This is a genomic window from Natrarchaeobaculum sulfurireducens, assembly GCF_003430825.1.
Classification (GTDB): domain Archaea; phylum Halobacteriota; class Halobacteria; order Halobacteriales; family Natrialbaceae; genus Natrarchaeobaculum; species Natrarchaeobaculum sulfurireducens.
Genome location: NZ_CP024047.1, coordinates 3384040 through 3440873, shown reverse-complemented (window position 1 = coordinate 3440873; position 56834 = coordinate 3384040). Strand labels below are relative to the sequence as shown.

Annotated in this window: 51 protein-coding genes; 25 read left to right on the top strand and 26 right to left on the bottom strand. The window is 64.5% G+C overall.

What is annotated here, in order from left to right; genetic code table 11:
- Nucleotides 1–232: 232 nt before the first annotated feature.
- The 10 genes from AArc1_RS17990 to AArc1_RS17945 all read left to right on the top strand — a co-directional run bounded on the left by AArc1_RS17990 (nt 233) and on the right by AArc1_RS17945 (nt 10069).
- A complete protein-coding gene (locus AArc1_RS17990) occupies nt 233–418 on the top strand; it encodes a hypothetical protein (protein WP_117365638.1) in 186 nt (61 codons plus the stop codon).
- Between the two features lie 27 nt (nt 419–445).
- Nucleotides 446–1219 carry an FkbM family methyltransferase gene (locus AArc1_RS17985; RefSeq protein ID WP_117365637.1) on the top strand — a complete coding sequence of 258 codons (774 nt, stop codon included), beginning with the start codon at nt 446–448 and terminating at the stop codon, nt 1217–1219.
- A gap of 82 nt (nt 1220–1301) precedes the next feature.
- On the top strand, nt 1302–2600 hold the full coding sequence (locus AArc1_RS17980; protein ID WP_117365636.1) for an amidohydrolase: 1299 nt from the start codon (nt 1302–1304) through the stop codon (nt 2598–2600).
- A 151-nt stretch (nt 2601–2751) separates the two neighbouring features.
- Entirely contained in the window at nt 2752–3726 is a 975-nt protein-coding gene (locus AArc1_RS17975) for a hypothetical protein (RefSeq protein ID WP_117365635.1), read from the top strand.
- A gap of 327 nt (nt 3727–4053) precedes the next feature.
- Entirely contained in the window at nt 4054–5343 is a 1290-nt protein-coding gene (locus AArc1_RS17970; protein WP_117365634.1) for an adenosylhomocysteinase, read from the top strand.
- A gap of 382 nt (nt 5344–5725) precedes the next feature.
- Nucleotides 5726–6637: an ABC transporter ATP-binding protein gene (locus AArc1_RS17965; protein ID WP_394341276.1), complete on the top strand. Its 912-nt coding sequence runs from the start codon at nt 5726–5728 to the stop codon at nt 6635–6637.
- Nucleotides 6634–7416: an ABC transporter permease subunit gene (locus AArc1_RS17960; RefSeq protein ID WP_117365632.1), complete on the top strand. Its 783-nt coding sequence runs from the start codon at nt 6634–6636 to the stop codon at nt 7414–7416. The genes AArc1_RS17965 and AArc1_RS17960 overlap by 4 nt, the downstream gene beginning before the upstream one ends.
- A complete protein-coding gene (locus AArc1_RS17955; RefSeq protein WP_117365631.1) occupies nt 7413–8195 on the top strand; it encodes an ABC transporter permease in 783 nt (260 codons plus the stop codon). The genes AArc1_RS17960 and AArc1_RS17955 overlap by 4 nt, the downstream gene beginning before the upstream one ends.
- A gap of 88 nt (nt 8196–8283) precedes the next feature.
- Complete coding sequence (locus tag AArc1_RS17950) at nt 8284–9279, top strand: hypothetical protein (RefSeq protein WP_117365630.1); 996 nt, start codon at nt 8284–8286, stop codon at nt 9277–9279.
- A gap of 73 nt (nt 9280–9352) precedes the next feature.
- The gene (locus tag AArc1_RS17945) at nt 9353–10069 is read left to right on the top strand and encodes a hypothetical protein (RefSeq protein ID WP_133412303.1); all 717 of its coding nucleotides are present in this window, start codon (nt 9353–9355) and stop codon (nt 10067–10069) included.
- Here the strand turns inward: AArc1_RS17945 and AArc1_RS17940 are convergent.
- Entirely contained in the window at nt 10061–10864 is an 804-nt protein-coding gene (locus AArc1_RS17940; protein WP_117365628.1) for a PAS domain-containing protein, read from the bottom strand. The genes AArc1_RS17945 and AArc1_RS17940 overlap by 9 nt on opposite strands.
- A gap of 75 nt (nt 10865–10939) precedes the next feature.
- On the bottom strand, nt 10940–11197 hold the full coding sequence (locus AArc1_RS17935) for a HalOD1 output domain-containing protein (protein ID WP_117365971.1): 258 nt from the start codon (nt 11195–11197) through the stop codon (nt 10940–10942).
- A 349-nt stretch (nt 11198–11546) separates the two neighbouring features.
- Between AArc1_RS17935 and AArc1_RS17930 the strand changes: the two genes are divergently transcribed.
- The 3 genes from AArc1_RS17930 (at nt 11547) to hjc (ending at nt 17831) form a co-directional block, all read left to right on the top strand.
- Nucleotides 11547–16355 carry a PAS domain S-box protein gene (locus AArc1_RS17930; RefSeq protein ID WP_228442361.1) on the top strand — a complete coding sequence of 1603 codons (4809 nt, stop codon included), beginning with the start codon at nt 11547–11549 and terminating at the stop codon, nt 16353–16355.
- Nucleotides 16356–16421: 66 nt separating this feature from the next.
- Nucleotides 16422–17237 carry a CPBP family intramembrane glutamic endopeptidase gene (locus tag AArc1_RS17925; RefSeq protein ID WP_117365627.1) on the top strand — a complete coding sequence of 272 codons (816 nt, stop codon included), beginning with the start codon at nt 16422–16424 and terminating at the stop codon, nt 17235–17237.
- A 72-nt stretch (nt 17238–17309) separates the two neighbouring features.
- Entirely contained in the window at nt 17310–17831 is a 522-nt protein-coding gene (gene hjc / locus AArc1_RS17920) for a Holliday junction resolvase Hjc (RefSeq protein ID WP_117365626.1), read from the top strand.
- A gap of 379 nt (nt 17832–18210) precedes the next feature.
- Here the strand turns inward: hjc and AArc1_RS17915 are convergent, their stop codons facing one another.
- Nucleotides 18211–20070, bottom strand: a complete 1860-nt coding sequence (locus AArc1_RS17915; protein ID WP_117365625.1) for an acyl-CoA dehydrogenase family protein — start codon at nt 20068–20070, stop codon at nt 18211–18213.
- Between the two features lie 79 nt (nt 20071–20149).
- On the bottom strand, nt 20150–20821 hold the full coding sequence (locus AArc1_RS17910) for an SWIM zinc finger family protein (RefSeq protein ID WP_117365624.1): 672 nt from the start codon (nt 20819–20821) through the stop codon (nt 20150–20152).
- 240 nt (nt 20822–21061) lie between these two features.
- Here AArc1_RS17910 and pspAB point away from each other — a divergent pair, with 240 nt between their 5' ends.
- The 3 genes from pspAB (at nt 21062) to radA (ending at nt 24366) form a co-directional block, all read left to right on the top strand.
- The gene (gene pspAB / locus AArc1_RS17905) at nt 21062–21715 is read left to right on the top strand and encodes a PspA-associated protein PspAB (RefSeq protein ID WP_117365623.1); all 654 of its coding nucleotides are present in this window, start codon (nt 21062–21064) and stop codon (nt 21713–21715) included.
- A gap of 97 nt (nt 21716–21812) precedes the next feature.
- A complete protein-coding gene (locus tag AArc1_RS17900) occupies nt 21813–22976 on the top strand; it encodes an outer membrane protein assembly factor BamB family protein (RefSeq protein WP_228442360.1) in 1164 nt (387 codons plus the stop codon).
- A gap of 358 nt (nt 22977–23334) precedes the next feature.
- The gene (radA, locus tag AArc1_RS17890; protein ID WP_117365621.1) at nt 23335–24366 is read left to right on the top strand and encodes a DNA repair and recombination protein RadA; all 1032 of its coding nucleotides are present in this window, start codon (nt 23335–23337) and stop codon (nt 24364–24366) included.
- A 283-nt stretch (nt 24367–24649) separates the two neighbouring features.
- On the opposite strand, the gene sufU is transcribed toward radA, so the two are convergent.
- The 4 genes from sufU to AArc1_RS17870 form a co-directional block, all read right to left on the bottom strand.
- Nucleotides 24650–25069 (bottom strand): Fe-S cluster assembly sulfur transfer protein SufU, encoded by a 420-nt coding sequence (gene sufU / locus AArc1_RS17885; RefSeq protein ID WP_117365620.1) that lies wholly within the window; start codon nt 25067–25069, stop codon nt 24650–24652.
- 123 nt (nt 25070–25192) lie between these two features.
- Nucleotides 25193–25825: an HD domain-containing protein gene (locus tag AArc1_RS17880; protein ID WP_117365619.1), complete on the bottom strand. Its 633-nt coding sequence runs from the start codon at nt 25823–25825 to the stop codon at nt 25193–25195.
- Nucleotides 25826–25875: 50 nt separating this feature from the next.
- The gene (locus tag AArc1_RS17875) at nt 25876–26274 is read right to left on the bottom strand and encodes a hypothetical protein (protein WP_117365618.1); all 399 of its coding nucleotides are present in this window, start codon (nt 26272–26274) and stop codon (nt 25876–25878) included.
- Nucleotides 26275–26505: 231 nt separating this feature from the next.
- On the bottom strand, nt 26506–27096 hold the full coding sequence (locus AArc1_RS17870; RefSeq protein ID WP_117365617.1) for a conditioned medium-induced protein 4: 591 nt from the start codon (nt 27094–27096) through the stop codon (nt 26506–26508).
- Nucleotides 27097–27277: 181 nt separating this feature from the next.
- On the opposite strand from AArc1_RS17870, the gene AArc1_RS17865 reads away from it, so the two are divergent.
- The gene (locus tag AArc1_RS17865) at nt 27278–29479 is read left to right on the top strand and encodes a heterodisulfide reductase-related iron-sulfur binding cluster (RefSeq protein ID WP_117365616.1); all 2202 of its coding nucleotides are present in this window, start codon (nt 27278–27280) and stop codon (nt 29477–29479) included.
- Nucleotides 29480–29544: 65 nt separating this feature from the next.
- Here the strand turns inward: AArc1_RS17865 and AArc1_RS17860 are convergent, their stop codons facing one another.
- From AArc1_RS17860 to pheA, 6 genes are all read right to left on the bottom strand, one after another.
- Complete coding sequence (locus tag AArc1_RS17860; protein ID WP_117365615.1) at nt 29545–29727, bottom strand: hypothetical protein; 183 nt, start codon at nt 29725–29727, stop codon at nt 29545–29547.
- Nucleotides 29728–29831: 104 nt separating this feature from the next.
- Nucleotides 29832–32489, bottom strand: a complete 2658-nt coding sequence (gene leuS, locus AArc1_RS17855) for a leucine--tRNA ligase (RefSeq protein ID WP_117365614.1) — start codon at nt 32487–32489, stop codon at nt 29832–29834.
- 145 nt (nt 32490–32634) lie between these two features.
- Nucleotides 32635–33054, bottom strand: a complete 420-nt coding sequence (locus AArc1_RS17850) for an Hsp20/alpha crystallin family protein (protein WP_117365613.1) — start codon at nt 33052–33054, stop codon at nt 32635–32637.
- 121 nt (nt 33055–33175) lie between these two features.
- Entirely contained in the window at nt 33176–33634 is a 459-nt protein-coding gene (locus tag AArc1_RS17845) for a peroxiredoxin (RefSeq protein WP_117365612.1), read from the bottom strand.
- A gap of 51 nt (nt 33635–33685) precedes the next feature.
- Complete coding sequence (locus AArc1_RS17840; protein ID WP_117365611.1) at nt 33686–34075, bottom strand: hypothetical protein; 390 nt, start codon at nt 34073–34075, stop codon at nt 33686–33688.
- Nucleotides 34076–34163: 88 nt separating this feature from the next.
- A complete protein-coding gene (gene pheA, locus AArc1_RS17835; RefSeq protein WP_117365610.1) occupies nt 34164–34976 on the bottom strand; it encodes a prephenate dehydratase in 813 nt (270 codons plus the stop codon).
- Between the two features lie 257 nt (nt 34977–35233).
- Here pheA and AArc1_RS17830 point away from each other — a divergent pair, with 257 nt between their 5' ends.
- Entirely contained in the window at nt 35234–36868 is a 1635-nt protein-coding gene (locus tag AArc1_RS17830; protein WP_117365609.1) for a methyl-accepting chemotaxis protein, read from the top strand.
- Between the two features lie 153 nt (nt 36869–37021).
- Nucleotides 37022–37153, top strand: coding sequence for a hypothetical protein (locus tag AArc1_RS19580; RefSeq protein ID WP_267130080.1), 132 nt, complete (start codon nt 37022–37024; stop codon nt 37151–37153).
- 211 nt (nt 37154–37364) lie between these two features.
- On the opposite strand, the gene AArc1_RS17825 is transcribed toward AArc1_RS19580, so the two are convergent.
- On the bottom strand, nt 37365–37673 hold the full coding sequence (locus AArc1_RS17825; RefSeq protein ID WP_117365608.1) for a non-histone chromosomal MC1 family protein: 309 nt from the start codon (nt 37671–37673) through the stop codon (nt 37365–37367).
- 231 nt (nt 37674–37904) lie between these two features.
- On the opposite strand from AArc1_RS17825, the gene AArc1_RS17820 reads away from it, so the two are divergent.
- The 3 genes from AArc1_RS17820 to AArc1_RS17810 all read left to right on the top strand — a co-directional run bounded on the left by AArc1_RS17820 (nt 37905) and on the right by AArc1_RS17810 (nt 40191).
- Nucleotides 37905–38102, top strand: coding sequence for a hypothetical protein (locus AArc1_RS17820; protein WP_117365607.1), 198 nt, complete (start codon nt 37905–37907; stop codon nt 38100–38102).
- A 389-nt stretch (nt 38103–38491) separates the two neighbouring features.
- Nucleotides 38492–39388, top strand: coding sequence for a DUF7551 domain-containing protein (locus AArc1_RS17815; RefSeq protein WP_117365606.1), 897 nt, complete (start codon nt 38492–38494; stop codon nt 39386–39388).
- Entirely contained in the window at nt 39385–40191 is an 807-nt protein-coding gene (locus tag AArc1_RS17810; RefSeq protein ID WP_117365968.1) for a DUF7260 family protein, read from the top strand. Before AArc1_RS17815 ends, AArc1_RS17810 begins: the two co-directional genes overlap by 4 nt.
- A 35-nt stretch (nt 40192–40226) precedes the next feature.
- On the opposite strand, the gene pheT is transcribed toward AArc1_RS17810, so the two are convergent.
- From pheT to AArc1_RS17775, 7 genes are all read right to left on the bottom strand, one after another.
- Nucleotides 40227–41939 (bottom strand): phenylalanine--tRNA ligase subunit beta, encoded by a 1713-nt coding sequence (gene pheT / locus AArc1_RS17805; protein WP_117365605.1) that lies wholly within the window; start codon nt 41937–41939, stop codon nt 40227–40229.
- A complete protein-coding gene (gene pheS, locus AArc1_RS17800; RefSeq protein WP_117365604.1) occupies nt 41939–43465 on the bottom strand; it encodes a phenylalanine--tRNA ligase subunit alpha in 1527 nt (508 codons plus the stop codon). The genes pheT and pheS overlap by 1 nt, the downstream gene beginning before the upstream one ends.
- Before the next feature lie 278 nt (nt 43466–43743).
- Nucleotides 43744–45048 carry a hypothetical protein gene (locus AArc1_RS17795; protein ID WP_117365603.1) on the bottom strand — a complete coding sequence of 435 codons (1305 nt, stop codon included), beginning with the start codon at nt 45046–45048 and terminating at the stop codon, nt 43744–43746.
- Between the two features lie 94 nt (nt 45049–45142).
- Nucleotides 45143–46738 carry a tryptophan--tRNA ligase gene (locus AArc1_RS17790; RefSeq protein ID WP_117365602.1) on the bottom strand — a complete coding sequence of 532 codons (1596 nt, stop codon included), beginning with the start codon at nt 46736–46738 and terminating at the stop codon, nt 45143–45145.
- Nucleotides 46739–46953: 215 nt separating this feature from the next.
- A complete protein-coding gene (locus tag AArc1_RS17785; RefSeq protein ID WP_117365601.1) occupies nt 46954–48147 on the bottom strand; it encodes a tubulin/FtsZ family protein in 1194 nt (397 codons plus the stop codon).
- Between the two features lie 81 nt (nt 48148–48228).
- Nucleotides 48229–49284 (bottom strand): tRNA-intron lyase, encoded by a 1056-nt coding sequence (gene endA / locus AArc1_RS17780; RefSeq protein WP_117365600.1) that lies wholly within the window; start codon nt 49282–49284, stop codon nt 48229–48231.
- A 238-nt stretch (nt 49285–49522) separates the two neighbouring features.
- Entirely contained in the window at nt 49523–50299 is a 777-nt protein-coding gene (locus AArc1_RS17775; protein WP_117365599.1) for an endonuclease NucS domain-containing protein, read from the bottom strand.
- A gap of 277 nt (nt 50300–50576) precedes the next feature.
- Here AArc1_RS17775 and phnC point away from each other — a divergent pair, with 277 nt between their 5' ends.
- Nucleotides 50577–51326, top strand: a complete 750-nt coding sequence (phnC, locus tag AArc1_RS17770; RefSeq protein ID WP_117365598.1) for a phosphonate ABC transporter ATP-binding protein — start codon at nt 50577–50579, stop codon at nt 51324–51326.
- Nucleotides 51323–52267 (top strand): phosphonate ABC transporter, permease protein PhnE, encoded by a 945-nt coding sequence (phnE, locus tag AArc1_RS17765; RefSeq protein ID WP_117365597.1) that lies wholly within the window; start codon nt 51323–51325, stop codon nt 52265–52267. The genes phnC and phnE overlap by 4 nt, the downstream gene beginning before the upstream one ends.
- A gap of 100 nt (nt 52268–52367) precedes the next feature.
- Here phnE and AArc1_RS17760 read toward each other — a convergent pair whose 3' ends face one another.
- On the bottom strand, nt 52368–53165 hold the full coding sequence (locus tag AArc1_RS17760; protein WP_117365596.1) for an MBL fold metallo-hydrolase: 798 nt from the start codon (nt 53163–53165) through the stop codon (nt 52368–52370).
- A 44-nt stretch (nt 53166–53209) separates the two neighbouring features.
- Nucleotides 53210–54259: a PhnD/SsuA/transferrin family substrate-binding protein gene (locus AArc1_RS17755; RefSeq protein WP_161958307.1), complete on the bottom strand. Its 1050-nt coding sequence runs from the start codon at nt 54257–54259 to the stop codon at nt 53210–53212.
- Nucleotides 54260–54497: 238 nt separating this feature from the next.
- Between AArc1_RS17755 and AArc1_RS17750 the strand changes: the two genes are divergently transcribed.
- A complete protein-coding gene (locus AArc1_RS17750; protein WP_117365594.1) occupies nt 54498–55019 on the top strand; it encodes an AAA family ATPase in 522 nt (173 codons plus the stop codon).
- Nucleotides 55020–55084: 65 nt separating this feature from the next.
- Here the strand turns inward: AArc1_RS17750 and AArc1_RS17745 are convergent, their stop codons facing one another.
- Nucleotides 55085–55417, bottom strand: coding sequence for a HalOD1 output domain-containing protein (locus tag AArc1_RS17745; RefSeq protein WP_117365593.1), 333 nt, complete (start codon nt 55415–55417; stop codon nt 55085–55087).
- Nucleotides 55418–55463: 46 nt separating this feature from the next.
- The gene (locus AArc1_RS17740) at nt 55464–56606 is read right to left on the bottom strand and encodes a bacterio-opsin activator domain-containing protein (protein ID WP_117365592.1); all 1143 of its coding nucleotides are present in this window, start codon (nt 56604–56606) and stop codon (nt 55464–55466) included.
- Between the last annotated feature and the right edge of the window lie 228 nt (nt 56607–56834).

Below are 56834 nucleotides of genomic sequence, written 5' to 3'. Positions count from 1 at the left end.
CTGGTATCCGCCCGAACCGACTCGACGATACGGCCGACTAGTCGGCCGCATCTTCGGTTCCGATCACGCCCGCTGGCGAACAGTAACTCCTCGGATGCCGGTCCAGACCGCTACGAACGATTAAGTAGTTTGGTGTGTTATACCGTAGTATGGATGCTGTAAACAACACCCGATATGCTGGGGGTCGACCCGACACGACCTCGAGTGACTCGTGGTTGGACGGTGAGCGCCGATGAACACGATCACGTACTCTGCGCTGGCTGCCGCGTGTCTCGCACTAACGGTGTTGACGTTCGTCGTTCTCGGCGGTGCTGGATCGTACATGCTCGTCCTGTTTGGCGGGCTGTTAACGTTCGTCTTTGCTGCCTTCGCCTACGAGAGCCGTTATCCCGTGGACCCAATCGAACCGTCGACGTGACGGCGACCCGTCACGAACTGCCATGTCGTGAGACGCCTCGACGCCCACACTCGCCAGGTTCTCTACCGCTGCTACCACCGACTGGCACGGGTGAACTACGATCGTGAGCTGGTCTCGAGGCGAAATCGAACGCCCGCCGGGAGCGTTCGCTGTTACGAACCGCTCAACCGCCACGCGACTGACGCGATGCTCGAGGAGCTTTCGACCTGCTGTAGTCCGGCCGCGGTGGTCTACGACGTCGGTGCACACGTCGGTATCTACGCGCTCACGCTTGCCAGTGGAAACCCTCGACGTCGCGTCGTGGCGTTCGAGCCCTCGTCGACCGTCGTCGATCGCCTCCGGACGAACGTCGGACTGAACGGGCTCGAGCGGCGGATCGACGTCCGACCCTGCGCGCTCGGAGACGATGACGGCGAGCGTTCCTTCTACCGGTCGACGAACCCCGAGCTTTCGGGCTTCGATCGGGAAGCGGCGACGCGTTGGGGAGCCAGCGTCGCCGAGGTAGGTTCGGTTCCAGTGCACTGCCTCGACTCGCTCGTCGGCGACCACGAGAGTCAAGCGGGAGCCGACGGCGGCCGACTTCCGGCCCCGGACGTCCTGAAGATCGACGTCGAGGGGGCCGCCCCATCGGTGCTTCGCGGCGCTCGGGCGACCCTCGAGCGCCACCGGCCCAGACTGTTCATCGAGATCCACGACGTCGGCCTCACAGGCGACGTTCCAGGCGAAACGAAGGGGTTGCTCGAGACGTGTGACTACGACGTGCTCGAGCGAGCGGATTACTGGCGGTGTGATCCGACGTGAGCCCCGACGTCGGGGTCGGCGCGTTGCTGGCCAGCCGACCGGAATCGACAGTATAAGACTGCCGGGCGAGAACCCTCGGTCCATGACGACGCTTTCCGTTACCGGCGGACACGTCCTGTTGCCCGACCTGACGGTGACCCGTGCGGACGTACTGGTCGATCAACCTACTGGCGAGATTCTCGAGGTCAGTCCAGACCTCGCGGGCGAGGGCGATGAGACGCTCGACGCCTCGGGCGGGCTGGTGACACCCGGCTTCGTCAACGGTCACTGCCACGTCGCGATGACGTTGCTGCGTGGCTACGCCGACGACAAGCCGCTCGAGGACTGGCTTCAGGAGGACATCTGGCCCGCCGAGGGCGAACTGACGGCCGAAGACGTCCGTATCGGGGCCGAACTCGGCGTCCTCGAGATGATCAAATCCGGGACGACGGCGTTTGCGGATATGTACTTCCACGTCCCCGAGATCGCCGCCGTCGTCGAAGAGGCCGGGGTGCGGGCCCGACTGGGCCGCGGCGTCGTCACCGTCGCCAAAGACGAGGACGCCGCCCACGAGGACGCCGAAGCGAGTCTCGAGGTCGCTGCCGAGTACGACGGCGCAGCCGACGGCCGAATCTCGACGGCGTTTATGCCCCACTCGCTGACGACCGTCGGCGAGTCGTATCTCGATGAGTACGTCCCGCAAGCTCGTGAGCTCGGCGTTCCGATCCACTACCACGCCAACGAGACCGCGGGCGAGGTCACGCCGATCGTCGACGACCACGGCGTCCGGCCACTGGCGTACGCCGCCGAGAAGGGGCTGCTCGAGTCCGAGGATTTCCTCGCTCACGGCGTCCACGTCGACGACGAGGAGATCGAGTTGCTCGCCGAGGCGGGGACGAGCGTGATCCACTGTCCGGCCTCGAACATGAAACTCGCAAGCGGGATGGCTCCGGTCCAGCGACTGCTCGAGGCCGGCGTCACCGTCGGACTCGGCACCGACGGTGCGGCGTCGAACAACGACCTCTCGATGCTCGATGAGGCCCGCGACGCGGCCATGCTCGGGAAACTCGCGGCCGCCGACGCCAGTGCCGTCCCCGCGGACGCGGTCGCCGAGATGCTGACTGCCGGCAGCGCCGACGCGCTCGGCCTCGAGACGGGCCGCCTCGAGGCCGGTGCACCGGCCGACCTCGCCGTGATCGACCTCGAGAGCCCACACCTGACGCCGCGTCACGACCTGGTGAGCCACCTCGCCTACGCCGCGGCGGCCGCGGACGTCCGCCACACCGTCTGTGATGGTCAGCTACTCATGCGTGACCGAGACGTGCTCACGGTCGAGGAAGCGGCCGTCCAGGACCGCGCGCTCGAGGCGGCCGAGGCGCTCGCGGCTCGAGTCGACGGCTGACCGGCGAAACCAACCCGTCTCTGTGAACGGAACGTAAACCCTCAGAACGGTGGATAAACGCTCTGAACGAAATTCAAGTGGTTTCGAGCATCGAAAACCATTGGAAACTGCTGCCGGGGTTTATTCTTCGATACGTGAAGGTACTGGCCAGATGAATAAGTTCAGAACCCTCACAGTGGCGCTCTCCATCGCCTTGGTCGTCGCCGTGCTCACCCCACTGGGCATGGCCGCGGCCGAGCCGGACGACGACGACCTGTCGCTGGTCGTCGACGACCGCATCGTCGACGTGACGGCGAACGACAGCACGGTTGAAAACGCGACTGTGACCGTCTCGACCGACGATGACGAATCGTACGCGGACACGGGCACCTACACGACCGACGCCGACGGCGAGGTCGAACTCCCCGAACCCGACGAACCGGTCAATGTGACGATCACCGCCTCGACCACCGAAGACGACGTCGAAACGACGGCGACCCTCGAGCCCGACTACGTGCCTGAGGATCTCGAAGTGAACGTCACGCAGAACGACGACGTAACTGTCGACGTCACCGACGGCGGCGACGCCGTCGAGAACGCGACGCTGAACGTGACCGCGGTCGAAAACGTTTCCTCCGTCGACGAGGGCGAGTACGAGACCGACGAGAAGGGCACCGTCTCGCTCGCGTCGCCCAACGAAACCGTCGACGTGACGTTCAACGCCACGCTCGAGACCGTCTCCGCGGAGACCACCGAGACGCTCGAGCCGGCCGAAGACGACGAGGTCGACGAGCCGCGGAACTTCGGGCAGCTCGTGTCGGCGGTCGTCCAGAGTCTCCAGAGCGACGGCCCGTCCGGTATTTCGATCGCCGAGTTCGTTACGGAGAACAATCCAGGTGACGCACCCGATCACGCTGGCCCACCGGACCACGCTGGACCGTCTGACGGCGGGACCGACGACGGCAACGAGAGCGACGACAGTCAGCAGGGACCACCGGACCACGCTGGCCCATCGGCCGATAACGAGGCCGACACCAACGAGAGCGACGACGGAAACGACGCCGATAGCGGCGGACCGCCGGATCACGCTGGCCCGTCCGACGATGACGACGATAGCGGCGGCCCACCGGGTCAGGCGAACTCGTAACGACCGACACCGTCCACTGCCGACGCCGACCGACGACACGCTCCGTTCGCTGTCAGAGGCACGGCTCGTCGCCGGCGTCGGCACAAGCCCTGCCCCATCCCGCCTTCACGGTCGAGCCCCCTCCTGAGGCGGTCGTGCCTGCCGTCCCCGCTGATGCCGATCGATAGGCCCTCCACCGACGACGCCGTACCGATCCGATCGACTGGCCCGCCGCCGACCTCGCGACGGTCTGCGTCGGTGCTTGCCGCTGACTGCCCTGTTTTCACACCGCTCCCGTCGTGGGACGGCTTCGGTAGCGTTTTGGCTCCGGTCCCACTCTATCGAGCCATGACCGACAACGCGTATCCGCCGATCAGCGATCAGCTGGACGAGACGGAGACGGCCCGCGAGGAAGGCCGCCGAAAGATGGACTGGGCCGCCCAGCACATGCCGATCATGGATGCCGTCCGCGAGGAGTTCGTCGCCGACCAGCCGCTTTCGGGCGAGCGGATCGCGATGGCGATGCACGTCGAAGCGAAGACCGCAATCCTGGTCGAGACGCTCGCCGAGGGCGGGGCCGAAGTTGCGGTGACGGGCTGTAACCCGCTGTCGACCCACGACGACGTGAGCGCCGCGCTCGACGCCCACGAGTCGATCACCTGCTACGCAAAGCGCGGCGTCGACGACGAGGAGTACTACGACGCCATCGAGGCCGTCATCGCCCACGAGCCCACCATCACCGTCGACGACGGGATGGACCTCGTCGCCGCGATTCACGAGGACTACCCCGAACTGATCGACGGCATCGTCGGTGGCGCAGAGGAGACCACCACGGGCGTCCATCGCCTGCGTGCGATGGACGACGACGGCGCACTCGAGTACCCCGTCTTCGCCGTGAACGACACGCCGATGAAGCGGCTGTTCGACAACGTCCACGGCACCGGCGAGTCCTCGCTGGCGTCGATCGCCATGACCACGAACCTCTCGTGGGCGGGCAAGGACGTCGTCGTCGCCGGCTTTGGCTACTGTGGCAAGGGCGTCGCCCGCAAGGCCGCCGGCCAGAACGCGAACGTGATCGTCACCGAAGTCGAGCCACGACGCGCCCTCGAGGCCCACATGGAGGGCTACGACGTGATGCCGATGGCCGAGGCAGCCGAAGTGGGTGACGTCTTCCTCACCACGACCGGTAACCGCGACATCATCGTCGACGAACACTTCGAGCGGATGCAAGACGGCGTCTTGCTCGCCAACGCCGGGCACTTCGACATCGAGATCGACCTCGAGGCGCTCGACGACCTCGCCGTCGACCGCTACGAGGCCCGCGAGGGCGTCGAGGCGTACGAACTCGAGGACGGCCGCCGACTGAACGTCGTCGCCGAGGGTCGCCTGGTCAACCTCGCCGCGCCGATCGCGCTCGGCCACCCCGTCGAGGTGATGGACCAGAGCTTCGGCGTCCAGGCTGCCTGTGTGCGTGAACTGGTCGAGAACGGAGCCGCCTACGACGCGGGCGTCCACGACGTTCCCGACGAACTGGACGCGGAGATCGCCGAGATCAAACTCGAGGCCGACGGCGTCGCGTTCGACTCGCTGACCGACACCCAGCGCGAGTACATGGGCTCGTGGGACCACGGAACGTAGGCGGGCGTCGCTCTGCTCGTCCGGTCGGCAGCCGACCACCGCCAGTTTACGCCCAGCCTCGCCCGCCGGTGTAGGTTACCGCTGGCTCGAGTCGTTTCGGCCGCCGGTGTAGGTTACCGTCGGCTCGAGTCGTTTCGGCCGTCGGTGTAGGTTACCGTCGGCTCGAGTCGTTTCGGCCGTCGGTGTAGGTTACCGTCGGCTCGAGTCGTTTCGGCCGTCGGTGTAGGTTACCGTCGGCTCGAGTCGTTTCGGCCGTCGGTGTAGGTTACCGTCGGCTCGAGTCGTTTCGGCCGTCGTTGTGTACCACCGCTTCGCTAGCAGTCGCGTTCCCGCTAGCTTCCGGTTCTCTCGCGGTGACTGGCCCCCATCGCTTGAAGTAGTTCTGACACGTACGTACCCTGTGACTGCCATCGAACTCGTCGATCTCACCAAGCGGTATGGGGAGACCACTGCGAACGACGAGGTTACCTTCGACGTCGGTTCGGGGGAGATATTCGGCTACCTCGGACCGAACGGAGCCGGGAAGACGACGACGATTCGACTGCTGCTCGGGCTCATCAAACCGACTTCGGGGACCGCGACCGTTCTCGGAGCTGACATCCGTGACCGACGTGCGCTCACCGAGGCGAAAGCGAACATCGGCTATCTCCCCGACGATCTCGGGTTCGAGGAGCGACTCACCGGTCGGCAGGTGCTCGATCACTTCGCGCGGATGCGCGGGGGCGAGCGCCGGGCGGAACTGTTGGATCTCTTTCACCCACCGCTCGAGAAGCCAATCGAGAACTACTCACACGGCAACAGACGGATGCTCGGGATCGTCCAGGCGTTCATGCACGATCCGGATCTCGTCATCATGGACGAGCCGACGTCGGGACTCGACCCGCTCAAGCAAGACCGGATGTACGCCTTTCTCGAGGGCGAACGCGACGCCGGGACGACGATCTTCTTCTCCTCGCACATCCTGAGTGAGGTCCAGCGCGTCTGCGATCGCGTGGGGATCATCCGGGAGGGCACACTGGTCGCCCTAGAGGAGATCGACGACCTGCTCGGACGCGGCGGGAAGGACGTCAGGGTGCAACTGGCGGAGCCGGTCGACGAGGAGACGTTCCGCACGCCAGAGATGATCGACGTCGAGACCGTCGACACGACGGTGCGGTTCACCTACACCGGCGAGCCCGCCGCACTGCTCGAGCACCTCGTCGGGTACGAGATCGACGACGTCGACATCGGTGATCCGCAACTCGACGACATCTTCAAACACTACTATGGAGACGAGCCTGTGGAGGCAGGATGACGGCTATTCTGCGCTTCGAATCGCGGAAGCTGGTTCGCGGGACGCTCACCCTCACCGGACTGCTCGTCATGCTCTCGGTGTTCTTTCTCGTCGTGTTTCCGGCCATCCAGGACGAAGCGGCGTTGCTCGAGGAGGTGTATCCGGCGTATCTCCTCACGCTCTTGGGGGTCGAAGAGCTCCACACGCTCGAAGGATTCGTCGGCGGCTACCTCTTCCCGTTTATCTGGATCCTGTTGGCCGGGATCTACTTCGCGTACGTCAGTGCGGGGCTGATCTCGCGAGACGTCCGCACGCGGCGGATGGATCTCACGCTCTCGAACCCGGTCTCGCGCGAGTCGGTCGTTCTCCAGAACGTCGCCGCCCTGTGGGTTCCGCTGGTCGGGTTGAACGCCGGACTGGTGGCCGTCTTGCTCGTCGGTGGGGTCATCCTCGAGGAGTCGATCGACCTCGTCCCGCTGGCGATGGTCCACCTGCTCGGGATTCCGTACCTGCTGGTCTGTGCCGGGTTGGGGATCGTCTTCTCCGTCGCCGTCGACCGCGTCGAGACGGCCCAGGCGACGGCACTGGTGCTGGTGTTCGTTCTCTGGCTGGTCGACGGCCTTTCGCAGATGAATCCCGACTTCGAGTGGGTTGGCGACCTCACGCCGAGTCGGTACTACGATCCGTCGGCGATCCTCGTCCACGAAGAGTACGCCCTCCTCGACGCCGCGATCCTCCTCGTGGCGTTTCTCGTCCTGGTCGGCCTCGCCGTCGGCATCTTCGTCCGGAGGGATATATGACCGCGATTCTCCGACTCGAGTCCAGAAAGCGTCTCCGGGGCTCGCTCCTCCTGGTCGCCGTCTTCGCCGTCCTGTCGGCGCTGTACTTCTCGATGTTCCCCGGCATCCAGGCGGAGATGGACGCACTCGAGGCAGCGTTCCCGGAGTATATGTTCGATATGTTCGGGATCGAAGAACTCCACACGATCGAGGGGTTCATCGCTGCAGAGATCTACTCGTTCTTCTGGAGTCTCCTCGTCGCGATCTACTTCGCGTACGTCGGTGCCGGGCTGATCGCGAGCGACGTCCAGGACCGGCGGATGGATCTCACGCTCTCGAACCCGGTCTCACGCGAGTCGATCGTCCTCCAGAAGATCGCTGCCCTCTGGGTCCCGCTGGTCGCGCTGAACGTCGGGGTCCCGATCATCGTCTACGTCGGCGCGCTCACCATCGGCGAGTCGTTCAACCCCGTTGCACTCGCCATGGTCCACCTGCTCTCGATCCCCTATCTGCTGGTCTGTGCCGGGATCGGGCTCGTGCTGTCGGTGGTCGTCGACCACGCGAGACGCGCCAGGGCAACGGCGTTGACCCTGGTGTTCGTCTGCTGGCTGGTCGACGGTGTCTCCCGCGTTGACCCGGAGTACGAGTGGATCGGCGCGTTTACCCCGAGTCGGTACTGGGAGGAGACCGACGTCCTCGTCCACGAGGAGTACGCGTTCGCCGACGCCGCGCTTTTATCGGTGGTCTTTTTCCTCCTGGTGGGTCTCGCCGTCGTCGTCTTCGTCCGCCGAGACATCTGACGGTGAGCCGTTTCAACGGACCGCCGACAGTCACCGAGTGACGAGGGTTGGGGCGGGCTATATCGGCGCCACCGGCGTATCGAACGGTATGAACCGAAGCCGACGTGACGTCCTCGAGTTCGCTGCTGCGACGGCGACGGTCGCGGCGTTCGGGCTTGCAGGTCCGAGCGCAGTCTCCGCACAGGACGACGACCTCCTGACGTACACCGACTGGCTCGAGACCGACGACAGCCTCGAGTTCGTCGCCGTCGACTGGGCGTCCGTAGCGGAGTACGTGACCGACGAACTCGAGGCGGCACAGCCGGGCGAGGCGGTGCCGACGGAGTACGAGGCGGACCCGATGGTCGCACCCGTCTCCGAGGGGATGCTCTCGGCGTACTTCGTCGTCGGGCTGGACCTCGCCCAGTACGGACTCGGCGGACTCCTCGACGAGGACGCCTTCGATACGACGGTCGAGGACGTGATCCAGACGGCCGAGATGGTCGTCCTGGCCGGGGACATCCAACGTGAGGAGATCGACGACCGGCTCACCGCCGAGCCGGAACTCGAGTTCGTCAGGCAGCTCGAGCAAACGGACGAGGTCGGCGACGACGACGTCTACACCCCAGTCGAGGGGAACGACGTGGCGATCGGGGTCGGCGACGACGCGCTCGTGGTCGTCGACGAGGTGGACGAGCCGACGGCACGACTCGAGCGAGCCATCGAGGTCTCGGCGGGCGACGACACCCGCGCGGTCGAGGCGTCCGAGTCGCTCGAGTGGCTCGTCGAGACGGCCGGCGACGGAGACGTCGTGGTCGGTCAGTACGGTGATCGGGTCGCCACGGCGGACGCGCTCGTCGACATGACGTACGCGGAACTCGAGGACGCGGAGGGGATCGTCTCCTCGCTCACGGTCGTCGACGAAGAGACCTCGACCGGCGAGTTCGCCGCGATCGTCGACGATCCAGACGAGGTCGCCCTCGAAGACCTCCTCGGCATCTCCGCGGACGAGGCGTCCGTCGACGTCGATGGGGACCGCGTGACGGCGACGGGAACGTGGCGAGCGGACGTGACGGTCACCCGACTCCGTGGTGGGGCCCGCTAACGCGGCCCAACCGGTCGATGGCTCGAGTCGGCCGACACGCTGAACTGGCCCGAGTGTTATTGTCGGCTCACCAATGAGTGGGGGCTCACTAGCGGGGGACGTGTCGAGAGACGGCTATCCGGTCGGACCGTTGCTCGAGCGATCGACGGTCGATTCGGGCGGGCCGATCGAGGTCGGCGTCTCGATGTCCGGGACGGAGCCGATCGACGGGAACGAACTCGACGTTTTTCTCGCCCGGACGACCATCGATCCCGGTGGCCGGATCGAACTGGGGATCTTCGTCTTCGGCGTCGGTGACCTCGAGACGACCGATCTCACCGTCTTCTACGACGACGAGACGCTGCTCGACCTCGAGAACCCCGGCATCGTTCGACGAAGTGCGGGGACGGTTCCCGGCCGACAGGTTGGGACGTCGGCATCCGGCTCATCGAGCGTCGGCGAGGGCTCGAGCCCCGACTCGATGGAGTACGTCCAGTCAGCGAGCTTTCGTGACGGTGAGGGAACCGACCGCGGTCTCGAGCGCGTCCCGCTCGATGGGAGCGCCCGCGCGGAACCGGCGTACATCCTCGAACTCAACACGGCCTCGGACGTCTCGACGGGGGAGGTCCGGATTCCCGTGGTGTTCACCTATCGGTCGGAAAACGGGATCAAACAGGTGAAACAGCTGCCCCGGCTTCGGATTCGAAGCCGACGCGAGCGGTGGCGGCCGTGGCTGGTTCGCCTCGCCGTCGTGGTCGCGTTCGGGCTGGTGATCGCGCTCTCGTGGTCGTCTTCCGTCGCCCTAGGCTGACGTCGAGTCGCTCGAGGTGGGCGTGTCGGCCGACGGCTCGAGGGGATCGACGACGAAGACGAGGCTCCCATCCTCGAGGCCATCGAGACGGACCCGGGCGGGAAACGTCGCCCCGGTTCGACGGCGGCCGGTGCAGGTACCGGTCCAGCGCCAGCCGTCGGCGACGGTCGGGATCGCCGTCGCCTCGAGTCGGTCGACGGTATCGTCGTCGAACAGCGTCTCCCAGGGGGTGGCCACGAGCGCGTCGCGTTCGTAGCCGAACTGCATCGCGAACGATCGGTTTGCGAACTCGAGACAGCCCCCGGGGCTGGAAATCGCGATCGCGTCACGGGCGAGTTCCACGCCGGCGAGCGACCGGTTCGACAGCGCGGCCAGTCGGTGTCGATCGACGAGCCGAGGGATCCGGTAGCGGAGTCGCTCGGCGAGTGTGTCGTCCGCTTCAGTCTCGAGAACGTCGACCCATCGGGTATCCGCGACCGATCGCTGCAGGGAGGCGGTCTGTTCGGAACTGTTCGTCAGGAAGACGATCGGGAGCCCACACCGTCGGGTACGGACTCGGTCGACGAACTCGACGGGCGCTTCGTCTGCGTGCGAGGCGCTGACGACGAGACAGTCGACATCGTCGAGTTCTTCGAGCGCTCTCGCGATGCTGGCAGGCCGATGAATCTCGAGTTGCCCCCTGTCTGCGGCCGTCTCGAGACTCTCGAGGGGCTGGTCGGCGAGTACCAGAACGGTGAGTCCCGACTCGCCAGCCGGAAGGCTCGAGCTGGCGTCGCCGATCGACGGAACGATCATGGCTGACTCGCTAGCAGCGTCCGAGCGGTCGGTTCCCGACGCGTTCTGATTGCAGCGATCGTCCTCGACGGGGAGTCAGTCGGCACCATGGAGCGTTCCGTCGATGCTGACGCCGCCATCGCTTCGTACTTCGACCGTGTGGCCCTCGTACTCGAAGCGGACGGACGCGGAGACGGGGGAGTCAGTGCGGAACAGTCGATCGAGCGCTTCCGGATCGACGACGTTGTACAGCGGTTCGAGCTCGAGCGGATCGGTATCGGTTGCGTCTGCGAGGGCTTCGACGACACGGAGACTGGGCGAATCACGGTGATAATCCAGGGTGATGCTTGCCATTTCGTTCGAACGAATGGGAACCGACGGCATCTCCCTGTCCACTATACTCGTTTGATCGCTGCCGGATGGACGCTATGAGTATAGCACCGGTATGAAAGCAGCAGGCTGCGACAGGGTGTGACTACTCCGTGATCGACGCGTCTCGAACCGACACGGATCAGAGCTGTGTTCCCCGCCCGTTTTCGATCGACCCAACGTATAATTCCCGTCGTGGTGTAGGCAACGTATGTGGCTCGGTTCGGTTTCGTCTGCACGTGATACTATCCCCTCCTGTCGACGTAGGACGCGGTTACTCCGTCACAATCCAGGGCTAGCGAGGCGTGAGTGGCTCGGTGGGCTACTCGCACTGGTGGTACTCGCCGTCCTCGTCGAGTTCGTAAGCGACCTCGCCGTCGGCTCGGTCGGGCCTGGCGTTCTCGCACTCGCAGCTGGGGGAAGCACCGACCGCTCGAGCCCGCTCGAGCGACTCACGGACGACGTTCGCGCGTTCGATGCCCGTCTCGACGATGGTGACGTTGCAGACCAGCCGCTCCCGGAGGGGGAGTTCCGGCTGGACCGCGACGACGAACTCGGCGAGTTATCGGCGGCGATCGACGACCTGACGAGCACCGTCGCCGAGCGGACCCGCCGGCTCGCAGCACGCGAGCGGCATCGGGAGGCGGTCCACCGGATCGCCGCAGAGAGTGACGACGACGGCGAGACAGTCGAACGGCTGCTCGAACTGGGTTGTAACCGACTCGACGCCGACGCCGGCGTCGTGGTCCGGTCCGACGAGAACGCCGACGCTGCCGTCGAGTTCGCTCACTGGAACGGCGTCGACGAGGACCGTCGAGCCGCCCTCGAGCGGGCGTTGTCACGACCTCACTGGCGACGGACGCTTGCGTCCGAGACGTCGATGGCGATGTCCGACGTCGATGAGGACCTCGTCAAAGCCGACCCCAGTGCTGGGGCGGACACGGATGGTCGGTGTCTGGGGTGGCCGCTCGAGGTCGACGGCGACCGGTACTGGACCCTGTGCTTCGTCGAGTACGATGCTCGTGAACAGCCGGTAGTCGACCACGAGCGGCGATTTCTCGAGGTCGTGGGTCGGGAGGTGAGCCGCGTTCTGGAGCGCTGGGTGGCGAACCGTACCCGCCGCGACGACGAACGCGACCTCCGGGAGCGAACCGAGTGGCTCAACGCGATCGTCGAGGCGTCGCCGGCAGCGCTCGTCGCGGTCGACCTCGAGGACACCGTCCGCCTGTGGAACCCGGCGGCAGAACGGATCTTCGGCTGGAGCGAAGCGGAGGTCATCGGTGAACCGTTGCCGACGGTTCCGGACGACTGTAAGTCGGAGTTCGACATATTCCTCGAGCGGCTTCGCGCCGGCGAAATCGTCACCGGCGTCGAACTCGAGCGCCAGACCAGGGATGGCTCGACGGTCGACGTCAGTCTCTCGAAAGCGCCGATCCGTGATACAGACGACGAGATCGTCGGGATGATGGGGGTGCTCGAGGACGTCTCGGAGCGTAAGACGACCGAGCGCCGACTTCACGAGCGCGAACGGGAGCTGTCGACCCTGATGAGCAACGTTCCCGGAATGGTTTACCGGTGTGCGAACGAGCCGGACTGGCCGTTCGAGTTCGTCAGCGAGGGTGCGCTCGAACTCACCGGCTACGAGCCCGAGAAACTGGTCGACGGCACCGTCAACTGGGCCGAGGACGTTATGCTCGAGGATCACGACGAACTCCGGAAGACGGTCCAGCAGGCGGTGGACGAACGCGAGACCTTTCAGGCCACGTTCCCCATCCAGACGGCCGACGGCGAGCGTCGGTGGGTCAAAGAGCAGGGTGGGGGTGTCTTCGACGACGACGGCTCGCTCGAGCACCTCGAAGGAGTCATCATCGACGTCACCGAACAGGTCGAGAACAAACACGAACTCGAGCGCACACAGCGGCTTCTCGAACAGACGAAACAGCTGGCGAGCGTCGGCGGCTGGGAACTCGACGTGACCGAGGAGCCGTACAATCTCCGATGGACGGCCGAGACCGGCCGCATCTACGGTCTGGAGCCCGACGTCGAGATGACGCTCGAGGAGGCTATCGAGTTTTATCACCCTGAGGATCTGCCGACGGTCCAATCGGCTGTCGATCGTGCGATTTCCGAGGGGGAGTCGTACGAATGCGAGGTGCGACTACTCACGGCCGGTGGCAACCAGCGGTGGGTTCGGATTCTGGGTGAGCCTGTCCGCGAGGACGGTGAGGTCGTCACGATCCATGGCTCGATCCAGGATATCACCGATCGGAAAGAACGCGAGCGCGAACTCGAGCGCTCGGAGACGATCATCCAGGTGCTCGACGAACTGGTGTACGAAGTCGACGACGAGGGCTGCTTCACCTTCCTCAACGATGCGATCACACCGATTCTCGGCTACGAGTCCGAGGAACTGCTCGGCGAGCACGTCTCGACGGTGATGACCGAGTCGGACGTCGAGACCGCCCAGGAACGGATCCGTGAACTGCTCAGAGCGAACGACCCGTCCCAGACGTTCGAGATTACACTTCGTACCAAAGACGGCGAGGAGGTCCACGTCGAAAACCACATGGCACTGTTGCCATTGACAGATGGCGAGTTCCAGGGGACGGTCGGCGTCCTCCGCGACGTGACCGACCGAAAGGAACGCGAGCGGGAACTCGAGCGGATGCGGACGCTGCTCGAGCAGTCCCAGCAGATGGCGAACGTCGGCGGCTGGGAACTCGACGTGGCCGAGGAGCCGTACGAGGCTCGAGCGACCGGCGAGGCTGCCCGAATCCACGGCGTCGAGCCGGACGAACTCGAACTCGGTGTGGGGCTCGATCACTACCACCCGGACCACCGGCCCCGGCTACGATCTGCGATCGACGAGGCGATTCGGGACGGAGAGGCCTACGACCTCGAGGCACGGTTCATTACGGAACAGGGTGAGCATCGCTGGGTCCGATCGCTGGCAGAACCGGTCGTCGAGGACGGTGAGATCGTCGCCGTCAGGGGGACGATCCAGGATATTACCGACCGGAAAGAACGTGAGCGAGAACTCGAGCGAACGCGGGCACTGCTCGAGCGGGTCGAGCATCTGGCGAGCATCGGCGGTTGGGAACTCGATTTGCGCACCGAGCCGCCGGTGCCGACCTGGACGACGGAGCTGTATCAGTTACACGGCTTACCGCAGGACACGGAGCCCGACCTCTCGATGGCGATCGATCAGTACCATCCCGAGGATCGAGCCCGGGTTCGCCAGACACTCGAGGCGGCCATCTCGAGCGAGACGGTCTACGACATCGAGGCTCGGATGCAGCCCACCCCTGGGGAAACCAGGTGGGTTCGCGTCTTCGGAGTGCCAGTCTACGAAGACGGCGACCTCATCAAATACCAGGGCGCACTCCAGGACGTCACCGACCTGAAACAGCGCGAACTCACACTCGAGTCGCTCCACGAGGCTGCCCGCGGCCTGCTCGGGGCGGAGACGGCCGACGACGTCGCCGAGATCGTCATCGACGCCGCAGAAGACGTTCTCGAGGCCACCGGCGTCGCGCTCTACCGCCTCGACGCCGAGGTGAACCGGCTCGTTCCGATCGCACACACCGACGCGTTCGACCGTCTCTCGAGTGACGACCCGTCGGCGACGGTCGGTAACGGCGACTCGGTGCTCTGGAACGCGTTCGTGACGGGCGCACAGACGGTCGTCGATGACCCGACCGCGTTCGATCGCTCACAGGTGTTCGACGCGGTGGTCGAGAGCGCCGTCGTCGTGCCGGTCGGCGACCACGGCGTCCTCACGGCCGCCTCCGACGGTGCGCCGATCGACGCCCAGTCACGCCGGTCGATCGAGACGCTCGTCGCGACCATCGAAGCCGCCTTCGATCGCCTCGAGAGCGAGGCCAACCTGCGCGAACGCGACGCCGAACTCGAGGCGCGAAACCGCCGGCTCCGCCGACAGATAACGATCAACGACACGATCAGGCGGGTCAACCAGTCGCTGATCGGCGCGACGAGTCGGGCGGAGATCGAACGAACGGTCCCCGAACGACTCGTCGAAGCCGACGGCGTCGCGTTCGCCTGGATCGGCCGGCCCGATGCGGCTGATGCTTCTCTCGAGCCCGTCGCCTGGGCCGGCTCGAACGAGGAGTATCTGGACCGGATCTCACTCGACGTCGCCGGCTCGACCGAGCCGTCCTGTAAGACGGCCCGCAGCGACGAGCCGTCGGTCGTCGAGAACGTGATCGAGGACCTCCAGCACGAATCCTGGCGACGCCAGGCGCTGGACGCCGGTTTCCAGTCGGCGATCAGTGTTCCGCTCGAACTCGAGGAGTACTCTTACGGCGTCCTGACCGTCTACGCGACCGAACCGGACGCGTTCACGGCGCTCGAGCAAACGGTGTTCACCGAACTCGGCGAGGCGATCGCGAACGCGGTCACTGCGACGAAGACCAGAGAGGCACTGCACGCCGAGACGCTCGTCGAACTCACGCTCTCGCTGTCCGATTCCTCGGACGTCCTTTCGCGGATCGCCTCACTGACGAACGCTCGCGTCGCATTCGACGGGCTGGGGACGAACACCGGCGAGGACACCGTGTTGTTCTTCGAGACGCGCGGCTCGTCACCCGACGCGGTCAGCGAGGTCCTGACGGATCTCGTCTCGGTTTCCGAACACCAGCTGATCAGCCACGACGAGGATCGCTGTCGCTTCGAAGCACTCGTCGCGGGCGACACTCTCGCCTCCCGGCTGGTTCGCCACGGTGCTAGCCCCCGAACGATCCGCGCCGACGGGGACGAGACCGTCGTGACCGTCGACGTCCCGACCGGAACCGACGTCCGGGAGTTCGTCGCGGTGGTCGCGGACCATCACGGCGAGGTCGACCTCCGCAGTCGCCAGCACGTCGAACGAACCATGCACACCCGACGCGAACTCGTCACCGCGCTGTTCGACGAACTGACCGACCGCCAGCTCGAGGTCCTGCGGACGGCGTACTTCGCGGGCTTTTTCGAGTGGCCCCGCGAGAGCACCGGCGAAGACGTCGCCGAGATGCTCGACGTCTCCCAGCCGACGGTCAACCGACACCTGCGGATCGCCCAGCAACGATTGTTAACCCAGCTGTTCGAGCCGGAGACGGCTACGCCAGCCGAGAGGGAGGCCAGCTAACCGGAGCCCCTCGTCGCGTCGACCGAGAGGGGAACGAAAAAGGCCCTCCTGTTCGTACATCGGGTCATGGACTCGTCTCCGCAGCGACTCGAGGACGGCCCGCTCCGGGCGATGCTCGTCGCGTTCGGACTGGCCGTCTTCGGCATCGCCGCCACGCAGGTGACGACCTACCCTGTACTGGTCCTCGAGCCAGCCATCGCCGGCGCGCCGGCAGAGACGCCAATCGCGACGCGGACGGCCTTCTTCGTCCTGAACTTCCTTGGCTTCGCCCTCGCAGGCGCGATCTACCTCCAAACGACCGGCCGCGGCTGGTCGTTCGTCGACCTCCGGTGGCCGACCGAACGGGACTGGCTATACCTCGCCGGCGGTTCGCTTGTGGCCATCCTCTTTTTCGTCGTCGTGAGTGTCCTCATCCAGTTACTGCAGTTGCCCGCCGCCGAGAGTCAGGTTCTCGAGTTCGTCGGCGACGACCAGACGATGATCCTGGTGATGATCGCCATCGTCTTCCTGTTCAACGCACCGGCCGAGGAGTTCCTCTTTCGCAATGTGATCCAAAAACGCCTCTATGCCGCGTTCTCCCGGATTCAGGCGGTCGTGGCCGCGAGCGTGATCTTTGCCGCAGTACACCTCCCCGTCTACGTCATCTACGCGGAGTCGGCACTGGCGACCGCCGTCTCACTCTCGGTCATCTTCGGCGGCTCAGTCATCTTTGGATATCTCTATGCGAAAACCGACAACCTTCTGGTCCCGACAGCCGCTCACGCGGTGTTCAACGCCGTCCAGTTCGGCCTGCTCTACGTTGCCCTCGAGTTCGACCTCGAAGGGGCCGAGACGCCGTCGATACTCTTCGACGCCCTGGCCGTCGTCGCCGTCGCGTTCTGACCCCTACCCGACAGCGGCTGGCTCCGCGTCGGGGTCCGTCCCTTTATTACCGACCGCATGAGAGAGGCGGGTATGTCCCAGGCGAAGGGTGACCGCCGCGAGCGGGAACTCGTCAACGCACTCGACGATGCCGGCTTCGCGGTGATGCGTGCGCCCGCCAGCGGCTCGGCGACGGACCGCGAACTTCCCGACGTGCTCGCCGGCGATGGTGAGGTCTTCTATGCGATCGAGGCGAAATCGAGTTCTGGAAACCCGATCTACCTCACCGGCGAGGAGGTCGAGGCCCTGATCTACTTCGCGAACAACTTCGGCGCGAAACCCCGTATCGGCGTCCGATTCGACCGCGAAGACTGGTATTTCTTTCACCCCGGCGACCTCTACGTTACCGACGGCGGAAACTACCGCGTGAAAAAGGAAACGGCGATTGCGGAGGGAACCGACTTCCCCGAGTTCGTCGGCGAGAGCGAGAAAGTCACGCTCGAAGACGTCGCCGCCGACGGCAACGACGGCCCCGACGAAGAGATCGTCCGGATACTGAACGCCGTCAAACAGGACGTGATGGACGTCGACGAAGCAGCGGAGTTGCTCGAGTAGGTGGCGGCCGGCACCGACATCGACGCCAGCGTCGGTCGCTCGTCGGGACAGTTGTGATCGGGTGCGAAAGACGGCTGGAGACGGACGTTCTCGCCTGTAATCGCCCGATTTTTAGGGACGTCTCCGACGGCAACATTGAACGGTCACTGAACGGCAACCGCGCCGATGAAGTGGGCGTCGGCGCGACCGTCAGGTGAGTCCAGCGACAGCGTTGGGTGGATTGGTGCGATTGGGTGGGTGTGGGTGGTGGGTGTGTCCCACGCCTAAATCCTGGAACGCGGCTTCAGTAACGGTTCTGGTACGACGTCCGAAACTGGGAATCGTCGAATGCCTGATTTTCTGTCCCAAAGCGAGCGGCGACGTCGGGCAACGGCCCCGGTCAGTCGTCGGCCTCGAGCGGCGTCTCGATGGCACCGGGTTCGACCGGCGCGTACCGGACGATCGCGTCGAACGCCTCGAGCGGGAGGCGGTCGCCGCTCGTGATCCCGCGGGCCTCGCGGTTCTCGAGTTCGGTCGTGACGAACCGCGTTGCGACCAGCGCCAGGCGGCCGTCACCTTCCTCGAGTTTCGCCTGGGCCTGCTCGAGCAACAGTGCCGCCGTGAACACCTCGAAAATATAGTGGGCGAGCCGTTTCGCCGAGAGCTGGACGTAGTCGTCGTCCTCGCCAGCGAGTGCGGCCAGCGCGGTCGCGAGGTCGGTGAACTCGGCGTCGACGATTGCGGCCGACTCCTCGAGTGCGGGGTGTGTCACCGCATCGAGCCGTTCCTGGATCGCCTCGGTCAGGGGCTCGTGGGCGGCTTCGGCCTCGAGCGCCCGGAGGACGTCGAGCGAGAGGATGTTCTCGGTACCCTCCCAGATGGGTAACACCTGGGCGTCCCGGAGCAGTCGGTGGGTGACGAAGTCGTTGACGTAGCCGTTGCCACCCTGGATTTCCATGGCGTAGGAGGTCGTATCGACGGCCATCCGGCCGGTCCGGAGTTTGGCGATCGGGATCAACAGCCGCATCAGCCGATAGGCGTCCTCGGCGACGCCCTCGTCGACGTCGACCGACTCGTCGCCGCGGGCCGCGCGTTCGGCTCGCTCGCGCTCCGAGAACAGCCGCGCCGTCTCGAAGACGTACGCCGTCGCCGCCTCGTAGTCGACGGCCATGTCGACCAGGTCCTCGCGCATGAGTGGGTACTGGTCGATCGTGTTCCCGAACGCCTCGCGGTTGGCGGCGTGGACCTTGCTCTCGAGCAGCGCCCGGCCCATGATCCCACAGGAGGCGGCGGCGTTCGACAGTCGCTCGAGGTTGAGCATTTCCGCCATCTGCTTGAACCCCTGTTCTTCCTCGCCGACGAGGAGGGCTTTCGTGCCGTCGAACTCGACTTCGCCCGTCGGGACCGCGATGGTGCCGAGCTTGTCCTTGAGCCGTCGGTATCGCTGGTCGTTGAGCCGCTTCCCCGGCAGTGCGCCGGCGTGTTCCTGGCGCTCGCCTTTCGTTAGGACGCCCGCGTCTGGGTCGCCGTGTGGGACGAGGAACATCGAGAGGCCGTCCGTTCCCTCGGGGGCGTCCCGCGTCCGGGCGAGTGCGAGCGTCCCCTCAGCGTCGATATTGGAACAGAACCACTTCTCGCCGGTGAGCCGCCAGCAGCCCGCCGCCTCGTCGTACTCGGCGGTCGTCTCGTTCGCGCCGACGTCGCTGCCACCCTGTTCTTCGGTGAGGAACATTGCACCCTCGAGCAGGTCGTCGTACTCCCGACTGACGAGTCCGTCGTAGTAGCCCTCGAGGTCGCCGTCGTCGAACTTCTCCAAGACGAGCGCCGCGCCGGCGGTCATCGCCACTGGGCAGCCGAAGCCGCCGTCGGCGTAACACAGCAGGTGTAACTGCGCGAGGTAGTGGCTGAGTGCCATCGGCTCGTCCCGACCCGGCGGCGTCTCGAACGAGTCGGCGACGATGCCCGCCTCGTAGACCGCCCGCTCGTTTTCGAGCTGTTCGGCCGGATAGCGCACGCGGTTCTGTACGTCGCCGTACTCGTCGTACGTCTCGAGTTCCGGTCCGTGGTCGTCGACGTAATCCGCGTTGTCAGCGACGGTGTGGCCAATGAGGTCGCCGAACTCGGAGAGTCGCGGTTCGGCCCACGCGAACTCGTCCGCCTTGTACACCCGGCGGAGTTCACGCTGGAGCGTCCGGTCGAGTTCCCAGTAGTTGACGTGCCGTCCCGCCTCGAAGTCGTCGTAATCGATCCCGTCGGTCATACTGTGGGCTTCGATAGCAACGGACAAGAAAACGGCTGATTTCAACGGGACGTGCGTTCGTCGACGTTGTCGGCGGACCTTACCGGGCTGACGAACGACTCCGCCGGGCGTCCCGTCGCGATCCGTCCGGCCGTTTTTCGAGCCGCGTCCGGGGGAAGGTGTAGACCTTCAGCGAGCGCGGGACGACGCCGTTGGGTTTGACTCGAGCGTGGGGGTAGACCGCGCCGACGACGGGGACGTCCGGCTCGTAGCGCTCGTTAGTACCGTACTCGGCGACGGTACAGTCGGCCTCGCGGATCTCGACGGCGTCGGCCCGCAGGGTGGAGACGTCGACGACGGTGAGCAGATCGCCGGTCTCGCGGTCCCGAACGGTATTGCCGGGCCAAATGGCGTGGCCGTGGCAGTAGCACGGTTCGATCGCGTCGTCTTCGTCCACGAAGACGGGCTCGCCACAGTCGTGACAGGCGACGCCGACCTGACCGGGTGGCGGCGTTCGTCCCTCGGTGATTTCGATTGCGACGCGACGAACGTGCTTGCACCGAACGCCGCGGAAGACGTGATCCGGACAGGTACAGCGACCCGCTTCGAGGTCGACGAGGTAGCTGTGGTCGCTCGCGGACTCGACCTCGTAGAGGCCGTCGCCCAGCGGGAGCACCGACATCGGTTCGGTGCGCGCACGGAGCGACCGCTCCTCGAGGTGGTCGGAGGCCGGTACTGGCAGCGGTGCTTTCGGTGATGCTGTCGTTTTCATGGGTGCATCGGGGGTCGCAACTGGTCGGCTAGCTACTCGAGTCGAGTAGGGTCTCGAGGCGTATAACGGCCGTGCTGGGCGTCAAAGCGGCTGTTATTCACCGGCTCCGAACAAACGGCCGAAACTCGACGGGCCGACTCGAGGAACTTCCCATGCCCGCGACGGCGGGGCGAATCTCTCTCCCGGTGACGACCGCCCGCGACACGAGGCTTCTAAGGGATCGCGTGCGTTCCTGGGTGTATGGGACTGCTGGACGGACTCCGTGCTGCCCTCGGGTTGCGCGCCGAAGCCGACGCCAGACGCGACGCCGACCCCGAGGACCTCTTCGGGATGAGCACCGCCTACCTGACGATGGAGGCCGAACTGGGCTACGACTCCCTCGGTGTGGGGGCGCTCTGTTTCTCCGGGGTCGACTCCCACAGCTTCCGCGAGACCGTCGGCGAAGTCGAGGCGATCCTCGAGGCCGGACGGGCCGACACCGGAACCGACTTTCGCGTCACCGAGGACGACCACGGCTACCACTGGGTCGTCCTCGAGGACGCAGACCCGGAGGACCTGATCACGAGCATGCACTTCGCTGCCGACACGTTCATCGAGCACGGCTACGGCTCGCGACTGCTGGCGGCCGTGTTCGGCTACGAGAGCGGCGATAGCGCAGCGCGCCATCGTGACGGAGGCGGCGACGCCGCCGGAGCGGGCGGGACGGCCTACTGGATCTACTCGTTCCGCCGCGGGGCTTACTACCCGTTCGCTCCCCGCCCCGGCCGCGAGCGCGACTCGAGCGCGGAGTTCAAACTCGAGTCGGCCCTCGACGGCGAACTCGAGATCGAACGCGAGAAGGAGTACTGGTATCCGCTGTGGCCGAGTTCGAGCGGGACTCATCCCTGGGAGTAACGGGACGTGACGGCGTGTTCGTTGACGTCCAGTCGCTCCAGTAGCCGTCGACCTGAACCCACCTCCATTATACGGGTTCGCTCGGTATCCTCGAGCAGTGAGTGAGTTGCACCAGTTCGACGACTGGAACCAGTATAAGGGAGACGCCTCCCATTCGGGAGTCAGTGCCGACCGCGAGGGGCCACGCCGAATCGAGGAGGCGTGGACGGTCGATCTGACCGGCCCCGTCGGAACGCCGGTCTGTGACCACGACACCGTCTACGTCGGGACGACCCGTGGAAACCTGTACGCGCTCGAGGCCGAGACGGGGCGCCGACGCTGGACCGTCGAGACGACGCTGTCGACCGAGACCGCGCCGGTCGTCACGCGTGAGTTCGTGTACTTCGCTACCGAGGACGGAACGGTCCGCGCGGTCGATCCTGCGACGGGTGACCCTCGATGGGACGTCGAGGTGTCGGGTGCGCTCGCTGGAGCGCCGACGCTCGAGGGCGGGCGGCTGTTCGTCGGCCACGCCGACGGGCTCTCGGTGCTCACGGCCGAAACCGGCGACCTGCTGTGGACACACGAGACAGAGGGAGCGGTCGCCGGTTCGCCCGCAGTCGCCGACGACCGCGAGTGGAGCGGCCCCCGCGTCTTCGTCGCCACCGACGAGGAGACCGTCCTGGCGCTCGAGGCCGAAGACGGCGAGTCGGTGTGGGAGGTTCCGACCGACGGGGTCGTCGCCGGTGGTCCGACGATCGCCGACGGTCGCGTATACGTCGCGGACGACGCTGGCCGACTGCTCGCGCTCGACGGCGCGGACGGCCAGTCGTGGTTCACCTACAAGACCCGTGATCCGTTTACCGCGTCCGTGACGGTCCTCACCGGGGAGACGGTCGCCGTCGACGAGGTGCCGACGACCGACGTGGACTTCGAGGAGGGAACTACGTTCGTCGGTGCGGCCGACGGCTACGTCCACGTCACTGACACGACGTTCGGCCGACGGAAGGTCCGCGGCTGGCTGTTCTCGAAGAAGGGACTGGCGCTGGACGGCGAGATCCGTGCCTCACCCGTCGTCGTCGGCAACGTCGTCTGCGCCGCCGACACGACCGGCTCCGTCTACGGGATTGACGCTCATCGGTACGATCACTGGTGGTACTTCGCCGCCGACGGCCCGGTCACGAACACCCCTGCAGTCGGTGCCACCCGTCTGTTCGTCCCTTGCGAGGACGAGCGACTCTACTGTCTCGAGTGGTCACCCGCCGACCAGCCCTCGAGATAAATCGCCTCGGGTCAAGCCCCGATACTCGCCTTGCTCGTCCGTCGATCGAACCCACAGTCGGCTGTGACGACGGGTCGGCAGTCGCGAACGATCGGCCGTAACAGTCGGTCCTGAAGGAAGTCGCCCCACCCGAGCCGCCGGACTCGGACGTGGCTGTCATCGACACACATATGAGCACCGTCGACGGCCATCGAGACGTCGATTAGCTCGTCCAACTGTCACGGCTATTCGATGGTCTCGTCCCCACTACTGTCCGGTTTCCGAATAGCTCTCTCGAGTGGCCCCACGCCGTCGTCCAGTTTCACTTTCACTCCCCTGTTAACGAGGGTTTATCAGGGGTCCCGCACAACGGTGGAGTATGCCCGAAGCAGATCTCGAGGAACTCCCTGGCGTCGGACCGGCGACCGCAGAAAAACTCAAAGACGCAGGCTACGACTCGTTCGAAAGCCTGGCCGTCGCTGCTCCCGCAGAGCTGTCGAACACGGCCGACGTCGGCGACTCCACGGCTGGCGACATCGTCCGCGCAGCCCGAGACGCCGCCGACGTCGGCGGCTTCGAGACCGGCTCGACCGTCCTCGAGCGACGGAACAAGATCGGTAAACTGAGCTGGCACATCGACGAGGTCGACGACTTACTCGGTGGCGGCATCGAAACCCAGTCGATCACCGAAGTGTACGGCGAGTTCGGCTCGGGGAAATCCCAGGTCACCCACCAGATGGCGGTCAACGTTCAACTTCCCAAGGAAGTCGGCGGGCTCCACGGCTCCTGTATCTTCGTCGACAGTGAGGACACGTTCCGCCCCGAGCGGATCGACGACATGGTCCGCGGGCTTCCGGATGAGGCCATCGAGGCAGCGATGGAAGACCGCGAGATCGAAGGCTCGGCGAACGACGAGGCGGCACTCGACGAACTCGTCGACTCGATGCTCGAGTACATCCACGTCGCGAAGGCGTTCAACTCGAACCACCAGATGCTCCTCGCAGAGAAAGCCAAAGAACTCGCGAGCGAGCACGAAGACTCCGAGTATCCCGTTCGCCTGCTCTGTGTCGACTCGCTTACGGCACACTTCCGTGCGGAGTACGTCGGCCGTGGCGAACTCGCGAACCGCCAGCAGAAGCTCAACAAACACCTCCACGATATCGACAAGGTCGGCAATCTCTACAACGCCGCCGTCATCGTCACCAACCAGGTCACCTCGAACCCCGACGCCTTCTTCGGCGACCCGACGAAACCCATCGGTGGCAACATCCTCGGCCACAAGTCGACGTTCCGCATCTACCTGCGCAAGTCCAAAGGCGACAAGCGGATCGTCCGCCTGGTCGACGCGCCGAACCTCGCCGACGGCGAGGCCGTCATGCGCGTCGAGGACGTCGGATTAAAGCCCGAGTAACGCTACACTGCCCCAACCCTCGTTTTCTGACGCCTCGAGCGGCCGATTCTCGTTCGTGATGGCGGCGTCAGTCCCGCCTTCACCACCTTCGAACCATCGGAGTCGGGTGCATGTCTGCACGCGGTGACCAGCGAGCCGAGCCCACCGGCTGAAGCGTCGTCGGTCACGGGCGGCGATCGGTTCGTCAGCGCATCCGCCGGAGCCGAGGCCCAGCAGGCGCTCATCGGCGCATCATACCGGGTGGACACCCACCCCAATCGACTCGAGCCGAAACCGGTAGCCGCTAGTCTTCGGTCGTCGTCCTGTCTTTCTCGAGGTCGCCCTGATAGATCTCCGCGCCGTCCTGAGCGACTTTTTCAGCCAGGACGGCACACTTGACGCGCATCGGGGAGATGTCGACGCCGAGCATGTCGACGACGTCGTCGCGGTCCATCTCGAGCAGTCCCTCGACGGTCTTGCCCTGGAGTTCGCTCGAGAGCATACTCGCCGATGCCTGGCTGATGGCACAGCCGTCGCCGGTAAACGCGACCTGCTCGATCGTCTCGCCGTCGTCGGCGAGATTGACGTCCATTCGAATCTCGTCGCCACACATCGGGTTCTCGCCGACGTGGGAGAACGTCGGATCCTCGAGTTCCCCGTAGTTCCGGGGGTTCTTGTAGTGGTCGAGGATCTGCTGTCTGTACATGTCTGAGCCCAGTCCCATCGGTATCCCGGAATAGACCGCTGTGTTGTAAAAGGATTCCGGGGCTCACCGTGACTCGATATCGAAATCGGTTACGCAGCGTCGACGGGTTCGGTCACCGACAGTGACTGGGTGGAAAACGGCTTACCGTTCGCCGTCGATCTCCCGCTCGAAGCGGTCGACGTACGCCCGAACGAACGCGGCGCGGTCGTCGGCGAGTTCGCGGCCGACGTCGGTGTACATCCGTTCGGGAAGCGTGAGGATCTTCTTGTGGAGGTGATTGTACTGGGTCGTTCCCGCGGCCGACTCGTCGGCCTCGAGCGGGACCGCGGGGTCGTAGAGGGGTGAGCCGACGACCGCCCCGTGGGCGAACACGCGCCCGATCCCGACCGCACCGAGCGCGTCGAGGTTGTCCGCGTCGGCGACGAGCGCCGCCTCGAGCGTTGTCGGTTCGACGTCGTTCGAGTAGCGGTGAGCGCGCACGCAGTGGCGGACGCACTCGATCGTTTCGTCGGCAGCGCCGACGTCCGCGAGAATCCGTCCTGCCTCGTCGGCGCCCCACTCCGCGTGGCAGTCGACCTCGCCGCGGTCTTCTCGCTCCCGACCGATGTCGTGGAGGTAGACGGCGAGTTTCACGACGTGGTTGTCTGCCCGCTCTGGATGGCGTTCCAGGAGCGTCTCGGCGATCGTCTCGACACGCTCGACGTGGTGCCAGTCGTGGGCTGCGGGCGCGTCCTCGAAGTACGATCGGGCGTGGCTGCGAACCGTCTCGAGCATGCACGTGCCTTTCGACGAGCCAGTCGTAAACGTACCGTCGCCGCCCTCAGTCAGAACTCGGTCTGCTCGACTTTCTCCTCGAGCGTCTGGCAGCCGGCGACCAGACGCACGGGGATGTCGGTTGCGTTTGCGTACAGTCCGTCGAGGACGATTCGGACCTCGTCGAACCGCGGCCCGCGGGTGACCGAAAACGGCGTTCGCTCCCACTCGACGTAGCCGCCGTCTGCGAGCAACGGGAGGTGCTGGTGTTGTAACTCGAGGTGGAGCGTCTCGAGGCTCGTTTCTATAGCGGGAGTTACGGCCGCATCCGGCAACTGGACCCAGCCGTCGTCGGGGACGTCCATTAGCGCATCGACGAGTTGTCGTCGCGGTTCGGCTGAGAGGGCGTCGAACACGCGGTCCCATCGTCTGACGACCAGTTCGGGATCTTGCTGACGGTACGCTGGCATGTCCTGATATTATAGACCATGCACAATAAAGTAGTGTGCTGGTAACATGGCACAATTGCAGTCTGGATCGTCAATCGATGAGGAGACGCGGTTGTGGCTGGTTGTGCGGACAGTGTGGGGCTGGAACAGATCGCTGGCGTTCCGGCCGTCGTTTCTCGACGAGGCGACAGTCGCGGCCAGTGTTTGTTATGTAAACGGGTTTCAACAGTACCAGAAACGACCTCTCGGATTTCAGAACTCTACGTCCGTCTCCATCCCTTCGGTCGCGTCCTCGAGGCCGTCTTCACGGACGTCGGTGGTCATGTGCGAGGAAAGGTCAGCGTCGGCGAGAATGCTATCGAACTCGTCACGGTACCGGTCGTTGGCTGCTCGGGATTCGTCCTGAGCCTCAGCGACGCGACGGTAGCGCTGGATCTGGGCCTTGGTGACGTCGTACTCGTCGGCGAGGGTGGCGTCACTCTCGTCGCGGCTGCGAATCGCGACCAAGTCGACCTCGTCGGCGTCGTCCTCCCCAATGAGGTGCAACGACATGCGGGCCTCGAACACCGTTCCCTCGTCGGTCTCGAGGTCGTCGGCGACGTCGCCGTCGCTCTTATCATCGTAAAACCCTCTGGCGACCCCGATGAGGTCGTCGGTCGATAGTGACGTTTCGAAGCTGTAGCGCTCGAGCATCTGTGTGACGACGTTCTCGAGGCGTTCTCGTTCGGATCGATCGTCGGTCGGGAGCGAGCCGCGAGTGTCCTCCTGGGATTCGGTAATCGTCTCTTCGCCGTCGGTAACGTCGGTGAAGATGTCCCGGAGTTCTTCCGTCTTTTCGTTCATGAGTGGACACTCCCGACGGGCGCCTATATAAGCCTGTTGCCAGATTGCGTCGGCCGGATAGATCGAACACCGTCAACAATTATAAACTGACAATAGATGGTAAATTTACGCAAGACTGCATCGGGAACCCCTTCGAGAAGGTGTGACAAGAATTAAGTCTCGTCCCCGCACGTCCTTACACATGAACGTTGTAGCGCAATCGGAGGTGGGACGGGAGACGTACTTGGGGATCAGCAACACCGAGTACCTGCTGTTCTACCTGCTGGTCGTTATCACCATTGCGGTGTTCGCCTTCGGCGTGTACCAGCGATTCAGCCGGTACGCGGCGGGCGACGACGACCCCTTCGACAGACTCAACGACCTCTCGAGTCGGATCGTCAGCGCAACCAAGACCGTCCTCTCGAACGAGAAGAACTTCAATCGCGACCTCTACGGCGGCCTGATGCACTCGTTTATCCTCTGGGGCTTCCTGACGCTGCTGATCGCGACGACGATCCTCGCCGTCGAGCAGTACGGTACCGAGTTGCTCTTCGGCATCGTCTTCTGGGAGGGCGACTTCTATCTCGCCTACCAGTTCATCGTCGACGCGATGGGACTGCTGTTCGTCGTCGGAATCGGGATGGCGATGTATCGTCGCTACTGGGTGCGTAACCACCGTCTCTGGGGGCGACACACCTCTCTCGAGGACGATATCTTCATCTGGACACTGTTCGTCCTCGGCGTCGGTGGCTTCCTGCTCGAGGGCGCTCGAATCTACGTAACCGGCATGCCAGAACACGAGGTCGTCAGCTTCGTCGGCTACGCCATTGCGCTGGTGTTCCAGGCGATTGGCGTGCCCACGACCGGCGCCGCGGGCAATCCGAGCGACTACGTCGCACTCGCCCACGCCGGTTTCAACGCCGAGACGATTCACTGGCTCGTCTGGTGGAAGCACTCGCTGGTCGCGTTGTTCTTCATCGCGTGGATTCCCTACGCCAAGCCGTTCCACATGCTCTCGTCGTTCGCGAACGTCGTCGTTCGCGACGAGAAAGCGGGCAAACGCCTGCCCAACGTTCCGGCTGATCTGGATGCGACCAACGCCGAGTCCATCGACGACTTCACCTGGTCCGAACTGCTCGATCAGGATGCCTGTACCAAGTGTGGCCGCTGTTCGTCGGTCTGCCCCGCGAAGGCTTCCGACCGACCGCTCGACCCACGCAACGTCATCCTCGACCTGAAAAAGTACCGTGAGGAACTCGACAACGGCGGCGACGAGAAGGCGATCGTCGCCGACGGCGGCACCTCGGTGATCAACACCGAGACGATGGAGTCCTGTATGGCCTGTATGGCCTGTATGGACGCCTGTCCCGTCGAGATCGAACACCTCCAGTCCTTTACGCGACTCAACCGCCAGATGACCGACCAGGGCGACATCGCCCCCAGCATGCAAGACGTCTTCCAGAACGTCATGCAAAACGGCAACACGTTCGGCGACTCGCCGCGCTCGCGGGGCGACTGGGCCGACGACCTCGAGTTCGACGTCTCCGACGCTCGCGAGGAGGACGTCGAGTACCTCTGGTACGTTGGCGACTTCCCGAGCTACGACGAGCGCAACAAGCAGGTCGCTCGCTCGCTGGCGACGATCCTGAAAGAAGCCGACGTCAGCTTCGGGATCCTCTTCGACGACGAAAAGTACGACGGCAACGACATCCGCCGCGTCGGCGAAGAGTTCCTCTACGTCGAACTCGCCGGCCACCACGTCGAGACCTGGGAGGACTGTGAGTTCGAGAAGATCGTCTGTACCGATCCCCACTCGTACAACACGTTCAAAAACGAGTATCCGGAGGTCGACTTCGAGGAGTTCGCTGACGACCCGATGATGCCGTTCGAAATCGAAGAGCAGTGGAACGAAGACGGCGAAATCGAGGTCCTCCACTGGACCCAGGCCGTCGAAGAACTCGTCACGGAAGGCACACTCGAGCTCTCCGGCACCGAACTCGACTACACCGTCACGTATCACGACCCGTGTCACCTCGGTCGGTACAACGACGAGTACGAGGCCCCGCGCGAACTCATCAAGGCAACGGGCTGTACGCTCGACGAGATGCCACGCAACCGTGCCAACGCCTTCTGCTGTGGTGGTGGCGGTGGCGGCCTCTGGATGGACTTCGAAGAAGAGCCAAAACCCAGCGAAGAACGCATCCGCGAGGCGCTCGAGGATACCGACGCTGGCGCAGACATCGAAAAATTCGTCGTCGCCTGTCCGATGTGCATGACGATGTACGAGGACGGCCGCAAAACGGGCGGCTACGAGGACGAGATCGAGATCGTCGACGTCGCCGAACTCATCGTCGAGGCCATTGGCGCCGAAGAAGAGGCGAACCTCGAAGTCGCAGCGGACTGATCACCTCGGTTACGAACGAGCTTTTCTGCCGGTAATCGAGTCCGGTCGTTCGTTCTGTACTCGACTTAGTCGTCGGTAGCCGGGCTCTCGTCGAACAGCGATGCTACGTCGTCCGATTCGGAGGCGTTGGCGACGATCCGTTCTAGAAGCTTTCCTTTCGTCACGTATCGCCCAGTTTCTCGTCGAATTTCCGCCTGCAGGGACTCGAGTACGTCGTCGTCCGATCGTCGATCTCGAGTTCCGCGCACATCGTGCGCAGCTACATGTCCACGATACAACTGCCGTGTGTTCAAAACCGATCCAGGTTCCGAATCCGGTGCTCGAGGTGAACGTCCTCGAGAAACCAGTGCGTTCAGTCCTCGATCTCGATCGCCGGTCGGCCGGGTTCGGCCTTCTTCACGACGCCCGTGTCGGCCTCGTCGGCTGGCAGGACCGACACCGGCGCGTCGAACTCGCGCTCGAGCAGCCAGGCAGCCGACTCGAGGGCCTCGCGTTCGTCCTCGGGATCGAGTGTCATCGAGAGAGCCTCGCGTTCGACCTGGAGATCCTGGCCGTAGCTGGCGGCGGCGTCGCCCTGCTCGCGGATATGTGACTGCTGCATGAGTTCGCCAATGAGGTTGTCGGCGTCGGATTCGATTGCGATCTCTAAGGCGTCGTACTTCCACTCGGGGGCGACGACGACGTCGATCGCCTGTGGGTCCTCGATGCCGGCGACCTCGACGATGTCGCGAACGTCCTCGCGCGTGTTCTCGACGAGTTGGCGGCGTTTTCGGACGTGATCGCGGTCGACCTCGGCAGTCGGCCACGGGGCGTCGACGACGAAGTCGTCGTTGCCCAGTTCGCTCCACAGCTCTTCGGCGAGATGCGGTGCAACGGGAGCCAGCAGCCGGACGACCGCGGAGAGGCCGCGCTCGTAAGTGTCGGCGTGGGGTTCGGTGTAGTCGGCGTACTGCCGCAGCGTCCGCGTCAGATCCTGGGTTTCACGTAGCGCCCTGTTGAACGTGAGGTCGTCGTACTCCGCGTCGGCGATGGCGATCGTCGCGTCGATCTCCGCGTCGACGTAACTCGCGACGGCATCGTCCTCGCCGTCGGGCTGACCGGAAACGTACGCTTCGACCATCTCCTTCAGCCTCGTGAGGAAGGCGTTCGTCGAACGGACACCCTCCTCGCTCCAGTCGAAGTCCCGCTCGGGCTGGGCGGCCTGCATCATGAACAGGCGAGCGGTGTCCGCGCCGTACTCTTCGACGATCCGCTGGGGTGAGACGACGTTGCCCTTCGATTTGGACATCTTCTCGCCCTCGAGCTGGACCATCCCCTGAGCGAGTAAGTTCGTAAACGGCTCGCGGTGGTCGAGTCCCTCGTAGTCGGCGAGCACCTTGGTGAAAAATCGCGAGTACAGCAGGTGCATCACGGCGTGTTCGATGCCGCCGACGTACTGGTCGACGGGCATCCAGTCGTTGGCGCGGTCGACGTCGAACGGGGCCGTCTCCAGGTCGGGCGAGGCGTACCGCAGGAAGTACCACGAGGAGTCGACGAAGGTGTCCATCGTGTCCGTCTCGCGGACGCCGTCGCCGCCACACTCGGGACAGGTCGTCTGTTTCCACTCCTCGGCGGCGTCGAGCGGGTTGCCAGAGGTGTTGATGAACTCGGGGAGTTCGACCGGCAGCTCCGATTCGGGGACTGGAACCGAGCCACAATCGCTGCAGTGGACGATCGGAATCGGCGTCCCCCAGTAGCGCTGTCGGGAGATACCCCAGTCGCGCAGCTGGTACTGGGTCGACCCCGTGGCGCTCTCGAGGTCGGCCGTCAGCCGCTCCCGTGCAGTCTCGCTGTCGAGCCCGGAGTAGTCGCCGGAGTTGACGAGGACGCCGTCGTCGGTAAACGCCGCCTCGCTGACGTCCGGCGCGTCGGGGACGGTCTCGCCGTCCCAGTCGGCGGGCTCGGGTGCGACGACGGGGACGATCCCTTCGCCCATCTTCGTGGCGAAGGCGTGGTCGCGTTCGTCGTGACCCGGGACCGCCATTAGCGCGCCCGTCCCGACGTCGGAGAGGACGAAGTCGGCGACGTAGACGGGAATCTCCTCGCCGGTTGCGGGATTGGTCGCGGTCAGGTCGGTCTCGACGCCGTTAGGCTCGTCGCCATCGGGGTCGGCCTCGTGTTCGACGAAGTGACGGACGTTTTCGTCTTCCTCGGCGAGTTCCTCGCTGATCGGGTGATCCGGTGCGAGCGCGAAGAAGGTCGCGCCGTGGATCGTATCGATTCGAGTAGTGAAGGCAGTGACTGGTCCGTGTCCCGAAATCTCGAAGTCGACCTCACTCCCGTACTGGCGGCCGATCCAGTTGCGCTGCATCTGCCGGACCGAGTTCGGCCAGCCCTCGAGGTCGTCGATCGCCTCGAGCAACTCGTCTGCGTACTCGGTAATCGAAAGGAACCACTGCTCGAGGTCGCGCTGGACGACGGGCGAGTCACAGCGCCAGCACAGTTCATCGTCGCCTTCGACCTGTTCGTCGGCGAGGACGGTCTCACATTCTTCACACCAGTTCACTTCCGCATCGCGGCGTTCGACCAGCCCTTCCTCGTAAAACCGGGTGAACAGCCACTGGTTCCACCGGTAGTACTCGGGCGTGCAGGTGGCGATTTCCCGGTCCCAGTCGTACCCAAAGCCCATCGCCTCCATCTGCTCGCGCATCGTGTCGATGCAGTCGATCGTCCAGTCTCGAGGGTTGGTGTCGCGCTCTTTGGCTGCGTTCTCGGCGGGGAGTCCGAACGCGTCCCAGCCCATCGGGTGGAGAACGTCGTCGCCACACATTCGGCGATACCGGGCGTAGGCGTCCGTGATCGTGTAGTTACGGACGTGACCCATGTGCAGCTTCCCTGACGGGTATGGATACATCCCGAGGACGTACGTCGGGTCGTCGACGTCGTCGGACGTCCGGTAGACGTCCGACTCCTCCCACGCCGCTTGCCAGCGCCGTTCGACCGTCGCGTGGTCGTATCCCGCATCACTCATTTGCTTATATACGTGTGCGAGCGAGGTCGCCCTATAGCTTTCCATCCCGGTGCTTTCGCTCGCCGACTTCCTCGTCAAAAGGTAGTGCGGTGATGCCAACGACAGGATTGGAACCGGAGCGGTTGCCGCCGGCTTCGAGAGCCGATCACTCGATATCGATCGCTTTCGACTCCTCGCTTTCGTCGGTTTTCGGCAGGTGAACCGTCAGCACCCCGCTTTCATAGCCTGCGGACACAGAGTCCTCGTCGACTGGCTCCGGCAGCTGAATTCGCCGGTTGGCCGTCTTCCGCGTTCGTTCGCGCCGGAGGTGCTCGCCTTCGAGGTGCGATTCCGCCTCGGCTCGACTCGCCTCGAGTCGGAGCGTTCCGTCGGTGAGCGTGAGTTCGATGTCGTCGGTCTCATACCCCGGAAGGTCCGCCGTCACGACGTACTCTTCGCCGGTGTCGACGACGTCGACAGGAACCGATCCCGGAACCTGAAGGCCGCCGCCGACCATTCCCTCTTCGACCTGGCGGCCGATTCGGTCTACCATTTCCTCGAGTTCGTCGAACGGGTTTCGTCGCATACCACCCTGTAGGCGCTCGAGCGGGATAAAATCTGCCCGCGACTGGAGGTCAGAACGGCGACTATCGTCCAGTCGTGAGTGCTCGAGGGGCACAACGTGAGCCGGGAAGACTGTGAGTCCGTCAGTCGGGGAGTGAGACCAGTTCCGCCTCGAGTGCGTCGAACAGGACGTCACGTGCGTGGCCGTCCGGGTCGACGTTCTCGTAGACGGCTTTTACCTCGCCGTCGGCGAGGACGAACGTCGTTCGCTCGGTCGGACCGCTCTCGCGACGGTCGACGTCGAACGCCGCGGCGATCTCGGCGTCCGGATCGGCCAGCAGGTCGAACTCGAGGCCCTCCTGCTCACAGAATGCCTCGTGGGACTCGACGTCGTCGATCGAGACGCCGTAGACCGAGACCCCGGCGTCTCGGTAGGTCTCGAGTTCGCGCTGGAACTGGTTGGCCTCGATGGTGCAACCCGGCGTGTCGTCTCTCGGATAGAAGTACAGCACCGTTGGCGTCTCGAACGTAAGCGTGACGTTCTCGGCGTCCTGATTCGATGCGGTGACCGTCGGAGTTGATTCGCCCGGCTCGAGTGGCATGAGGTCACGTACTGCAAACGGTGGCAAACCCGTTTCGGTGTGTCCGCCCGGCTACGCCCGAGCCCACTCGAGGGCCGTCTCGAGGTCCGTGAAACTCTCGACTTCGGCCCCGTCGACATCGACGTTCGATTTCACCGCCATTGCCGTGATCCCCTCGGCGACGAACCCGATCCGTTCGACCCCGGTGTACTCGCCATTTTCGGACCACGCCTCGCCCATGAACTCCTGTGTCTCTTTGGGGAGTTTCGTCTCGTCGCCGAAAACCGCGAGCGTCGCGTCGATGTCGGATCGTTTTCCTCGCTCCCGGTAGTGATCGCTCGCTGCCTCGAGGTCCTCGTCGGCGAACCCCTGCCAGCCCGACATGAACCAGATACCAACGCCGCCGCGTTGCTCGAAATCCCACTCGTACTCGCTCGGTTTTGGAAGCGTATTCGCCGTCATCGTCGATGATACTGATGCTGGGTATAAAAGGGCTGTTCCCAACAGCGAATCGGCGAACGGCCATGTAACCCGACGCCCGAGACCGGTCTCACTCGACGACGTGTTCCGTGTCGTAGGAGCCGAGGCGCTTGACCCAGCCGTTTTCGGCGAGGGACTCGATGTCCTCGAGCGCTGCCTCGGTGCGCGACTCATAGAGGCCGGCCTCGACGTCGACGTGGAAGACGTAGTCGCCGAGACGCTGACCGCTCGGGCGCGACTCGACGCGCGAAAGGTTGATATCGCGGTCGCCAAACGGCTCGAGCAACTCGAGTAACAGTCCGGGATAGTTCGTGTTCGGATAGACGACCACCGACGTCTTCCCGCCGCCTCGAGAGCGCTCCTCGAGCGGTGCAACTGCGAAAAAGCGCGTCGCGTTCGAGTCCTGGTCCTGGATGTCCTCGGCGAGCACTTCGAGTCCGTTTTCGGCGTTCGCGGGGTGGCCGATCCCCGCAACCGAGTGGTCTTCGCGTGCGAACTCGACGCCCTGGGCCGTGCTCGCGACCGCTTCCAGGGTCACGGTTGGATACTCGCGCTCGAGGTAGGACCGACACTGTGCGAGCGCCTGGGAGTGGCTTGCGATCGTGTCGAACCCGTCGCCCTGGGCGAGCAAGGCGTGTCGAATCGGGGTGACGATCTCGCGGACGACGGCGACGTCGTACTCGGCGAGTGCGTCGAGACTCTCGGTGACGCTGCCCTCGATACTGTTCTCGATCGGGACGACGCCACGATCGTACTCGCCGCCCGCGACGGCGTCGACGATCGCCGTCACCGACTGGCGAAACGCGATCTCGTCGCCGTCGGCGATCGCTCGCGTCGCGCGGTGTGAGTAAGTCCCTTCAGGGCCGAGTGTAACTGCAGCCATCGTCTCTTCGTAACATGGAGAACGTCAAAAGACCGTCGGGTTCCAGGCCGGAACCGACGTCGGCGACAACTCTCTGTGACAGAACGGTTTGAACTCGAGCATACATGTGAGATAGCCGGCTGTCTACTCTTTTCGCGTTTTCTACGGCCTGTTTACTGTCTGTGTCACTCGGCGATAACAATTATCTGTCTCGAATATAGTGTCACGAATAACCGATCCTGCCGTCGCTCGCGGCGGGGAGGTCGGTCGGAACTACGATGGTGATCGAAACGCTCACTCCGGATCGAATTCGACGGCGGTACAGTGCGAAGATCGCGGCGATGGTCGGCTGTGTACTCGGGGTGACGCTCCTGTTTGCAGTCGTTTTCGGCCGCCACGCCGTCACCGGCCCACTCGAAGAAGCGGAGGGACGAGCCGTCGCCGCAGTGACGGGGCTCGTCGTCGTCTTCATCATGAACCTCGGACTGCTCGGGATCGTCCTCGGTGGTAACGTCTCGCTGTCGCTTCGCCGGCTCGGTGACCGAACCGAACGGATCGGCGAGGGCGAGTTCGACGTCGACCTCGAGACCGACCGTGTCGACGAAATCGGCGGACTGTACGCCTCCGTCGAGCGGATGCGCGACGACCTGGAAGCGACGCTCGAGACGCTCGAGACCGAACAGGAACGCGCCCGGCAGGCGAAAGCCGAAGCCGAACAGCGGGCCACGGAGGTCGAAGCGGAACGCCAACGCGTCCAGGAGACGCGTGAGCAAATCGAAGAACGAAACGAGCAACTAATCGCCGAGGCACAGCGCTTTTCGGACGTGATGGACGACTGTGCCGATGGAAACCTCAGTCGACGGCTCGAGCCCGACGTCGACGACGAGGCGATGGAGGCGATTGCGTCGTCGTTCAACGACATGCTCGACCGGATGGGCGAGACCATCGCCGAGGTCAAACGGTCCGCCGACGCTGTCGAGTCCGTCTCGGTCGATCTCGAGGACTCCAGTGCGGAGATCAGAACGGCCAGCCAGGAGGTCGCCGCATCGGTCCAGACGATCGCCGACGGGGCGGTCGACCAGTCGACCGACCTCGAGGGTGCTGCGAGCGAGGTGAGCGAACTCTCCGCGGCGACCGAAGAAGTGGCGTCGACGACGACCGAAATCGCCGAGCAGTCAGAGCAGGTCACGGCCCTGGCGGACGACGGTCGCGACGCCGCGGCCGACGTGGCCGCGAACATCGACGATCTGGTCGACAACACGGAGACGGTCGTCGAGACGGCCGACGCGCTCGCCGATGAGACCCAACAGGTCGAAGAGATCATCGCGTTGATCGACGACATCGCCGACCAGACGAATCTGCTTGCGCTCAACGCTTCGATCGAAGCCGCTACCGCGGGCGATGCCGGAAGCGGCTTCGCCGTCGTCGCCGACGAGATCAAGTCCCTCGCCGAGGAGACGATGGCCGCTGTCGACGACATCGAGACCACCCTCGAATCGATCAGAGCGCGCACGGAGACGACCGCCAACGAGATCGGCGCGGTCGATGCAAGCATGAACGAGACCGCGACGGTCGTTGACGACCTCGACACCCGGCTCGAGACTGTCGTGACGGAGATGGAGCAGGTCGACTCGAGCATCCAGCAGATCGCACAGACGGCCGACGATCAAGCGGACTCCGCCCAGGAGTTATCAGTGATCGTTGACGACGTTTCGACCGTCGCCGAGGATACGAGCGATCGGGCACAGCAGGCGGCGGCCGCTTCCGAAGAGACCAGCGCGACGATCGAATCGGTTTCACAGACGGCGACCATCCTCGGGGAGGATGCCGAGCGCCTGCAGGAGCTGATCGACGCGTTCACGCTCGAGAAACAGCGCGCCAGACCGGCCGCGAGCCAACCCAGGAGTGAGTGACCGTAGTGGACGCTTTCGTCCTCTAAACTCAGGAGCCTGATCGTTCTCACCTGAGGCGCGCTCGTCGTTACGGCGTTACTTTCGACGGGCGGCATCGCCCTCACTGACCACTTTGCCGGGCATCTCTCGATCGCCTTCGTCGAGGCGGTTCGCGTGTTCGGATTCAGCGGGCTCCGCTTTCGCAACGCCGACACCATCGAGGAGACGGCAGCGACCGGCGGCTTCTCGGTGCGCTCTATCCTTACCCGAGAGGATCGGGCCGACTCAGCTGACATCGCCAGTTAACGACGGTTCTACAGGCGGTTTGAGGCGAGTGTTTCGGGGCTTGACCCCGGAGGGTGAAGCCGACAGTAGCCGACCAGCCGCTGGGTTGTTTCTTCTCTTCACTCTGCAGCGACGCTCGAGCGGGTCGTCGTCCGGAACCGACTCGTCCGCTGGCTGGGCTCCCGTGGACGCCGCTCGCGTCGAGTCGCTCGTGAGAAAACCGTCGAGTCGCTTACTCGTCGAGGTGTTCGATCCCTTTCTTCGAGACGTTCGCCTCAGTGATCTCGCTTGGCATCCAGTCCGGTTTGTCGTCGGGTGCGGTCTCTTCCCAGGCCCAGCCGTCGTAGATGTGGACCTTCTCCGTTCCCTTCTCGCGGAGCCTGAGTTCGACGCGTTCGGCTTCGTCCTCGCTTGAGCCCGGCTCGAGTCGTCGGGCCGCCTTGAGCGCCGCCTGCCGCGGGGTGTTCCCCGAAAAGACACTCGTCTCTTCTCCACCCGACTCTCGCAGTGCGAAGTTTCGCTTGCCGTCTTCACGTACCATAATTTTCGCCTCCGTGTCAAGAAAACACACGGCTCGACATAAAGATATCCCCGAAAATCGACCGACAGCGCCGGTATATTTAAGTTATTTCGGCTTCCAGTCTGCCCACAGTACCCGTTCATGCGCGAGCTTTTTCCAGTTTCACGGTGACGTACGGCTCGAGTGTCAGTCCGTGTGTCGTAGAAAACACTTAAGTATATCCTACGGCGAAGTTCGACGTAGAATCCCGCGATGGTACGGAAAAAGAAGCTGAGTCCGAGCGGTGCGAAAGACGAAGACGGTAACTATCACAACGTGCACCTCAACCTGCACGAAGATGAACTCGCAGTCGCGGGCATGGATATCGGTGACGAGGTCTTCGTCCGCGTCCGAGACGGCAAAATCATCATCCAGAAAGCCGACAAGGATGACGTAGAACACGAATTCTAACGACCGTTTGTCTACGGTCTGTCGCGCCTTTGCCACCTATTCTGGTGCAGGCACAACGTCTCTCGAGAAACGGTCGATCAAAAGCACTCCTTCCCCCTCTCCGTTCGTTTCACTCACTTCGAGTCGGTCGTCGGCCCGCTCGCTCACGTCGTTCACTCGCGGTACAGAACGTTAGCAACTGGCCACGGGACGGGTGAGTTGCTACTCAGCGAATCGCCTCGAGGTCGAACTCGAAGCCGGCGACGGGAACCTCGAGGTCGTGTCCTGTGTGACCACAGCCGTCCTCTCACTCTTCTGATCGACTGGTCTCGTCTTCGATGCCCGGCTGCCACCCCTTATTTAGGCACGCCTAGAAATTTATCACGCTCGAGGTTTTAGGGCAACCTAAAATGGTCGGCACGACACTCGACGATATCCGGCGGTACGTCGAATCGCTCGCGAGCGATTCGGGTGAGTACAGCCTCGTCTGCGCTCGAACGGGCGACCGTCCCGTCCCTGCGGTGGGCCTCACGTTCGAGACGCGGGCAATTGCCCGTGCGGCCGCGCGAGCGACCGAACAGTACCGGGCCGCGCTCCGGCAGTACGATCCACAGGTTCCGTACTACGACGTGATCGTCTGCCAGCGTCCGTTCGATGGCGTCGGATCTGGTAGCTTCGACGGTTCTGGGACGGCTCGTCCAACCGAGGAGCGTTTGCATACGGAGCCGTCGATGATCGACTTCTGCCACACGGTCGCCGGTGCAGTCTTCGAAGCCGTCGCGGCGTCCAGCCACGCCGACGTCGAGCGTGCGATCATGGACACCTACTTCGACGTCGCCGAATCGACGACCCACCCGGACGAACTCTGTCTCACACTCGTCGAGAGCATGGCGACCGAACTCGACGCTGCACTCGAGCCCACAGCACAACTCGAACTCCTCCAGTCGGCCGCGACGCGACTGCCACCACGCCGGTCGAACGAGGTACCGATCGAGTCGACACTGTTGCGACTCCAGACCGTGACGGTGCTGACGGCTTTCTCTGTCGAACCGACGGCGACGGATCCAACCACGGGGCCGTGGACGGTCACACTCGAGGAGTACGCGTTCGGCCGCTCGGCGGACCGACTCGTGACACTGCCGTTTGCCCTCGAGTTACTTCGGTGGCGACCTCGTGACGGACTGGCGATTGCTGCTGTCGAACGTCTCGACGATCGACCCCGGGGAACGTGGCAGGTCGTCGTCTCTCCGACGGAGCCGTCGGCCGCAAGCGGACTCGTTTACGCGACGTCGGGGTGTGTGCCGTGACCGTTCGAACGCCGGTTCACGAGTCGATCGATCGCGTCGCGGACGAACGGGAACACCTCGAGGGCTACCTGACGGCGATCGACCGATTCGCCAGCGGCGTCCGTGAACTGTCGGTCAGTTCGCCGTCGAACTCGGCGGCGACACCCCGGCGTCCGGACGGCGGAGTCGTTCTCGCAGGTCGGTCGCGATGGCGGACCGATCAGCCGTCCGACCGATGTGAGCAGGTTCGTGACCTGTTCGCCGACACGATCTATCCCTACAGCGTTGCCGATCTCGAAGAACCGGAGCCCCTCCTCGAGACGATCGCCGAGGAGTTCGGCACCGACGTTGCCGTGGCTCTCTCTCCGGCCACGGACAGTCAGTTTTCCCCGACGGTAAAGCGAGCGACGCTCGCTGCAACGAGTGATCGCAGAGACAGGTGTCTGGCCTTTCAACAGGCCGTCGCCCGCGAAGCCGACTCGCTCGAGTCGGCCGCGTTGACGGTCGAATCGATCACGGACTGGCTCGCGCGAGCGGACGAGACACCGCTGCTGAACCTGGATTTCGACGCCCTCCGAACGCGTCACGAGACTCTCACCGAGCATCGCGAGCGATGCCGAGCGTTGCTCGCTGACCGCCAGTTGACCCTTCAGCGGACCGCCTCACACCACGCCAGCGCCGGCGTCCGCCAGCGCTCGGTCACCGAGTATCTTTACAGTGAGTTCCCGTCGTCGTACCCGGTGTTGTCGACGACGCTTCGGCTCGAGGGAGTCTGTGCAGCGTGCCAGCGGGCCGTGCGGGACCACCTGACGAGGCGGGTCTAAGAGAACGAACGGGGAGTAGCCACCAGGTCGCGGTACTACTGCAACGCGGCGAGGTCGAACTCGAAGCCGGCGACGGGAACCTCGAGGTCGTGTTCCACTAGCACCTTCGGGTGGATTTCGCCGATGACGCCGACGGCTTCGCCGTCGATGACGACGCTCGCCGTTCGACCCGGAATGTAGGTCGGGTGGTCCGTCGGCGGCGTCTCGAGGTCGACGTCGAATCGACGACAGAGTGCCTGCAGACGGGCTTTCGCATCCTCGTAGCCGACTTCGTGGCTCGCGAGGACGGCACCCACGCGGCGGCGCTCGTCGACGCCGGTGGTCTCGGCATCGTCGAGCGCGGCGGTGAAGCCGATCTCCGCGAGGTCCTGTGGATACGCGCGGTGAGTGTTGCGCTCGAGTACCATCAACAGCGAGGGTGTGACCCACGTCCGGAGCATGGTATAGTCCTCGCTGTAGGGGCCGTTGATCGTTGGTGGGTCGCCAGCACCGAAGACGTCGTCTTCGGGCGTAATCCCGAGCCGATCGAAGTTCTCAGCCTCGTTGATCATGTGGAAGTTCAGCAGGTCCTCGAAGCCCAGGCCGACGAGTTGCTCGCGTACGGACCGCTCGAGCCGGGAGCGTTCGTGGCGGCCGCCGACGGTGCCGACGTCGGGGTACTTCGGCTCCAGGTCGTTGAAGCCGTACGCGCGGCCGAGGTCGTCGATGACGTCGAGCGGGTGAAGCACGTCGACGCGATAGGGTGGGATCGTGACGTCGTAGACGAGGTCGCCTGCCTCGCTTTCGGTCTTCTCGGCTTCCAGGCCGGACCGCTCGGCGAGATCGATCACTTCCTCGGGCGCGAGTTCGATACCCAGGATGGTTTCGATGCGGTCGTGGGCGACCGTCTTGGTCTTCGTCGAGAGATCGGGGCGGACGATCTCGTCGTCTGCGTACTCGACCCGAACTTGCTCGATGGTTGCCCCACGAGCCGCGAGTGCGTAACAGACGATGTTGCACATCTTGTCGATCGTCCACTGGTCGGTGCCGGTCATCTCGACGAACAGCTCTCGAGAGCCGGTCGTGACCTCCGTTCGCTTGCCATTGATGACCGGCGGGAACGAGAACAGTCCGAGGTCGTCGTAGATCGCCGGATACCGGTCGTACTCGCTCACGAGGTCGGCGTAGGTTCGTCCAGTGGGGTGCTCCTCGAGCACGTCCGCCGGCGTCAGTTCGTCGTTCGAGTCAAGCGGAACGAAGGTGTCGCCGTCTGGTTCGACGCCGACGTACTCGATCGTCGGGGTGTCTTCGGTGATGGGAGAGCCTTTGAGCATCGTCAAATCGTGAATCCCGATCGCGCCCTTCGCCCGCTTGCGGCCCATCGTCGCGTGCAGTTTCTCCTGTAACTGGATGAGCGAGTCGAGGCTCTCGTCGTCCAGATTCACGTCGCGGATCACCGCGCCAGTAACGTACGGCCGCTCGTCTGGTACCGACTCGTCGACGACGATGGTCCAGTCTGGATCGTTCGTCGAGGGGACGTGCACCCCGCGAGAATCGCCGTAGTGGTAGCGAAGCGAGCGAGCGACGCCCTCGACCGAGAGTCGATCCAGACGGTCGGGTGCGAACTCGAGTTCGAATTCGCCCTCGTCGGTCAGCCCCTCGAACTCGAGGCCGAGGCCGAACAGGTCCTCCTTGAGTTCCTCGTCGCCCTTCTCTTCGGCGCCGGTCAGTTCACGCAGTTCGTCGGGATCGATATCGACTGTGGGCATCAGTAGGTCACCTCCGTGTTCCGCAGCAGTTCGAGGTCACACAGGGTCCCGTGGATGTCCCGGATGTCCTCGAAGCCGTACATCAACATGAGCAGGCGCTCGAGCGCGAGCCCCCACGCCATCACGTCACAGTCGACGCCGAGCGGTTCTAACATCTCCTCGCGGAAGATACCCGAGTTGCCGATCTCGACCAGTTCGCCCGTCGTCGGGTGGGTGCCGAACAGTTCGAACGAGGGCTCGGTGTAGGGGTTGTAGTGGGGTTTGAACTCGATGTCCGTAATCCCGAACTGGGCGTAAAACTCCTCGAAGGTGCCCATCAGGTCGCGAACCGAGAGGTCCTCGGCCATCACCCAGCCTTCGATCTGGAAGAACTCGAGTAAGTGGGTCGGATCGAGCGTGTCGTTGCGGTACACTTTCTCGACGCTGAAATACCGCGCCGGAGGGTCGATCTCGCCGATCTCGTGGCCTGCCAGATAGCGCGCCGACAGCGAGGTCGTGTGTCCGCGAAGCGCGAGCGCCCGCGCGAAGTCTTCGTCCCACGGCGAGCGGTACCCTTCGCCGTCCGCACCGACGCCCTCGCGGTGGGCCCGCTCGACGTCTGCGACGAGCTGTGCCGGGAGGTCGTCGATGTGGGTCGGTGCCTCGAGGGCGAACCGGTCCCAGTGGGTGCGCGCGGGGTGGTCCTGAGGCATGAACAGACAGTCGTTGATCCAGAAGTCCGCGTCGACGTGTGGCCCTTCCATCTCCTGAAAGCCCATGCCGACGAGGACGTCTTTGACGCGTTCTGCGGTCTGGCGGAGGATGTGGACGTTGCCGCCATCGAATCGCTCTGCGTCGGCCTCGACGTTGTACTCGGCGAACTCCACGTCTTCCCAGTCGCCACCGGTCAGGAGGTCGGGCGTCACCTGGCCGACGGTTTCGGCGGTCTCGACGCCCTCCATGAGTGCCGTGACGCCCGCTTCGGTCAGGGTCACCTCGCGGACGGTCGACTCCCGGCGGTCGGCCAGTCCGCGCCGCTCGAGCCCCTCGAGCGTTTTCCCGTCGATGTCGACACGTTCGACGGCTGTTTCCTCGTCCGAAGGGAGCACTTCGAGTGCGTTCGCCTCCGCGTCGACGGATGGGTCGGCGTCGGGATTGGCCGTGATCTCGCCGCTGTCGATCGCGCCGTAGCCCTTCCGGGCGTAGTTCGACAGCGCGATGTCGACCTGCGGTCCTTCGAGTCCCGACTGCCCGATGACTCGGCCCATCTGGGCTGGCGCTTCGTCGGCACCAGCCTCGAGGGCGGTCTCGTACAGCCGAACCTCGGGCAGTCGGTCCGTCGCGTATGCACGCCCTTCGTCGGTGAGCGTGATCGTTTCGTCGACGCGTTCGGAAACGGCGACCAGGTCCGCCTCCTCGAGTTCGAAGGCCGCCCCGGTGACGGTCTCCGGCGGGAGGTCGGTCGCCGCGGCGAGGGCGTCGACGGACGTCGCCTCGTCCGCGCTTGCGGCCTCGAGGACCGCGACCTGTGATTCTTTCAGTTGCATTCGCTTGTGTGGTAGGCGTTCGGGCGGTCAGTTAGCGGTTCCGATGCTCGACGGACTCGAGCGACTCGAGTGGACGGTTTCGCCACAGACACCCGGTGTGGGCGACTACGGGTCCGCCGTCCGGCTCACTCGATACCAAAAAAGCCGAATCCCGGTCGTGCTCGCTGTGGCTGGCTGACGACGCGGTCCGTGTGGGATTCGGACACCATACTCGAGCGACGGCAGGGCGCGAGCAAAAGCTTTGCGGGACGCTGTCACGCCCCGTGAGTGGCCCGGACTCAGCCGTTCGAGACCCGCGTCGTCTCGAGTGCGCCGGAATCGACCCAGACGAACCCCGACTGTTCGGCGGCGGCTTTCGCCTCCGAGAGTGCTGCCGGGTCGAAGGGATCGTCGAATGCGATGCGCGTCTCATCGGGTTCGACAGCCGGGAGTTCGGGCAGGAAGTCGTCATCCTCGAGCAGTCCTTCGACGGTTACCCGACCACCAGCACCGAGTGCGGCCCCGAGGGCCAGGTAGCGGTCGTCCTCGCGTTCCCACTCGACGTCGCTGCCGAACGACTCGTTCGAGACACGCGTCGCACTGGCCGACCCGGAGAGCGTGCCGAACCCGTCGCTCGAGTCCTCGTCGCTCGTTGACTCCCGCGTCGCGTCGTCTTCCAGCCGGGTTGCGGGCGGTTCGTCCGTCGCCTCTGTCCCCGACTCGTCGTCGGCAACCCGTGAGACCGACGGCGAGCCCAGGAGTTCGAACCCGTCGGTTTCAGCGCCCGGCGAGCCGTCACTCGAGCCCGCTTCGTTCCCGTCGTCAGTCTCGGCCTCTTCGATGAACCGTTCGACGTCCTCGCGTGCTCGTTTCGGCTCGGTTTCGGCCTCCTCGATGAGTGAGTCGGATGTCGTCGACGGATTTCCCGGTCGTTCTCGAGCGCCTGCCCACGACGGCCACGGACCGTCGTCAGCGTCGGTCGTCGCGCTCTCGGAGCCGTAGGCCTCGAGGGTGTGTTCGGGCAACAGCGGCGTTCCATCCACGTGGACCCGAGGCCCATAGCGCTCACACAGCCGCTCGAGTTCGGCCCCGTCGACCAGCGCGGCCTGCCAGCGATCGACGCCAGAGGAGAGGAGCACGAACTGGGCGTCCGTGCCGGTCAGCAACGAGGTGTTGATCCCATCGAGGACGGCGGGCAGGTTGTCGGTCCCGAGCGGCGTCTCGGGGTAGGTAATCGTCGCCTCGCGGCGTCGTCCCTGGGGGTCGGCAGCCTCGAGTACCAGCCGATCTCCGACTCGGCGTGGGCTCGAGCCGTGGCTCAGGTCGACCGACCAGCCGATCGACTCGAAGACGGCCTCGAGTTCGACCTCGAGCGCCACCTCCGGGTATCGTGCCGAACAGCTGAGTCCGCGGTCGCTCCGGGCGATCGTTCGCCGGAGCACAGCCGTGGGGTGTTGCCCATCGTCGAGGACATCCGCCAACACCGTCTCGAGCGCGTCGTCTGTGCCCGCAGTCCGTCTGAGATCCGCCGGGGTTACGCCGAACGAGCCGAGGACGTCGGCCGGAACCAGCAGGTCGTCCGCGTCGCGTGGAGGGCGGGCCATCGTGTGAGTGGTTTTACCATCGGCCGTTTATACGTTTGTCAGACGCCGGACTGACGGGTCGGTCAGGTCGCCGGAGAACATCCCCCGATTTCGACTACCGTCGACGTGGCGACTCGAGGTCGAGATCGAGGTCTTCGAGCAGTTCGGCGGCCTCCTCGCGCTTTTCCTGGTGGTCCCCCAGGAACTCTTTCATGAGCTGGGCGGCCTGTTCCTTGCAGTCGCCACAGAGGCGCTCGCCGCCGACGCACTCGTCGTAGACGCGCTTTGCGAACTCGTCGTCGTCGCCGGCCAGCAGGTAGGCGTACAGCTCGTAGACGGGACACTCGTCCGCACGCCCGCCTTTCTCGCGTTGCTCCTCGGCGGTCTCGCGGCCGCCGGTCGTCGCCGATTTCACCTTGTCGTAGCCGTCTTCAGGGTCGTCGAGCAGCGAGATGTGGCTTGCAGGGTCCGACGAGGACATCTTCCCGCCGGTGAGGCCGGTCATAAACCGATGGTAGATCGACGACGGCGGCCGGAAGCCGTGGCCGCCGTTCTCGAGTTCGATCTCGCGGGCGAGTTTCTCGGCGTCGGCGACCTCGAGGTCGAAGGCGTCGACGTGGCTCTCGTAGACGCGTTTTTCGCCCTCGACGGCGTCGATCAGCGCCTCGAACGCCTCGTCGGTGGCCCGTCGGTCGGAGAATCGGGTTCGTGGGCGGACCGGTTCCATTCCCGCCTCACGGAGCTTCGTCAGCACCGACTCGAGCGTCGCGGCGTCGACCTCGAGGTCGGACAGCGGCGTCTCCTCGAGCGCGTCGGCGACGTGGACACAGCGTAGCTGGTCGTCGTCGAACTCGGCGGGCTCGAGTCGCTCGTAGCAGTCGGCGACGAGGTCGCGTTCGTCGTCGGTGAGTTCGAAGCTCGCGTACGCCTCGCTCACCTTGAAGTAGCGCGTCCGTTCGGCCAGATCCCGCGCCAGCCGGACGTGGGGGTCCTGGTCGGGGCCGACGGGGATGACGGTCGGCTTTGGCTCCTCGAGTTGTGGATAGAGGATGTCGGCCATCTGGGTGACGACCGACTGCATGTGCGAGACGCTGGTCTCGCCGTCGAAGCCGTAGATCGCCTGGAATTCCGAGAAGTTCGCCTCTGCGCCGAGATCGAACGCCAGATCTTGCACCTCGCGGTTCGTCGACTGCCGGTAGAGAGTGCCCGCCTCGGGGTCGAAGCCGAGCGCGAGCAGCGACAGCAGGTAGCTGCGGGCGTGCTCGTCGATCTCCGCCCAGCTCATCCCGCGAGCCGAGTTCGCCTCGAGGTCGGCGATCAGGCCGTAGGCGTCGGCACCCTGTTGTTGGTGCCAGATGATCTCGTCGAAGACGAGCTTGTGGCCGATGTGGGGGTCGCCGGTGGGCATAAAGCCCGAGAGCACGGCCGCGTCCTCGCCCTCGGACAGTGCGTCGGCGACGGGCCGGTAGTCGCGGTGGCCGAAGATGACTCCCCGGCGCATCAGGTAGTGCGGATTGGGAACGTCCTCGAGCACCTCGTCGACTTCCTCGATGCCGAACTGCTCGAACAGTTTGCGGTAGTCGGAGACGGTCGAAGAGCCCCACGGGTCCAGGGCGACGTCATCAGCGCCTGCTGTCCCGCCATCCGTCACCGGTTCCCCGGTCATCGGTTCCCCTGACTCGGACTCCTCGAGCCGATCGTCTCCGGTCATTAGCTCCGAGTTGGCGCGCCAGCGCGCAAAAGCCTTCGGCTTCGCCCCGGTTTCGAGGCGCAGGGCACACGGGTAGAGTCACATCCGCTCCGAGCGACGCTCCGGTATGAAAACCAGCGTGTTTGGCCACGAACGACGCATCGACGGCTCGGTGCTCGAGGCCGATCCAGCGGCGTAATCGTAACCGGGGTCAGACCGGCGCTATAGCCGCGTCGCTATTGGTCTTCTCCCGCTCGATCGCGTTCGAACGGACGCGTCTCCGAACGCAACTGTTCGAGGCGACTCGCCGGCCCGACACCTGCGAGCGCGACGATGGCGAACACCCCGTCACCGTCGGGCCGGGGAACGTCGCCGCTTAAGATTTCGGCGGAACCGGTGGTCGTCTCGAGCAAGGATCGGCCGTCGGCGATCGCCTGACGGTTCAGCCACGCCGGTGGCCCGCCGACGAGCAACAGTGCCCGGTCGGCGCCGCTGGGTTCGCATTCGAGGGTGAGCCGGCCGCGCAGGGCTTTGCTGATGGTCGTCTCGACGGCGCTAACTGCGGCACTCGTATCGACGCTTTCTTTCGAGGTGAACAGCCCCAGTCCGAGCAGTGAGCCGCCGTCGTCGGTCTCGACGTCTTGTGTCCCGTAGCCGAGCGTGATGACGTCCGTCCGGCTGCCGAAGATCCGGGCGACGTCGTTCGCGTCGACGACGCTCTCGGCGTCGACCTGTTCGTCGTTCGCGCCGGCCGTCGCGGCGAAAACGGCCGCCACACGGGTTGCGAACTCGCGGTTGAGCCGGCCCCGTGCTTCCGAGAGGGACTCTCCGGCGCGGAGCCACGCCTCGTTGTCGAAACAGATGACGGCGTCGGCACGCCCCTCGAGACGCTCGAGCGTGCGGACCGCGTTCTCCTCGGCGAGCGGCCGGTGTTCGCCGTCGGGTCGTGGATGTGGGTCTGCCTGCGTCGGCCGGCGGCTCGGGTCGTCGCCGTCGTCAGTCGGCACCTCGAGTTCACGCTTGGCTGGCAGCGTCGTGAGGACGTAAACGGGCGCGTCGTACAGGGTTTTGAGGTTCGCGACGAGTGCGGGAGCCGTCCCCCCGCCGGTCGCCCCGCCGAGACCGAGACAGACGAGGAAGGCGTCTGCGACCGACGGCTGGCCGCGGTCGAGCTGGCGGCTGAGTTCGTCGACGTGTGCGTCGCCGACCGAAAACCCACGCTGGAGATCACCCTCGAGCCCGCCGTCGATGGTCTGGCCGTATCGATGCCGGTTCGCGACCGGAACCTCCGACAGTGCCGTCACCTCGTCGCTGTCGACGTCGAATGCGAACGCGTCGCCGACGAACGATCGCCCGGTCGAATCAGCCGCCGCGATCGAATCGGCGATCCGACACCCTGCGCCACCGACGCCGATCACCTCGAGTTGCATACGTGACCTATCTGCAGTCGGGGGGTTTCAGCGTTCCGCCCGGAGACGGCTGGGTGCGTCAAACGAACGTCGAGAGCTGCCTCAGGGTGTCAACCGTTCGATCGACCACCACTCGATGTCACCGTCGGCAGCGTCGTCGACGAGCGCGAACACCATCGTCTTGCGGACGCCGTGGGCCAATCGAACGTCGAGTGCGAGGTCTCGCGGCTCGAAAACTGACGTCGTGGGGTGGACCCGCACCAGCAGTTCGGAGTGATCGAGTTCGTCGACCGTCTCGACGTTCGCATAGGTGCGGAAGTCGGCCCCGAACTTGTAGCCCGTCTTCGGAACGACGTCGCGCTCGCGAAGCGCCGTATAGACTGCCAGTCTGCGGTCGAACCGTTCGCCTTCGACTTCTCGACCGCGGTCGCGGACCGCGTCGGGATCGAGCTCCAGTGCCCCTCGCTCGGCGAGATACGTCGCCTCGAGCAGCGAACACTGGAGCGTCGGCCGGTCGTACTCCCGGCCCTCGAGCGGCTGACCGAAAAACGCCTCCTCGTACAGCGACAGCGGCGGCTCCCAGACGACGACGCGGTCGGCGAGCAGATCCGCGCCACAGTTTTCGGGAAGCGGTGCGTCCGTCGTCCCGTCGGGCGCTCGTCGGCTCACCTCGAAGTACGTGATCTCGCTTTCCTCGTCGACGACCGCGAGGACGCCGGCCTCGAGATCGGTCGCGTTGACGTCGGTTCGCTCGCCGACGACCTGCAGGGCGTACTCGACCTCGCCGTCGCGTGGCCCCTTCCCGCGCGGGAAGACGGCGAAGTCGGCTTCGGGCGGGTCGGTGACCCAGGGCTCTGCGGCTGGTGAGAGGTAGAACCCCCGCGAGCGCAGGTCGGCGTACACCAGAAACCGAACCCCGAAGTCATCGCCGGGTTCGCGGGCGACGAACGACCGAAAGTCGAGTCGTTCGCCGCCGTCGTCGATGACCGCCTCGAGGTCGCCCCGAAAGAGGAGGTGGGCCGCCTCGACGGGTGCCAGCGCGATTTCGTTGCCGGTGAGCGGATAGCCGTAGCCCCGTGAATCGTGGTATCGCTGGCGTGCGTCGGCCCCCACGCGGATGACGCCCGCCGCCTCGTCGAATCGCCCCTCGAGTGTCATACTCGGACTCTCGGCTGTCGACCACTAATGGGCTGCGAATCCCTCGCTCGTCGCAGTAGTCGTCGAGCGTACCGATCACGTTACGAACTACACCTCGAAAGCCGCTTCCCTTTTATTTCCACCCGCACCGGCTGATTGGACGGTTGTCGCTTGGTGTCCGGTCGCCCGGACGTAGCCCGGCGGGTGATCGACACCGTAGATGGCTCGTCGGTCGTCGCCGTTGCCATCGTGGCCATCGTCAATCGTCGCTCGCGGGTTCGGCCTCGAGTCGGCGCTCGAGCACGCGTTCGCACGTGGCGTCGAGACAACGGCTGCCGGTGTGGGTGTCGAACGTGGGGAGTCCACAGCCACACTCGCCGTCGATCACGCCAGCGGGGATCGCAAAACCGGTGTCACAGTCGGGGTAGCGCTCGCAGCCGGCGATCAGCCCGCCTCGGCGGAGGATCCGGAGGTCGCCGTCACAGTCGGCTTCGGGACAGTCCCACTCGCGGTCGAACGCCTCGGCGACAGCCTCGTCGAGGGATTCACAGTTCCGGTCGAGACAGACGTCGAACGCGAGGCCGCGCTCGACGCGCATCCGCGAGAGCCCACACTCACAGCGGCTCCCGTCGGCCTGAATCGTCGCGTCTCTTGGGACGCCGTAGCGAGTGCCACAACCGACGCAGTGAACGTCGCTCGAGCGGACGAGCGCGCCGTCACAGTCCGGACAGGTGCCGACGGGCGGTCCTGCCGCTGAACTCGGGTAGTGGGCGAAGCCGTCCTGGTCGTGGGCGGCGATCCGGAGCGTCTGGGTGTCCTTTTTCGCGACGAGCGTGAAGTCGTTCGCCCGGTCGCTCGAGACGCTGTCGGCCCGGGTGAGCCAGGCGACGGGCTGGTAGCCGTCGACGTCGTGGACGAGGACGGTATTGTCGGGTTTGACGATAGTCGTGACCCGGCCGCGGTACTCCTCGCGTTCGGTGCCTTCGGCGATGACGGTACAGTCTCCCGCCAGCACACGGATCGCGTCGTCGATCATGCCACCCTTGGCCGCGGTATCGTACTTAAACCCGCGTCCGTCGGAACGGTCTCTATTCGGTCTGACACCGAGCAGTGACTATCTGGAGTATTCGACACCTTCGTGCATCCGGTCGAAAAATGACGCTCGTGTGTCGAACGTACCCATCCGTTTTCCTACTGAAATTCATTCGTCGATTTGACGGTTTCCATCACTTTTGAGCCTGTTAAAGCGCGAATACGGCCACAAAACAGTAAATACTTCACTGGCCGGTTGAGACGGTACGGTAGAACAGCATATGGGTTATATCGTCGCCGAGAACGTCACAAAACGCTACGGAGACATTCACGCCCTCAAAGACGTCTCGTTCGAGATCGACGAAGGCGAGTTCGTCGTGATCCTCGGCCAGTCTGGTGCTGGCAAATCGACCTTGTTGCGTATTTTGAACGGATTAACGACGCCGACGTCCGGGTCGGTGTCGATCGGGGGTGACACTGTCTCGGGGCGGCGAAACGACGTCGGGATGGTGTTTCAGCAACACTACGTGATCGATCAGTTGAGCGCCTACGACAACGCGCTGACGGGGGCACTCAACCGAACGTCGTTTCTCAAGAGCCTCTTTAGAATGTACGATTCGGCGGACAAGCGCGAGGCCCTTCGCGCCCTCGAGACCGTCGGGCTGCTCGAGGAAGCGAGCCAGCGCGTCGACCACATGAGCGGTGGCCAGCAACAGCGCGTCGGGATCGCTCGTGCGCTGGTCCAGAAACCGCAACTGTTGCTCGCCGACGAGCCAGTTGCGAGCCTAGATCCTGGCTCGGCCGAGTCGGTGATGGGGTACATCAAGACGGCAGCGGCGGAGCGAAACCTCACGACGATGGCCAGTCTGCACCAGGTCAACCTCTCGCGGCAGTTCGGCGAGCGGTTTCTCGGAATGCGTGACGGTGAACTCGTCTTCGACGGCTACATAGACGATCTGACCACCGACGTCATCGACGAGATTTACGGCGACATCGAAACCGAGGCCATCAGAACGGGGGCCAAGGCATGAGCCTCGAGCCCTCGGAAAACGACGTCGACCGGACGCTCAAGCGACTCCAACGGTCGCGTCGAATCCGGTGGGGGATCGGATTCGTCGGTCTCGTCGTCCTCGCTATCGTCTTCTACCGATCGACGGCGGTCGTCGGCTTCTCGATCGCCGAAGTGCTCGCTCACAGAGAGCAGTTCGCAGATGCCGCCAGGGACTTCTTCCCGATCACGACCTACTTCGGCGCGATCCCGTTCCTCGATGTCGCACAGTACTGGGCGTTTATTCAGTCGGAGGGACTGTTCGGACATGCGATAACCACCCTTTCGATGGGGATCGCCGGGACGATTATCGGACTCCCGCTGGCGCTCCTGTTTAGCGTCCTCGGGAACGAACGCGTGCTCCCGTTCCCCTTCAACTTCATCTTCCGCGGGCTGATGAGCATGATCCGTTCGATCCCCGCTCTCGTCTGGGCGCTCATCTACGTGCCGCTGGGCGGGATCTCGCCGTTTACCGGCACGCTGGCGATCGCGACCGACACGATCGGTAATCTCGGGCGGCTGTTCACCGAAGAACTCGAGGAGATCGACGACGGTCCGATGGAGGCGATCGACTCGACCGGCGCGGGCCACGCCCAGACCATCGTCTTCGGCATGCTGGGCCAGGTAGTGACGCCGTTTATCGCCTGGACGCTGTACGTCCTCGAGATCAACGTCCGGATCGCCGTCACCCTCGGTCTGATCGGCGCTGGCGGCCTCGGCTACGTGCTCATCACCCAGCAGGGGATGTTCAACTACACCGAGATGATGGCGACGCTCGTGGTCGTCTTCATCCTCATCATCTCCGTCGAGATGATCAGCACCCGAACGCGGGCGTACATCCGCGGGTCGGACGCCGACCAGCAGAGTTTCTTCGGGCTGATCGTCGGCTTCCCACGCCGGATGGCCGAATCGGTCTTCAAGTAACGGACGCCACCTGACTCCCCTCGCTCTCCCCCTTGCGTCGCTTCTCGTCGCACAACGTTTCACGTCCGAAAGCGGTCGTGACGTCCCGACTCGAGAATCCCTAGACCGACAGTTCGTCGAACCGATCCGGAAGGATGACCTCGCCGTTGAACGCCTCGCCTGCTTCTTCGAGAAATCGCACTCGGTGCTCGTCGCCGTACTGGTCGGAGACGTGGACGAGGTAGAGTTCGTCCGCCCCGACGTCGGCTGCAAACCGGCCGGCTTCGCGGGCCGTCCCATGTTTCAACTCTCGGGCCAGGTCGGCCTCGGACTCGAGATACATCGACTCGTGGATTACGACGTCCGCACGGTCGACGGCGTCCACGAGCGCCTTTGATCGGGTCGTATCGCCGGTGTAGGCGATCCGACGCTCGCCGTCGAACAGGAGTCCCTGCGTCGGCACGACGTGATCGGCGGGGAGGGAAGTAACGGAGACGTCGCCGACATCGAAGCCGTCATCGGGTTCGGTCGGCTCGAGCGTCCACGAGGCGTCGGCTGCCAGCGCGTCGAAGCCAGGTGTGACCGCCTCGAGACACGCGTCGACGGCTTCGAGCGCCGATTCTGGTCCGCGGATCGTAAGCGGCGGGACTGCCTCGCCAGGCTCGTCTGCGACTGCGCCGGCCCGGGTCAGGAAGTGTCCGAGCAGAAAGTACGGAACACCGAGGGCGTGATCGGCGTGGGAGTGTGTGACGAACAGATCGGTGACACTGGTCAGTGGCCGCTCGAGGGCGTCGAACGTCTCGACGATGTTCGGGCCGCAGTCGACGAGCAGGTGGTCGTCGCCGTCGACGAGCCGAAGATGGACTGGCTCGCCGTTGCGCGGATACGCCTGCGTACCGAGAAGCTGTAGCCGGGCCATACCAACCCAGTCGACGCGTCGAAAAAGTACGCTTCGATCGCGGCTTACTCGGGCGACTCGGCGTCTTCGGCGTCGTCGATGTCGTCGATCAGGTCGATGCCGAGCGTCTCGATCGCATCGCGGAACTCGCCGTAGTCGTCGACGGTGGCCTCGTTGACGCCGTCGAACCAGAGCGGCACCTCGGAGTCTTCGTCGACGAGGTCGTCTTCGGTCGCGTTGAGGATGACCTCCTCGACTTCCTCGGCGACGGGCGAATCCCAGTCGCTGCGGATCGTCAGGGGTGCCCGTGGGAGTGGCTCGGAGGCGGCGACGAGGCGGAGATCCGTGCTCTCGTCTTCGACGAACTGGAAGTCACCCGAGATGTCGGCTACGTCGTCCGGAATCTCGTCTTCTGGCAGGTGGGGCATGACGGAGAACTCGCCGGTCCCTGCAGCGACGACGCCCTGGCGGTTGAGCAGCGTCTCCCGAGCGGTCGAGTGATCGGACCACTCGGCCTCGAAGTCTTCAGGCTGGCCGAGCGGGGCGTCGCCGATGTCGAAGCCAGCTTCCTCGAGCATCAACAGCGGGACGAGCGAGCCAGTTCCCGACAGCGGATCGGCGAAGCCGACGGTCGGGTCGTCGTGGTTCGCGATGTCCTCGAGACTCTCGATGTCGTACTCCGGCGTCGTCGTGATGAACGTGAAATATCGGTCGGAGCCGTCCTGCGATCGGGTGCCGAGAATGTCGGCGTATCCCTGCTCTGCGGTGTAGATCCCGACCTCCGGGGAGACGTCGCCGATGTCGGCATGTCCGTCGCGGATCGCGGCTGCGACGGCCGCGAAGTTCGCTGCGACGTCGACGTTGACCTGTACGTCGGCTTCCTCTTCGATGAGGTCGAAAAACGGGGCCCACTGCTCTTCGATGTCGACTTCGGCTTCGGCGGGCGTCAATACGACGTTGACTTCCTCTCGGTCGTCGTCCGTATCGGTGTCACCGAGACAGCCAGCTAGTCCAGCAACCGCTGTGGCTCCGCCCGCTGCAACGAACTGTCGTCGAGAAACTGCCGTTTTCCGTTCTTTTACACCGCTTTGCGCCCGAATTCGCTTTCTGACCATTGTATAGTTCACACGACGGAGCCGTAATAAACGACTCGAACTCGAGGTTCCCTGTGGAACGTACTCAGACGGCTGCTCACCAGTTTCACAGTCCGTTCGGTTCGGCATCGAAACTGGACGCGCGCCAGCCCGTCTCACGCTAGAATCGCCTGTGGCTCCTCGCCTGGAACGTCGAGTTGCGTTCGCGTTTGCGACCGAATTTCGGACGGATTTTGTAGGGGTGTGCCCAATCGAGCGTGTGGCCAGTGCAACGTTGATCGTCTGTTGTGGATTGCCCGGCGTCGGAAAATCGGCCGCTTCGGCGCACCTCACAGAGCGACTCTCGGGAGTTCGTTATCGCAGCGACGTGATCCGAAAGCAGCTGTTCCCGGACCCCGAGTACACGGCCGCGGAGACGGCCGCGACCTACGACGAGTTGCTCACTCGGGCTCGAGCGGATCTCGAGGCCGGTTCGGCCGTCGTCCTCGACGCGACGTTCAAAACGAAACGGCTCCGCGATCGTGCTGCAACTGTCGCTCGTGAGTCGAACGCGGCGTTCGAGGTGGTTCACGTCGTCTGTGACCCGGACGTCGTCGAGACGCGGATCGAAAACCGGACGGACTCAGTAAGCGACGCTGACCTTCGGGTGCACTACCTCGTCAAGGAGTCGTTCGAATCGATCGAGTGCGACCACGTCGTGATCGACAACTCGAACTCGCTCGATGCGACCCGTCGCCAACTCGACCGGTCGATGCTCGGTCTCGTACCCAGCCGACTTTGAGACGATCTGTTATCTCTGATTTTCGAACTCGAAATCACTCTCGGCTTCAGACCACTATACTGCGGTTAGTCATCCGGTGGTTCGACCAGGACCGCTCCGGAACTCGAGGCGGTGATCCGACACTCCTGGTAGGAAAAGCTCACCTCGACGGGCTGGTTTCGGTCCTGTGCCGACTGCACGAGTTCGTTCAGCGCACTGCCGTCGATAGTGTCGAACAGCGGTTCCATCTCGAGTGTCTCCTGGTCGGTAACGGTTGCTACGGCTTCGACGATCGTCACGACGAGATCGTCGGTCTCCGAGTCGAACTGCACGTGGAGGGTTTCCGTGACGGGCCGACTCGTCTCGCCAGCGGGTAACCAGAACGGCTCTGATTCGGGGTGTGTCGTCTCATCGGTCATAAATAGTACCACGGCGGACAGCGTGGTAAGGGGGCACGCTGACTAGTCAGCGTGCGGCCGCGCCCGACTTCTCGAACAGGTGCTGGAAGACGATCTGCTGCGCTTTGCGGAGGTGCTGGTTGAACGTCTGTCGGGTCACGCCGAATCGGTCGGCCAGTTCGTCGCCGGTACTGGTTCGTGGCGACTCGAAGTAGCCGCTGAAGTACGCCGCATTGAGCGTGGCCAACTGCCGATCCGTCAGCGCGTCGGAGACCACGTCGTACAACAGGTGTGGCGAGTAAACGAGTTCTTCGGAGACGAGTTCGGCCTCGGGGTGAAACGCCCGGATGCCGTCGGCGACCTGGCGGTGATCCTCGTCGCCCGGAATCTCGCCGAGGAACCTGACCTCGTCGTGGCTGATGACGACCGACCGAGGATGCCCGCCCAGGGCCTGAAACACCTCGGAGACGGTCGCTGATTCGGCACGTGCCTCGAGGCGGCTGTAGCCGTCGATCGTGCTGAGCAGACGGACGTCGGTGATGTGTGGGACCTCTTCGACGGCAGTGATGAACTCGCCCGCCGTGAGGTCCCCCGTTCCCATGTACTGGACGGTCGCCCCATCCGGAAGCGAGACGACCGACTCGACCTCGATTCTGCGTTCGCCGCTGTCGACTCGAAGGGACGGTGGCACGGCCGACTCGTCGGCACGATACTCGAGCCGGCGCATGTCGGTGCTGGTCAATCGTTCCTCGCGGTGTTTGAGCGCCGTCACGTCTTCGAAGGAGACGATGACGTAGTCGACGGCCCCGGCATCGTCCAGTATCGGCGAATAGTTGCTCGTCATCCACCGCTCGGAGCCGTCCGGACGGTGGAGCCAGTGTTCGAAGCCGTATACGGGATCGCCCGTCTCGAAGACGCGCGTGACGGGATGTTCCTCGAGCGTGATCGGCGAGCCGTCCTCGGTGGCGAGGTTCCACTCGCCAGGGTGGCACGTCCGCTTCGTAATCTCCGCTCTCGAGAGCCCGAGCGTCTCCGTCGCCCGGTCGTTTGCGAGGATGATCGCGCCCGTCGAGTCGACGACGACGGTACTGATCGGACTCTCATAGAAGCTCCGCCCCAGAACCTCCTCTGAGTGACTGTCTCGCGTTTGGTCGTGTTGGCCGGGATTCGGGCCGGTTTCGACCGCCCCGGGCCACTGTGGGTTCGTCATCGTACGCTCGCTCCCCTGGGATGTCGTCTTTGTTCCCCGACGTGCTCGAGCTGCTCGGCTCGCTGAGATCGACCCCGGTGGTTCCGCCCGGCTCGTCCTCCGGACGGTCGAACGAGCTGCAGGCAGAACGACGGGTTTTCGGGCTGCTGTCGATCCATATCGCCAGTATGGGCCGGTCGAATAAGTGTCCACCTACGGACAGGAGACGAGACAGTCAGTCCCTCCCCA

What these genes read in the sequence shown, in the direction of transcription:
- AArc1_RS17990 (WP_117365638.1), top strand. Translation starts at nt 233, where the DNA reads ATGAACACGATCACGTACTCTGCGCTGGCTGCCGCGTGTCTCGCACTA.
- AArc1_RS17980 (WP_117365636.1), top strand. Translation starts at nt 1,302, where the DNA reads ATGACGACGCTTTCCGTTACCGGCGGACACGTCCTGTTGCCCGACCTG.
- AArc1_RS17975 (WP_117365635.1), top strand. Translation starts at nt 2,752, where the DNA reads ATGAATAAGTTCAGAACCCTCACAGTGGCGCTCTCCATCGCCTTGGTC.
- AArc1_RS17970 (WP_117365634.1), top strand. Translation starts at nt 4,054, where the DNA reads ATGACCGACAACGCGTATCCGCCGATCAGCGATCAGCTGGACGAGACG.
- AArc1_RS17960 (WP_117365632.1), top strand. Translation starts at nt 6,634, where the DNA reads ATGACGGCTATTCTGCGCTTCGAATCGCGGAAGCTGGTTCGCGGGACG.
- AArc1_RS17955 (WP_117365631.1), top strand. Translation starts at nt 7,413, where the DNA reads ATGACCGCGATTCTCCGACTCGAGTCCAGAAAGCGTCTCCGGGGCTCG.
- AArc1_RS17950 (WP_117365630.1), top strand. Translation starts at nt 8,284, where the DNA reads ATGAACCGAAGCCGACGTGACGTCCTCGAGTTCGCTGCTGCGACGGCG.
- AArc1_RS17945 (WP_133412303.1), top strand. Translation starts at nt 9,353, where the DNA reads ATGAGTGGGGGCTCACTAGCGGGGGACGTGTCGAGAGACGGCTATCCG.
- AArc1_RS17940 (WP_117365628.1), bottom strand. Translation starts at nt 10,864, where the DNA reads ATGATCGTTCCGTCGATCGGCGACGCCAGCTCGAGCCTTCCGGCTGGC.
- AArc1_RS17935 (WP_117365971.1), bottom strand. Translation starts at nt 11,197, where the DNA reads ATGGCAAGCATCACCCTGGATTATCACCGTGATTCGCCCAGTCTCCGT.
- AArc1_RS17925 (WP_117365627.1), top strand. Translation starts at nt 16,422, where the DNA reads ATGGACTCGTCTCCGCAGCGACTCGAGGACGGCCCGCTCCGGGCGATG.
- hjc (WP_117365626.1), top strand. Translation starts at nt 17,310, where the DNA reads ATGTCCCAGGCGAAGGGTGACCGCCGCGAGCGGGAACTCGTCAACGCA.
- AArc1_RS17915 (WP_117365625.1), bottom strand. Translation starts at nt 20,070, where the DNA reads ATGACCGACGGGATCGATTACGACGACTTCGAGGCGGGACGGCACGTC.
- AArc1_RS17910 (WP_117365624.1), bottom strand. Translation starts at nt 20,821, where the DNA reads ATGAAAACGACAGCATCACCGAAAGCACCGCTGCCAGTACCGGCCTCC.
- pspAB (WP_117365623.1), top strand. Translation starts at nt 21,062, where the DNA reads ATGGGACTGCTGGACGGACTCCGTGCTGCCCTCGGGTTGCGCGCCGAA.
- radA (WP_117365621.1), top strand. Translation starts at nt 23,335, where the DNA reads ATGCCCGAAGCAGATCTCGAGGAACTCCCTGGCGTCGGACCGGCGACC.
- sufU (WP_117365620.1), bottom strand. Translation starts at nt 25,069, where the DNA reads ATGGGACTGGGCTCAGACATGTACAGACAGCAGATCCTCGACCACTAC.
- AArc1_RS17880 (WP_117365619.1), bottom strand. Translation starts at nt 25,825, where the DNA reads ATGCTCGAGACGGTTCGCAGCCACGCCCGATCGTACTTCGAGGACGCG.
- AArc1_RS17875 (WP_117365618.1), bottom strand. Translation starts at nt 26,274, where the DNA reads ATGCCAGCGTACCGTCAGCAAGATCCCGAACTGGTCGTCAGACGATGG.
- AArc1_RS17870 (WP_117365617.1), bottom strand. Translation starts at nt 27,096, where the DNA reads ATGAACGAAAAGACGGAAGAACTCCGGGACATCTTCACCGACGTTACC.
- AArc1_RS17865 (WP_117365616.1), top strand. Translation starts at nt 27,278, where the DNA reads ATGAACGTTGTAGCGCAATCGGAGGTGGGACGGGAGACGTACTTGGGG.
- leuS (WP_117365614.1), bottom strand. Translation starts at nt 32,489, where the DNA reads ATGAGTGATGCGGGATACGACCACGCGACGGTCGAACGGCGCTGGCAA.
- AArc1_RS17850 (WP_117365613.1), bottom strand. Translation starts at nt 33,054, where the DNA reads ATGCGACGAAACCCGTTCGACGAACTCGAGGAAATGGTAGACCGAATC.
- AArc1_RS17845 (WP_117365612.1), bottom strand. Translation starts at nt 33,634, where the DNA reads ATGCCACTCGAGCCGGGCGAATCAACTCCGACGGTCACCGCATCGAAT.
- AArc1_RS17840 (WP_117365611.1), bottom strand. Translation starts at nt 34,075, where the DNA reads ATGACGGCGAATACGCTTCCAAAACCGAGCGAGTACGAGTGGGATTTC.
- pheA (WP_117365610.1), bottom strand. Translation starts at nt 34,976, where the DNA reads ATGGCTGCAGTTACACTCGGCCCTGAAGGGACTTACTCACACCGCGCG.
- AArc1_RS17830 (WP_117365609.1), top strand. Translation starts at nt 35,234, where the DNA reads ATGGTGATCGAAACGCTCACTCCGGATCGAATTCGACGGCGGTACAGT.
- AArc1_RS17825 (WP_117365608.1), bottom strand. Translation starts at nt 37,673, where the DNA reads ATGGTACGTGAAGACGGCAAGCGAAACTTCGCACTGCGAGAGTCGGGT.
- AArc1_RS17820 (WP_117365607.1), top strand. Translation starts at nt 37,905, where the DNA reads ATGGTACGGAAAAAGAAGCTGAGTCCGAGCGGTGCGAAAGACGAAGAC.
- AArc1_RS17815 (WP_117365606.1), top strand. Translation starts at nt 38,492, where the DNA reads ATGGTCGGCACGACACTCGACGATATCCGGCGGTACGTCGAATCGCTC.
- pheT (WP_117365605.1), bottom strand. Translation starts at nt 41,939, where the DNA reads ATGCCCACAGTCGATATCGATCCCGACGAACTGCGTGAACTGACCGGC.
- pheS (WP_117365604.1), bottom strand. Translation starts at nt 43,465, where the DNA reads ATGCAACTGAAAGAATCACAGGTCGCGGTCCTCGAGGCCGCAAGCGCG.
- AArc1_RS17795 (WP_117365603.1), bottom strand. Translation starts at nt 45,048, where the DNA reads ATGGCCCGCCCTCCACGCGACGCGGACGACCTGCTGGTTCCGGCCGAC.
- AArc1_RS17790 (WP_117365602.1), bottom strand. Translation starts at nt 46,738, where the DNA reads ATGACCGGAGACGATCGGCTCGAGGAGTCCGAGTCAGGGGAACCGATG.
- AArc1_RS17785 (WP_117365601.1), bottom strand. Translation starts at nt 48,147, where the DNA reads ATGCAACTCGAGGTGATCGGCGTCGGTGGCGCAGGGTGTCGGATCGCC.
- endA (WP_117365600.1), bottom strand. Translation starts at nt 49,284, where the DNA reads ATGACACTCGAGGGGCGATTCGACGAGGCGGCGGGCGTCATCCGCGTG.
- AArc1_RS17775 (WP_117365599.1), bottom strand. Translation starts at nt 50,299, where the DNA reads ATGATCGACGACGCGATCCGTGTGCTGGCGGGAGACTGTACCGTCATC.
- phnC (WP_117365598.1), top strand. Translation starts at nt 50,577, where the DNA reads ATGGGTTATATCGTCGCCGAGAACGTCACAAAACGCTACGGAGACATT.
- phnE (WP_117365597.1), top strand. Translation starts at nt 51,323, where the DNA reads ATGAGCCTCGAGCCCTCGGAAAACGACGTCGACCGGACGCTCAAGCGA.
- AArc1_RS17760 (WP_117365596.1), bottom strand. Translation starts at nt 53,165, where the DNA reads ATGGCCCGGCTACAGCTTCTCGGTACGCAGGCGTATCCGCGCAACGGC.
- AArc1_RS17755 (WP_161958307.1), bottom strand. Translation starts at nt 54,259, where the DNA reads ATGGTCAGAAAGCGAATTCGGGCGCAAAGCGGTGTAAAAGAACGGAAA.
- AArc1_RS17745 (WP_117365593.1), bottom strand. Translation starts at nt 55,417, where the DNA reads ATGACCGATGAGACGACACACCCCGAATCAGAGCCGTTCTGGTTACCC.
- AArc1_RS17740 (WP_117365592.1), bottom strand. Translation starts at nt 56,606, where the DNA reads ATGACGAACCCACAGTGGCCCGGGGCGGTCGAAACCGGCCCGAATCCC.